This is a genomic window from Nocardia sp. NPDC004654, assembly GCF_040609595.1.
Lineage (GTDB): Bacteria > Actinomycetota > Actinomycetes > Mycobacteriales > Mycobacteriaceae > Nocardia.
In genome coordinates, this window is sequence record NZ_JBEXKI010000007.1 from 111063 (window position 1) to 168154 (window position 57092).

The window sequence follows — 57092 nt, forward strand, 5'->3', positions numbered from 1 at the left end:
CACCATCTGCGGCCGGTTCGCCGACGAATCCGAACGGCGCATCGCCATCGCCCTGACCCGCACAGTGCCCGGCATCCGCACCGCAACTATCGCGACCACACCGGCCGCTGCGGTCACATCCGTGCATTGACCTGACAATCACAACAGCGGACAAGCGGTTCAGCATGAGCGTAATCCCTGTCCGCCTGATCGGATCCACGCCCGCGCGGCTGCTGCGCCGTGCCCGCTGCCCGGTCACCGTCGTGCCTTGACAGCGGGGCCGTCGAGCTCGTGAGCCGATCGGGTGGAGCACCCACGGCTGGCGGCGCCGATAAGTGCCTGGGCGCTACACGTGGGACGTTCCGCGGATCGTGTCACTCGGCCTACGACCCTGCCTTGGGCGACATCTTGCTGCAGCGTCTGAAGACGGCGCGCGGGCAAGCAGGACCCCCGGAGCGTGGAGAAATCGGACAAGTTACGCACCGACAATTGGCGCAGCCGGACAAGCGCAGCCATCCGGTGTAAACGATCCTGGGGTTGTCAGCGAATATTCCGATCGCGTGGAGGTGGTTATGCACCGGGCGCCGCCAGGGCGGTCCCTTCCTTCTCACGTGACCACATCTCGAACAACTTTCCAAACCATCAGCCCCGGAGATCCGGATGACCTACGCACACCCCATCTCACCCGCACGCCTCAACGATCACCTGCCCGCCCTGCACGCCAGACTGAACCAGCAACGCCGCTTCCGCCTGCAGCAGTTGGCAGAACTCGAAGCCGAACTCGACCGCGCCGCACCCACGAACGCGGCTGATGCCGCCAGGCGTGATGTCACCATCAAGTTGGCCAAGGCAGCACTACAAGCGTTGGCCGACATCGAGAACACGCTCACGCTCATCGCTACAGGCCGTTACGGCCGTTGCCGCCGCTGTCACGCCGAGATACCGATTCACCTGCTGCAGACCATCCCTGCTACCCAGTGGTGCCTGGATTGCCGAAGGCATGTCCCTGCCTCGGACGGTTCCCGCCCGATACGCCGCCAGCCGCCCCGCGCAGCCGTCCGAACGCCGCGACGCGACTTGCTCGTACACGCCCGAGGCCACACCCGACCATTGAGCAAGCGCCTCAGCCAGACCGCTCTCGAGTAGATCCTGTATTGCCGCTGAGCGCTCGGCTGCGCTAACGGGCCGACGTCGCGCTGGGAGGCCCCTCATGCCGGTGAGCGCGCCCGATCATCGGTTGCTCTGGCGCGCCGAGAAGGGCAGGCGCCGTTTACAAGTCGGAGTCGACCTGGTCAGCTTCCGTCGATTACCTCGTCCAGCGCCGCACGTGCCACATCAATGAACTCGTGATGCGCGGCCATGTAGCTCAGTCCAGTCGCTTCGGCCGCCCAGGCTCGTTCATGAGCGTCTTCTGCCGCAGCCGCGTGTGCCTGGCCAAATTCTCGAACCTCTCGGACCAAGTCGGTCTGCACTTCGATCAGTTTGCGAGCTGCCTCAGCCACACCCGATGGGCCTTCGAGCAAGACCCTGTTGCCGCGTTGTTCCACGTCTTCGAACAGATGCCGGACCTCCGCTACGCGCGCTTGCTGAACAGGTACAGGTTCGGGCGCGGCGGCCCGGCGGTCGCGGAAGTACAGCTGAATGGCTCGGTCTGCGGCGTCGACGGCATCGAGGAAGTCGAGGTAGGCGGATTGGCGGCGTTCACGTCGCCAATTCAGTCAGCGTCCAGGAGGTATTTCGAGTGCCAGACAGGCTGTCCGACCGCGCGATAGGCGGCTAGCGGACGTTCATTGTGGATGAAGAAGATCGCTGTCGTCAGAACTGCCGGAGCGCACCGTTTGCGGTCGAGGCCGATCGACCCGACCAGCCGGCCCGGATGGTTTGTCAGAACCTACTCGGCTTTCGCTGCCGCTCGCCTGCCGAGGTTCATCTCCCGTCGCATCGCATGGAAACTCGATCCGCTGTTACTGCGACTCACGCGTGGCCGCATGGCAACAACCCTCATCTTCCCGACTGCGATCCTCGAGACCGAGGGCGCCAGGACGAAAGCTCCGCGACACAACGCCCTCATCTACTTCCTGGACGGTGATCGCCTTGTCATCGTGGCGTCCAACGCGGGCAGCGCGACCAATCCCGGTTGGTACTACAACCTTCTGTCCAATCCCGATGTCGTATTCGCTGGGGCCCCGATGCGGGCGACCGTGATCCACGACGAGGCCGAGCGCCAACGACTCTGGACCATCGCCGATCGGGTCTTCCCGGCGTACATCTCATACCGCCGGGAGGCGGACCAGGCGGGCCGAACCATCCCGATCATTCAACTGACCTCGACGAGACCTGGTCGACCCGCCTTCTGAAAGGTTGCCGCAACCCGACACCGAAGTCTCTGTCCAGCTGGTGCAGATGCTCGCTCATCGGCATGGTGGTGCACTCGGCCCGGGTCGGCGATCCGAACAGACTTGTAAGCGGCTGTTACAGGGTGGCCGCCCCGGGGACCGTGCCGCGACGCTCTTTGGCAAAGTTGTCGTCTGCTGTCGGCAACAACGTCGGCAAGCGCGCGCTGTTCACCGCCGAGGAGCGGATGGCCGTGGCCCGCAAGGTCACTGGCGAATATTTCGAGCGTTCGTGCAAGCATCCGCGGCTTGATCAGGCGGTGCCGGTGTCGTAGCTGGCTCGGTTGTCGAGCACGTCGTCCATGTGTATCTCGGCCCAGCTCTTCACCCCACGCATCATCTGGCGCAGTGAGAGACCGAGTTCGGTCAACTCGTAGCAGACCGTGACGGGCACAGTCGGCGTCACGGTGCGGGTGATCAGACCGTCTCGTTCCAAGGAGCGCAATGTCTGGGTGAGCATCTTCTGGCTGACGCCGGCCAGTTGGCGGGACAGCTCCGAATAGCGCATCGAACCACCGTCACCGCCGAGCGCACAGAGGATCAGCGTGACCCATTTGTTGGAGATCCGGTCGAGCAGTTGGCGGCTCGGGCATGCCGCCAGGAATGCGTCGTATTGCGCCTTGGCCTGTGCCCGTTTCTGCGCCGCTGTCTGTGTTGCCATCGACCGCTCCTGTGATCCGCGAGTGCATTACGCACTTCGAAGTGCGTACTTCCCATCAGAGAGTTACACCTCCATTCTGGAGCAACGTTCAGTTGTGCACCACCAACCAGCTCGATACGAAAGGCACAGTCATGGGCATGCAGTCCACCGCGCTTCCCGGCGGTACTTGGTCCCTGGGGGATCTGACCGTCAGCAGATTCGGTTACGGTGCAATGCAATTGGCCGGTCCGGGGGTCTTGGGGCCACCGGCCGACCACGACGGCGCACTCGCGGTCCTTCGCGAGGCGGTGGACCTGGGCATCACCCACATCGACACCGCCGATGCCTACGGACCGCATATCACCAACCGGCTGATCCGGCAGGCGCTGCACCCCTACCCCGAATCACTGCACATCGTGACCAAGGTCGGCGCGATCCGTGACCGGCAGGGCGGCTGGCCCCCGGCCCGAGAGCCCGACGATCTGCGCCGCGCCATCGACGACAACCTCGAAACCCTCGGCGTCGAGGTGCTCGACCTGGTCAACCTCCGACTCGGCGATGCCCAGGGGACCCGATCCGGCTCGCTCGCGGCGGCGTTCGAGACGCTCGTCGAACTCCAGCAACAGGGGCTGATCCGGCACCTCGGGGTCAGCAACGCGACCACCGAGCAGGTCGCACAGGCGCAGTCGATCGCACCGATCGTGTGCGTGCAGAACATGTACAACCTGGCCTACCGCCACGACGACGAGCTGATCGACCGGCTCGCCGACGAAGGCATCGCCTACGTTCCCTTCTTCCCGCTCGGCGGATTCAGTCCCCTTCAGTCCTCGGCACTTTCGGCCGTAGCCGCCAGGCTGGACGCGACGCCGATGGCAATCGCTCTGGCCTGGCTGCTACAGCGGTCGCCGAACATCCTGTTGATCCCGGGTACCTCCTCGGTCGCGCATCTGCGCGAGAATGTCGTCGGCGCGAAATTGCCGCTCTCCGATGAGGACCTCGTCGAACTGGACAAGATCGGCCACTAGCCACCGATCCGCTTTCACCGCAGCCAAACAACAAGGCAGGAAAAGCGTCCCATCGCCGACAGCCGACTACACACCATTCGGCTAGTTGGAGGCTGGTGCCAGGGTCAACCGAGATTTCACCCCGGCGAGCAGGGCCGACTGCGCACCCCTAAAGGCCCGGAACAGCCCGCGCGATCAGCGGCTTTACCGAGCATCCGGGCTGCCACCTATGGGTTTTGGTATCGGCCGTCGGCGGCCGCGGTGAGTCGGCAGGCCAGGGCGCGTACCTCGTCGTTGAGTGTGTCGGGGTGCTCGATGATGAACGGGCGGTTCAGGCCGGCGAGCAGGGCGGGAATCCAGTCGAGTTGTTCGGCGCGGATTCGGATCCGGACCCACGGTTCGGTGTCAGCGGGCTGCGAGTCGATCTCATGCACGGTCGCGATCGTCGCAGGGAGCAGCGGGCGGACCTGAGTGAGTGTCCCCATGACTCGGATCGATACCTCGTGCCGATAGGGCGCGTTGGCCATCGCGGACAGCAGATGAGCGGCTGGCTCGAATCCGGCAGGCGGAGCGAACGTTCCGGGCTGGGTGCTCACCGCGGTGATGCGGTCCAGCCGGAACTGGCGCAGTTCGTCGCTGTTGCTGTCCATTCCTGTCAGATACCACCGGCCGGAGTGGTCGACGAGCCCGTAGGGGTGCACGGTCCGTTGGCTGGACCGCCCGTTTCGGTCGGTGTACCCGATTGCGACCGGTCGGTGCTCGCGGGTGGCCTCGGCGAGCCGGAGCAGGACGGGGGTCTCGACAGCCACTTCCGGGCGCGCGTCGGCGGTGAATTCGACGGTGTCGATCAGTGCGATCCAGCCGGGCGGTCAGACGTGGGGGTAGGACGCGGCGGAGTTTGGCCGTCGCGCTGTCGGCTGCGCGGGCGGCCGCTGTCGGCCGGTCGGCGCCGAGGCTGGTGAGGAGCCCGAGTAACACGGCCACCGCCTCGTCGTCGGTCAGCATCAGCGGTGGCATGCGGTATCCGGGAGCGAGCCGGTATCCCCCGTAGCGGCCCCGCACCGATCGGACCGGGATATCCAGGTCGGTGAGATGGGTGACGTATCGCCTGACGGTGCGTTCATCGACGCCGAGCCGTCCGGCGAGTTCGCCGACGGTATGAGTACCGCCGGTCTGCAACAGCTCGAGCAGGGCCAGCACTCGGGCAGTGGGGCGCGTCATCGGGGAATTCTCGCATCCATACTGGGCCGAAACTGTCCGGTATCGGCTCTACCGTGGCGTGCGGCGGTGGAACCCCCGCCTCATCCGACAGCAGGAGCACACAATGAAGCTCGTCTCGATCCGTCTGATCACTGACGACATCCAGCGGCTGGTCAGTTTCTATCACCACGTGACCGGCGTCGAAGCACACTGGGCTACACCGGATTTCGCCGAAATCGTCACACCGGCCGGCACCCTCGCGATCGGAAGCACCCGCACCGTGGCGCTGTTCGCGGCAGGCAGCGCGCACCCAGCCGACAATCACACGGCGATCATCGAATTCCTGGTCCCCGACGTCGATGCCGCTTACCGGCGGTTGCGAGATACGGTCGAGGATTTCGTCAACGAGCCCACGACGATGCCGTGGGGGAACCGGTCGTTGCTGCTTCGCGATCCAGACGGCAATCTGATCAACCTCTTCACCCCGGTCACCGCGCAGGCCGCCGCGAAGTTCGCCGGTTGACATCGGGGCTGCTGCACGATCAGGGGACAGTGGTGACCTGCCCCGCCGATTGGGTTCCGGTCGAGGTGGCAGCGGTGAGGGGTGTCTCTGATCGACTCATCGAGAGTGACCCGGTCGGCGGGATCATCCGGGGTGGAACTGTCGAGCCATTCCGACCGGCTCGGTACCGGCTCTGGAATCCATTTGCCACGTACGCCTGACATTCCGGACGGCTGTGTCGTCGGAAGGTCGTGACACTGTCAGCAAAGCAGGAGTTCGGAAAATGATCAGAATCGGCATCATCCTCGGCAGGAGTTGACCATGGCCATGACCAACGTTTTCCAGCGTGCAACCGATGAGAAGTCAGCCACCGTCGCACGAAACAACCGGAACTCGAGCCGGATCCGATCCATCGCCTTTTGGGTCACCACGCTCGTCATCGTCTTCGAATTGGTTGCGGGGTCGGTGTGGAACCTTGTGCCGATCGAATGGATAGAAATCCAGTTGCAGCATCTGGGATACCCGCACTTTCTCGCCTACGTGCTGGGTGCGTGGCAGGTCGGCGCCGCCGTCGCGATCATCGCGCCCGGGCTCCCCCTGATCAAGGAATGGGCGTACGCGGGCGCCATTTTCCTGTGGTCGGGTGCCGTTGCGTCCCATCTGGCAGTCGGTGACGGTATCGAGTCGTGGTCGGGGGCAATGATGTTCGCGATCTGCGCCATCGCGTCGTGGATGCTGAGACCGGCCGACCGGCGGCTCCCGCGGACGCGCCTACGTCGGGACCGCACTGCTGACGCTGGACAGGATGGGGCGCGTTTGCCGGAATTCAGTGTTCGAGGTTGGGCCGTTGCGATCGGGGTCCTCGTTGTTCTGTATGCGGTTTCGTTCCTCACGCTGCCCGTAGTCGAAGACGTCATGCACGAGAACGCGATTCAGCTCGGCTGGATCGAGGACTAGCGTTGCCCGCCGTAGAGGATGTCACCAGCGAGTGAGCAGTCGAGCACGGCTGGTTCGAGGGGCAGCGGCCGACAATGTGGCCGCTGCCCAGGGTGTTCACGTTTCCGTAGCCTGAACCGGTTGGAGTTGTGAATATCGGCTGCGGACCCGGTTCGAGGTGGGATTTCGCGGGTCGGTCCGCCGCGCCATCGGTTGCTGCGATCATCGGATACCGCGATGTGCTGGACATTGCCGCAATCCATCTGGGCCATGGCGTTATCCCGTTGGAGGAACTGTGGGGATCCGAGGTCCGGCGACCGCGGGAGCAACTTGCGCATGCCGAAACCTCGGAGGAAGGTTCGCACTAACGAAATCGTCTCTGGCGCAGTGTGAAAGGTCGACGCGGACGCCAGATCCCGAGGTGATCGCCGCCTGGCATCGCATACTCGCCTCCGGTGGCCAGGCGAAGGTCGGCGAGCTCGCCGAATCCTCGGATGGAGCCGTAAACGGCTATGGGGTACCGGGCCTGGGGAACATTCTTCCAATCCCCGGCCTGACCGATCGGTCGATAGTGGTGTTCTCCTCGGGTGCGGTCGGCGAGCCGAACGCAATTCGAACCCCCACACTGATCGACGACAAAAGGACACGTGTCGTGACCGACACCCTCAGCCCTGAAACCACAGCACGAAATACCGGACAGCAGTCAGCGGCAACGCGAATACTGCTGGCCTGTGGAATCATTGCTCCACTGCTCAACATCAGTGTCGTTCTCGTCCTCGGGGCGATACGCCCTGACTACAACGCCTTGGTGGTCCCCGACAGCAACCTCGAACTGGGGCCTGGTGGGTGGATGCAGATAACCAACTACATCGTCACCGGAGCGCTCCTGCTCGCTTTCACCGTCGGAGTGAGGCGGCTGCTGCGTACCGGACGTGGAAACACCTGGGTCCCCATCCTGCTCGGCATCTATGGCCTCACCTTCGTCGCCATCGGGCCTATCCTGCCCGACCCTTCGCTGGGGTACCCACCGGGAGCGTCGGAGGAGCTGACCATTCACGGCGCCATCCATAGTCTCCTCGGTCTGGTTCAGTTCACTTCGCTGACCGCGGCTTGCTTCGTGCTCGCAGGACGCGACGAGGCACTCGGAAACCGCGGCTGGTCCCAATATTCGAAAGCCACCGGCCTTCTGGTCGCCACCTCATACGTCGCCTTCGCCCTCACCGCCAAATTGGTGGACGGGGGACCCGCAGGGCTCATTGAGCGGATCGGGATCATCGCCTGCGGCATTTGGATTGCTCTGTTGGCGATCCGCCTGAGATACGCGCCGAGTTCGGCACCGGTCATATCCGCATCGTAGGGCGCGGACGCCCCGGGTTTCCGGGTGCGTTACTCCCAGGAACGTTTCGGTCTGCCGGGGGCGGTCGAGGGCTTCGAGAGTGGAAGTCGCGTCGACCGATTGGCGATGCCGGTGTCTCGCCGATGTGGCGGTCACCGTGACCGACCCAAGGGAGAGAACATGACCGACTCCGTCGCCTTCGTCACCGGTGCGAGCAGCGGCATCGGGCGCGCCATTGCCCGTCGGCTCGCCGCCGACGGTATGCGCGTTGTCGCCGCGGCGCGGCGTGTGGACTTATTGCACGCGCTCGCCGACGAGAGCGGAGGCGCGATCGAGCCGTGCGAACTCGACGTCACCGACCGGGAGGCCGTTCGTTCCGCCGTCGACGACGTTGTCGCGCGCCACGGCCGACTCGATGTCCTGGTCGCCAACGCGGGTGTGATGCCGCTGTCGCGGCTGGACGCGGGCCTCGTCGATGAATGGGATCGGATGATCGACGTCAACATCCGCGGTCTGCTGCACGGCATCGCGGCCGCGCTGCCGCATTTCCTCGCCCGAGACAGCGGCCATCTGGTGACGGTGGCGTCGATCGGCGCGCACGCGGTCAGTCCGACCGCGGCCGTGTATTGCGGGACCAAATACGCCGCGTGGGCGATCACCGAGGGTCTGCGGCTGGAGGCGCCGCCCGGAATCCGGGTCACCACGATCTCGCCGGGTGTGGTGACCACCGAACTGGCCGAGTCCATCAGCGACCCGCAGGCCAAGGCGTTCATGGCCGAGTACCGTCGCGACGCGATCGCACCCGAGTCGATCGCCGATGCGGTCGCCTTCGCGGTGGGCCAAGCGCCGGACGTCGACGTCAACGAGATCGTCGTCCGGCCGGTTCGCCAGCGCTGAATCGTCAACTCTGCGGTCGCCGTCTACCGGGCGAGTAACGGGCCTGCACCCGAACACGATTCGACCGGTAGACATCGGCGCGCGGAGGGGACGAGCATGATGATCGACCCGCGATGCGGTGGGGCCTCGCCTCGGTGCGGCTCCACCTCGCGCTCGCCTTCCGCATTCAGCACATGATCAGCGCGCGGTCGGCATCCGGGATCCAGTGTCTTCCGGCTGGGCTATCGCCGATGCGAAGGTGCTGTCGCGCTCGACGGCGCGTGATGGATCAGTCCCGGTAGATCGTCACGTAGGCGTTCGTCGCGGTCCCGATGCTCAGCGGGCCCATGCACGAGGCCGTGCCTCGGCCGGATGGGCCGAAGGAGCCACTCCACGAACCCTGGTAAGGGCCGATGGCCATGAGCGGAAAGGCGTTGGGCACGCCGTGCAGGCCGAAACACTCGACGATCAGGGCGTACTCCCGCCCGGCGGGTCCGTCGTCGTGGCACGTCGCCGTCGCGCCGACCAGGTCCCGCGTGACAACGCAGTCCTGCGGCGCGGCGTGGGCCGCACCGGATCCGAGCGTGGTAGCGAAACCCGAAACAACGGCGGCGGCAACGACAGTTGTCGTCCTTCTCATGCGAAATCCTCTCTGCCACATTGCTTCGCTGTCACCTGACCATCGATTGCCCACCGTGCGGCGTTACGGAGCACAGGGAGCGCCGGGTCTCCGGGCTGACGCGTTACCGGCGGCACGTCAACCCATGACTTCAGGTCGATGTTCGAGGGCTCGGTGACCAGCACACGCCGTTATGGTGGACCGATGGCATCGGTCAAGCAGGTCCAAATCACTTTCGACTGTGCGGAACCCGAGCGCGTCGCTCGTTTCTGGTGCGAGGTGTTGGGCTATGTCGTACCGCCGCCGCCGGAGGGGTTCGCCACGTGGGACGAAGTCGATCGCTCGCGTCCACTCGAGCGTCAGGGTTCGTCGTTCGCCTGCGTCGATCCGTCGGGAGCGGGCCCGCGACTGTACTTCCAGCGCGTTCCCGAAGGCAAGGTCGTCAAGAATCGGGTGCATCTCGACGTCCGGGTCGGCACTGGCCTCGTGGGTGAGAAGCGCCTTGCCGCACTGGAAGCCGAGTGCGCACGACTGGTCGCCCTCGGTGCGGTACGCGTGCGACTACTGTCCGCCGATGGCTACGACGAGTCGTGCATCGTGATGCAAGACATCGAGGGCAACGAATTCTGTCTCGACTGAGGTGGCCGCCTCACAGACTGTCGATGAATTTCATGAAGCGCGGAATCACCTGGTCCGGATTGGCCCACAGCAGATCGTGTCCAATGCTCGGGTAGGTTTCGACCTCGACGGTCGGGATGCAAGCGTGGGCACGAGCGGCCCCGTGCACCGGATCGCTGACGATTGTCTCGGCGCCGTAGAGGATCAGGCTCGGCGCGGCGATGGCGGCCAGCTGTTCGTCGGTGAACGGCCGATCCCACGGCACTCCCGACCGGAACTTCGTCGTCGCCATTGCTACCGCGAATTCTTCGTCGGTGTGCTCGAGTCCCGGCATCAACCACTTGGTGAGCTTTCGCATGCGTTCGGGAGTCGGCCGCATGCCCGCCATCAAGAATTTGAGCAGCAGCCCCACCCTCGGCTTGGCGAAGGTGGCTCCACTGGGCTCGATCATGGTGAGACTGGCCAGGCGTTCGGAGTGGTACACCGCGACCACGCCGGCCAGCCAGGCGCCGTAGGAATTTCCTGCGAGGTGCACTCGATCCGCACCGAGACCGTCGAGGACCGCGACCAGCCAAGTCGCGATGTCCTCCGCATCGCGTAGCGGCGCGGTCTGCTCACACCGCCCGGCCCATCCGATGACGTCCGGCGTGTACACCACACGGTCGCGCGACAGCTCGCCGATGAATCGGTGCCACACCATGCCGTTGCCCCCGATGCCGGGCAGCAGCACGATCGGCGCGCCCTCGGCGGCTCCTGATTTGCGGACTCGTGTTGTGCCGAAAGGTGTTTCGACATCGATGTCGATCGAGGGCACTGGCCATCGCGCTGCCACGGTGTCGTAAGCGCGAAAGAAATCCGCCTTCGCTTCGGCGCTGGTGAATCGCCCGATCTTCGGCACGAGCCTCCCTTCGTCCTCTTTGCGGTATGTGCGTATCATTTAACGCGGTACGAACGTACCATGGATGCGATATGTGCGTACCATTTAGATACGTTGGGGCCGTCCGCGACTCGGGTGCCGCGCCCCGACGAAGCCCTCCGGGCGGTATCGACCGAACATTGCCGCTCGACGATCAGCGCCGAGGAAAGCTCTTGTGCTCGGGCCTTCGGCTGGGCGGCCGTTATCGATGGATCGGCGTGGTGGGCGGTTCGGTGTCGGTCGAGATGGCTCGGGGCGGGTGTGGGGGCCGAAGTCGTGACACCCGCCGTGGTGACGGCGCGGGGTCGGGACCGAATACCGCGGGTAGCTGTGTGGTGACCGGATCGGTGACCGGTGTGGTGTGGATCAGATCGACCGGGTCGGCGTTGCGTGGATGCGCGTCATCGAGGACGGGTTCGCCGAGGCCGACCTTCTGCTGAATGCGCTTCATCCATTGCGGCGCCCACCAGCAGTCCTCGCCGAGCAGTTTCATGGTCGCTGGGACCAGCAGCATGCGCAGGACCGTGGCGTCGATAACCAGCGCCGCGATCATGCCGACGGCGATGTACTGCATCATCACCAGGTCCGAGAACGCGAACGCGCCGACGACCACCAGCAGGATCAAGGCGGCGGCGGTGATGATGCGGCCGGTGTGCGCGGTGCCGATGCGCACCGCCTCGGTGGTCGAGGCGCCTTGGGCGCGGGCTTCGACCATGCGGGATAGCAGGAAGACCTCGTAGTCGGTGGAGAGACCGTAGATGATGGCCATGATGACCACCAGCACCGGCGAGGTGATCGGTTGCGGGGTGAAGTTCAGCAGCGTCGCGCCGTGGCCGTCGATGAAGATCCAGGTCAGGATTCCGAGGGTGGAACCGAGGCCGAGCGCGCTCATCAGCGCGGCCTTGATCGGCAGCACCAGCGATCCGAAAGTCAGGAACATCAGCACCGTCGTGACCAGCACGACCAGGGCGACCATCCACGGTATCCGCGACAGCAGAGTGTCGACACTGTCCTTCTGCAGGGCGGGCATACCGCCGACGAGCATGCGCACGGACTCGGGCTGTGGCAGGTCACGCAGGTAATCGATGGAGGGCCCGGCGTCGCTGGAGTCGGTGAGCGCGGCGGTGGTGCGGAAGACCTCGGGTTGTGTGGTCGATGGGGTCGGCACGCCGAAGGGCGCGGCCAGGCCGGGTGCGGTGTTGGCTTGTTTCCACAGCGCGCCGACCGCGTTGGTGTCGTCGGAGACGAAGACCAGTTCGAGGGGATCGGATTTGCGGAGCGGGAACAGCCGGTCGAATTCCTGTTGGGCCAGGCGTGTCGGATTGTCCGGCGGCAGGTACTTCTCGCTGAGTCCGCCGAATGCCAGATTGCCGATGGGCAGGATCAGCAGCACGAGCCCGAGCACCAGTGGGACCAATACCTTGACCGGGTGGCGCATGACCCAGCGGGTGCTGCGACCCCAGAACCCGTTCTCGACCTCCTCGGCGGGTCTGGTCCGGCGAAACCGCTTGATACCCAGCATGTCCACGCGCGGACCGAGGACCGCCAGCATCGCGGGCAGGATCGTGATGGCGGTCAGGGCCGCCATCGATACCGTGGCGATCGCGCCGTAGGCGAAGGATTTCAGGAATCCTTGGGGGAACAGCAGCATTCCGCCGACGCTGGCGACGATCATCGTCGCGGAGAAGACAACGGTGCGCCCCGCGGTCATCACGGTGCGCCGCACGGCGGCGGGAGTGTCGTAGCCTTCGGCGAGTTCTTCGCGGAACCGGCTGACGATGAACAGTCCGTAATCGATGGCGAGGCCGAACCCGATCATCGAAACCACCGCGGAGACAAACGAGTTGACCTCGGTGAACTCGGTGAGGAACTTGACGATGCCGAAGGCGCCGAAGACCGTCAGCCCGCCCACGACCAACGGCAGCGCCGCGGCGACGAGACCGCCGAAGACGAAGAACAACAGCAGCCCGACGACGGGAAAGGCCAGCAGCTCCATCCGGTGGATGTCGTCGGCGATGGTGTCGTTGAGTGCGCCGGCGACCGGCTGCAACCCGCTCACCCGCACATCGACGCCTGCGATGTCGAAGGCGCCTTTGACAGCTCGGTAGTTGCGGATCATCGTCGTGTCGTCGTCGCCGTGCAGGGCGATGGCCGCGAAGGCGTGTCCGCGATCGTCGGTCGCGAGCCGGGGGCCACTGATCTTGCCGGTTTCGGTACGCCAGTAGGCGGCGGTGATGCCGGAGATCTGCTCCGGGTATCGCCGGGGTAGGTCGTTGAGGCTTGCGACGACCTTGGCCGCGAACTCGGGGTCGTCGACGGTCGTTCCCGGGGGCGCGGTGTAGCGGACGAGCACATCACCTTCGTGGTTGCGCCCGAACGCCGCATCGGCCAGCCGCGCGGCTTCCGAGGACTCCGAGGTCGGGTCGAACATTCCGCCCGAACTCAGATGATCCGCGAGCCCGGCCCCGTAACCGGCCAAACCGAGCATGCCCGCGGCCACCACCCCGATGACCACGAACCGGATCCGCGAGACCAAGCCACCCCACCACGCGAACACTCACACCACCGCCACAATGCGCGCGGTAAGCACTCGTTCGATGCGTTCTGCAACGGCGATGCCCCCGAAACGCACCTTTTCGATCGTGCCTATCCGCATGAGGCCAGCACCCTTCCCGCCGTTGAACCCACCCGATGTGCTTCCCCGCCAACGGCTCTCACAATTTTCGAGTTCCCGGGAGGCACGCATTCTCAGGAAAGAATCAGGGTTACCGGCCGCATGGAAGCCTCTCGCGAGGCTCGCCGCAGGAGCGCTGCGGACACCGCTGAAGGCGACTTCGAAACATCGACCGCCGATCGGGCGGTGGGAAATCGCGGACCGGAGGGGGCTACCTCGAGCGCTCGACATGAGGGAGGCTGGGGGTGGGACTTCGGACGTTCGAGAACTGTTCGCTCTGTATCCGATCCCTGTGATCGCCGGATTCACGTCGGTGATCGCGGTGGGGTCGGGGGAGAGGGGAGATCATGCGCTGGTTCGTGGTGGTGGTTGTTCTGGTCGCGTCGATGGTGTGGGCGGGGCCGAGTCCCGTCGGGGCGGAACCGGGGGTCGAGGCGAATTGGCAGTCGGAGCTGGATCGGGTCGTGGTCGCCTCGGGTGTGCCGGGCGCGCAGCTGGTGGTGAGCGGCGACTCGGGCGAGACGCGGCTCAACAGCGGGGTGGGCGATCTCGGCACCGGGGCCCCGTTCCCCGACGACGCGCGGGTGCGCGTCGCGAGCAACACGAAGTCGTTCGTGGCCGCCGTCGCCTTGCAGCTGGTCGGCGAGCGGCGTGTCGAGCTGGACTCGCCGATCGATGCCTACCTGCCCGGCGTGGTCACCGGGCCCGGGGGCGACGGGCGCCGCATCACCGTGCGCAATCTGCTCCAGCACACCAGCGGCATCCCCGATTACCTGGACGAGGTGGACCTCGACAGCGTGGCGGGCATGCAGCGGTACCGTCCGGCGTCCGAGCTGATCCGAACCGCGTTGGACCGACCGGCCGAGTTCGAGCCGGGCGCCCGATGGGGTTACTCCAATACCAACTATCTGATCGTCGGCTCGTTGATCGAACGGCTGACCGGTCTGCCGGTAGGCGTCGAGGTGACGCGCCGGATCATCCTGCCGCTCGGACTGCAGGAGACCTACTGGCCGCTGTATCCGCTGGAACAGGTGGTGCGGGGGCCGCATCCCCGCAACTATCTCGTCGTCGGAGGGGAACGCGTCGACATCACCGACATCGACCCGAACTGGGGACTCCCCGACGGCGCGATCGTCGCCAGCGGACGGGACTTGAACCGCTTCTTCATGGCGCTGATCACCGGCCGGGTTGTCGCGCCCGCGCAGCTCGAGCAGATGCGCACGACGATTCCCAGCGGGGTGCCGTTGCTCGACCAGGAGGTCGGACTCGGGCTGTTCCGCAGGGTGAATCGGTGCGGCATCGAGACGTGGGGCCACGGCGGCTCGATCGCGGGCAGCAGCGTGGTGGGCGCGGCCACCGACGGGCACGCGGTCACCATCGCGATGAATCAGCTCCCCAACATCATCACCGCGCTCACTCCGCACGGGGGAGTGCAGGACGTGATCGACATGGTCCTGTGCGACCTCGCCCGGTGAGCGCCGCGCGAGACGCGATGCGGCGAAACCGCTGTGCGCCGATCCGCGACGGCGCATGATGCGGGAGTGGACGAGGCAACGTACCGGGAGACCAGGAACTCCCTGCACGGGACGGCGGAGCTGCTGATCGCCGGGCCGCAGTACCGGCGCGACGGCACGATCCGGTTGCGGGTGGTGCTCGGCGGGTTCGGCGGGGCGCTTCTGCCGGTGTCGGTGGTCGGCGCCAGCCTGGTCGGACCGTTCGGCCGCGCGCCGTTGACCGGCACCTACCGCCAGCTGGCCGACTCGGCGAACCTCGAGCCGGGCGCGCCCGAGGGCGTGTACGCCGACACCACCGGACGCGGCCTCGACGACGAAGTGCGCGTCGAGGAGGAGGCCGCGGCCGTGATCGCCGACTGGTTCGCCACCGGAGACGCCGCCCTGCGCTGCCTCGCGCCCGACATCACCCCGGTCCTGTGGCCCGAGCATTTCGACCTGTCCAGCACGCTGGACGAGGTCAATTTCGGTGTGTCCCCAGGGGATTCGTCCCACCCGGGCCCTTACGCGTATGTCGGCCCGTGGACCCCGCGCACCGGCCCCTACTGGAACGAATCGTTCGGCGCCTCGCGCCCGCGCGACCAGGTGCCCACCGTCGCGCGATTACTGGATTTCTTCGAGGAGGGCAGAGCTCGCGCCGTCGCGACCGACTAGCCGAGGCTGAACGGCGCGCCCCAGACGGTGAGGTGGGAGGCGACGTTCGCGGTCTCGATCTCGACGCGGATGAAGGCTCGGGCTTGGGCATAGCCCGCGCAGCCGGTCAGTGCGATGGTGGAGTCGGCCCAGGTGACCGAGGCGGTGTTGCCGCGAAAACGGTTGACGGGCTTGTGGTCTTCGTTGCCGAAGTCGTCGGGGACCTCGACGTCCAGCAGGTAGAACGAGCGGGTCTGGCCGGGGCCGAGCGAGAGCGCGCCACCGGACTCCGCGCCGACGTTCGGGCGGACGTTCTGCGGATCGCGCCAGCTGAGGCCGCCCTCCACGCCCCCTTCCACCCCGCCGCCGGAGATGTCCACCTGACAGCCGACGGTGTAGCCGGGGATGAGTTTGCCGCCCGGCCGGTCGCCCGCGCCGGTCACCTCGACGTGCGCGCTGCCGGACACCCAGGCGTTGCGGTGCAGCGGCGTCCCGCCGAGCGAGGGGTTGATGGTCACCGATTCGCCGGTCAGGCGCACGGTGACCACCGTCCCGTCCATGAGCGTCTGCACTTGGTGGGCGCCGGGTAGCGGCACCACCACGTCGGCGCCCGCGGTGCCGCAGGCCAGCGCGGCGACACCCGTCGCCACGACCGCCGTGGCTCGTCCGATCTGTTTGCGGCAGTTCATGATTCCCCTTCGATCTCGGCCCGCCCGTCAGGGCAGGGCGGGTGCGTCGTCGTGTTCGGGTGCGGCCGGATCCTGGACGAAATCCTGGCGGCGGATCAGGAAAAGCGCGGCGGCGCCGACGATCACGCTGGCCAGCCCGCCGATGGTCGCCACGGCGTGCAGGCCGGACACGAAGGCCCGGTGCGCGGCGTCGGTCAGCTCGGCCGCGTGGGCGGCCGAGGTTTCGGTGGTGAGCCGGTCGATGGATCCGGCCGCGACCGCGTCCACCGCGGCGGCGGGCACCGGCTGGCCGGACAGACTGTCGGCGATCCGCGCGTGCGCGACCGCGCCGAGCACCGCGACGCCGAGTGCCGAACCCACTTGCTGGAAGGTCTCGTTCACGCCCGAGCCCATGCCGGAGTCCTCCGGCGCGACGATGGCGACCGAGGCGTTGGCCCGCGGCGGATTGAACAGCCCCATACCGATACCCGCGACCAGGAACGGCACCAGGGCGGCGGTCCAGTCGTCCTCCGGGCCGATGGCGTTGAGCAGCAGGAACCCGATACCGGTGAGGATCAGCGCCGCGCCGATCAACCGGTTGGTCGCGACCCGCACGCTCAACACGCCGCCGAGCACGCCCGCCACCAGCAGCATCGCGGTGAGCGGCAGGAAGCGCAGTCCGGTCTCGATGGCGGAGTGGCCGAGCACGCCCTGCATCCACAGCACCCCGAACAGGATCACCGGGATGACAGCGAAATTCAGGACGAACGTCGCGGCCGAGAGCGCGTCGAAGGTGCGGTTGGCGAACAGCCCCAGATCGAGCATGGGATGCCTGCCGCGGCGCTGCACCAGCACGAACGCGGCGACCAGCACGAGGCAGCCGGTGAAGCACAGGATGGTCGAACCCGCTGTCCATCCGGCGACCGGACCGCGAATGATGCCGTACACCAACAGGAACAGCGCCGCCGAGAACAGTACGAGCCCGGCCCGATCCACCGGCCTGCCGCCCCGGCGCGCGCTCTCGGGCACCTTCGCCAGCACCACTAGCAATGCCACCAGCCCGGTCGGCACGTTGAGGTAGAACACCCAGCGCCAATCGATTTCGGTGAGCGCACCGCCGACCAGCGGACCGGCGGCGACCGAGATCCCGGTCGTCATGCCGAACAGGCCGAACGCGGTACCGCGCTCCTTGCCGGTGAAGGCCGCGGCGAGCATGGCGGGGCCGACCGCGTAGAGGATCGCCGCGCCGACGCCCTGGACACCGCGAGAGAGGTTCAGCAGCAAGGGAGTTCCCGCGACGCCGCAGGCGACCGACGCGGCGGTGAACACCACGAGACCACCGGCGAACAAACTGCGCCTGCCCATTCGGTCCGCCAGCGAGCCGCTGGTCAGAAGGAACGCGGCCATGCCGAGCGCGTAGGCATCCACCACCCATTGCAGCGCGCCGAAGCTCGCCGACAGATCGGCCTGGATGGCGGGCAGCGACACGTTCACCACCGTGATGTCCAGGGTGAGCATGAACGTGGAGACGCAGACGGTGGCGAGCACCCACCACCGGCTCGGATCGCGAATCGTCTCGAGCGCCGCCGAACTCGCCGCGGGACGGGTGGTGGTCATGGGGTCTCGCTCCAGCCGTGCAGTAGGAAGACGGGGTGTCGGTGCGCCTCGGCGGTGAACACGCCGGGCGCCGAGCGCGACGAGGCGTCGAAGTACGGCATCGTCACCGGCGCCTTCTTGACGTACTGGTGCAGCACGTGGCCCGCGCGGTCGCCGTGCACCGATTCCGCCCACACCCGCTGTTCGTCGTGGCCGCGGCGCAACACGACGACGTCGCGTTCGCGCAGGTTGTGCACCCAGCCCACCTCCCCGTAGGGGGAGACGAGCCACCGCTGTCCGTCGAATTCGATGATGCGCACCGGGTTTCGGCGCGTGAGGCCGCTGCGCCGTCCGATGGTCTCGAGGATGTACATGCCGTCCGGTCCCGCGCCGCGCGCGGCCAACGCCATCACGGCGCGGTTGAGGACCCTACGGACCGGACCGGCTTGGTACTTCGCTGCCATGAGCTATGTCCTTCCGGGGCGGCGGGCCCGGCCAGAGGAGTCGACCGGGCCCGCCACGAAACCGACGATCACCGCGACAGCGCTGTCGAGGTCGCCGCCGTGGTGCCGAGCGCATCTGCCGGTTCGATGCCACTCGGCCGGCCGGCACCGCCGGGTTCCGGAGCCGCGTCGGCTCCAGGTTCGGGAATTCCGTACTTCTGCCACCAGACGGCCAGCGGCTTCGGCGCCCACCAGGCCTTGTCGCCGAGCAGCCGCATCGTGGCGGGCACCAGCAGGCCGCGCACGATGGTGGCGTCCAGGAAGATGGCGAGCACGAGGCCGACGCCGATCATCTTCACGATGGTGATGCCGGAGAACACGAAGGCGCCGAGCACCACCGCGAGCAACAGCGCGGCGCTGGTGATCAGTCGCGCGGTGTGCCGCACGCCGAAGGCCACCGACTCCACCGGATCACCGCTGCGCAGGTAGTGCTCGCGGATGCGCGCCAGCAGGAACACCTCGTAGTCCATGGCCAGACCGAAGGCGATCGCCATGATCATCATCGGCATGTTCGCGTCCATGAAGCCCGCCGGAACGAAATTCAGCGGGCCGGAAAGGAATCCGTACTGGAAGATGAGCGCGACGATGCCGAAGGTGGCGAACAGCGACAGCAGGTTCATCAGCACCGACTTCAGCGGAAGCAGCACCGAGCCGAAGGCGAGGAACAGCACCGCGAACGAGACCACCGTGACGATCAGCAGCATCCACGGCAGCCGCTCGGCGAGCATGTCGAGCAGGTCGGCCACCGCCGCCGGGCGGTTGGTGAACGACGAGGTCGACTCCGCAGGCGGTTCGACGGCCCGCAGCTCGCGCACCACGTCGCGGATCGGCGCGTCCATCGAGTCCAGCGAGTAACCGAGCGTGACGCGGGCCAGGTCGCCCGCCGTGCCGGTGACGGCGGCGCTGTCCACGCCCTGCACCGCCCGCAGGCGGTCGAGGTAACCCGAAAGCGCCTGCTGGGCTTGCGGACTCGCGGCATCACCGGGCATGTCGACCACCGCGGTGATCACCTTGGTCGGATCGAGCGGGAAGTCCCGATCGAGTTCCTCGGAGACGACCCGGCTGTCGGTGCCCGCGGGCAGCGCCCAGTCGGCGGGCCGCGACCAGGTCGCGCCGAACAGCGGCAGACCGAGCAGCACCAGCACCAGGCCGATGCTGCCCGCGGCGAGCACCGGACGGCGCATGACCGCGTGCGCGACCTTGTACCAGCGCGCGCCAGGCTCGCCGCCGCGCTTGCCGAACGACGGCAGCGGGATCCGCAGCGAGTTGATGCGCAGGCCCGCGAAACGCAGCAAGGCGGGCATCACGATGAGCGCGCCGAGCACCGCGAACAGCACCACGCTGACGCCGGAGTAGCCGAGCGAAGTGAGGAACCGCGACGGGAAGATCACCAGGCCGCCGAGGGTGACCGCGACGGTGATGCCGGAGACGGCGACGGTGCGACCCGCGGTGGCCATGGTGGTGCCGATGGCGTCGTCGACCGTGCGGCCCGCGGCCAGCTCGTCACGGAATCGGTTGACGATGAGCAGCGCGTAGTCGATGGCCAGACCCAGACCGAGCAGGACGACCAGGTTGATCGAGAAGGTGGACAGGTCGGTGAACGTGCCGACCACCCGCAGCACCGCGAGCGAGCCGACCGAGACCACCACGCCGACCGCGAGCGGCAGCGCCGCGGCGATCGCGCTGCGGAAGATGACGATCAGCAGGATCAGCAGCAGCGGGAACGAGATCAACTCGGCGCGCGCGAGGTCTTCCTCGGTGATGTCGTTGAACTGGTCGTTCACCGCGACCAAGCCGCCGAAGCGGACCTCGAGACCGGGCTGGTCGAAGAGGTGCTCGATCTCGCGCCACACCACGACCCGGTCTTCCTCGATCTGGCCGGGCAGCTGCATGGAGATGTAGGTCTTGTGCCGGTCGGCGGAGACGAAGTCCGGGGAGCCGGTGGTCCAGAACGTCTCCAGCCAGGTGTAGGAGCTGCGCGGGACCTTGGCGACCGCGTCCTCGACCCGCGCGCGGTAACGCGGATCGTCGACGGTCATCTCCGCGCTCTCGTACATGACCACCACGTCGGCGACGTGCCTGCCGAGGGTGGTCTCCAAGATCTCGTCCGCGTGGGACGACTCGCTGGTCGGATCGTCCAGCCCGGCACCGCCGCCGAGCAGGTTTCCCGCGCCCGAACCCCAGAGACCGCCGAGCAGGATGAACAGAACGGTGCCTACCACCACCCATCTGCGATGGGCGGCGGACCACCTGCCGAGTTTCTCGAACACGATTCCTCCACCTATATAGAGTCGAACTATCCACTACAGGTAGTGCTGCTATCTATTTCTGGAATGCTACGGCGGGTTGCCAAGCGCGGCAACAGCAATCAGACGAAGGCCAGCGCCCGCACCGGCGCGCCGAAGCCGCCACGCAGCTTCGCGGCGCCGACCACGAGGGTCGCTCCGCGTTCCGGGACCGTGTCCAGGGCGGCCAGGTTCTCGATGCCGTACCGGCCGGAGCGCAGCAGCATTCGGTGCACCATCGGCTCGAATCGGGTGCCGACGTCCAGGCTGCTGGTGTCGGTGCCGAAGCCGACGATGGAGCGTTCGGTGAGCAGGAATTCGGCGGCGTCGGGGCCGATGCCGGGAATCAGCAGGGCCAGCCGCAGCGGGTCGAAGGGCAGGTAGGCGGCGGGATCGTGGACGCGGTGATACCAACCGGTGTCCATCGCGACGAACGCGCCGTCGGGGATGCGGCCGTTGCGCCGCTCCCAGTCGAGCAGGTCCTCCACGTGCAGTTCGGTGGTGGTGTCCTGGGCCGCCCGCTCGGCGATGCGGACGACACACAGCGGCGCGACCAAGTTCTCCACCGGGATCGCGTCGGCGCGTGCCAGGCCGCGCTGGGAGTGGGCGGGCACGTCGATGTGAGTTCCGGTGTGCTCGTTCATGGTCCACTCGGCCGTGTTGAAGCCGATGATCTCCTCGAACATCACCTGACGCTGCACCGGCTGGCGCACGTACAGGTTGAACACCGGGAAATCCGGCCCCACCGCGTGGGTCAGGTCGCGCACGGAGAATCCGCTCAGGTTCAGTGGTTGCGCCTGGGCGCGCGGCGCGCCGATCGCCCCGGCGGCGGCCGACGCGCCCGCGATGCCGAGCGCCGCGCCCAGAGCGGTGCGCAGCGCGCGGCGACGGCCCACGCCCTCGGCGGCGACCGCGCCGCGGCTGTGCGTCACCGAGGCACTGTGCTCATGTGGGGCTCGCGCACCGTGCCCGTTGTGCGCGGCGCTGTGGCCGTGGTGTGTGGCGGCGCTGCGCTCGTGGTGCGATGGGCCGCTGAGTTCGTGGTGCGCGCCCGCGTGCCCGTGGTGGGCGGTGGCGTGATCGTGGTGCGCGCCTGTGCCGTGTCCGTGCCCGCCGCACAGGTCGTCGTGCGGCGGCGCCTCGGCCAGGGCGGCGGCGAGGATTTGTGGGGAACACATGTCAGGGGACCTTCCGTCCGAGCAGGGTGGGCGCGGCATCGTGCGGTGCGCGGAACCCGGGTAGCTTGCCGAGCAGGTCGTCGAGGTCGAGTGTGGGTGAGGCGTCGGCGACATAGCCGTCCGGTCGGATCGCGATGAGCTTGCAGCCCGCGAGCTCGTGCTTCGGTGCGAAGCCGGGCGGGGCGTAGAACACCTCGCCGAGGTCGGGCGCGGTCGTCGCCGACGGGTCGCCTGGTACGACGACGTGCAATCGGAACGGCAAGCCCGACTCGTGGATTCGCGCGCGCAGCGTCGACACCCGCCGGGCGTCGTCCGCCGACGGCGTCGCGTCGAGCGCCGCGAGCAGCACGTGGCCCGGGGCGGAGAGCAACCGGCGCAGGCCGGTCGCCGCGCCGTCGGGGCCGATGAGCGCCGCCTCCGGAATCGCGCGCCCGAGCGCCCGGCGGCCGCCGCGCTTGCCGACGGCGGGGCTGTGCCGGTAGTCGAGCTCGTACTGGGCCAGCGAGGGCACCAGCCGCTTCTCCAGCAGCCCACTGCGACTCAGGGTCCCGAGCACCAGGTCGCGCACCGCGCGCCCCGGACGCGAACCCACGGTCCACAGTTTGGTCTGGCGGTCGGCGGCCTGGATCACCTCGCGCGCGATCGGCATCCGCTCGGACTCGTACCCGGCCAGCAGCACGTCGGCGTCGGCGCCGCCGCTGATGATCGCCGCCAGCTTGCCGCCGAGATTGGCCGCGTCCTGGATGCCGGTGTTGAGGCCTTGGCCGCCCGCCGGACTGTGCACGTGCGCGGCGTCGCCCGCCAGCACGCAGCGGCCCTTGCGGAAGGCGGCCGAATGCCGCATGTGCACCAGAAACCTGGTGGCCCACTGGAGTTCGTGGATGCGGATGGGGTAGGGCGCGCGCTTGTCGGCCAGCTGTTGCAGGTCGTCCACGGTGGGCGCGGCGTCCGGGTCGCCGCCGATGCCGCTGGCGTCGGCGAAGACCCGCACCTGACCGTCCGGCAGCGGTACGACCACGAGCACACCGTCGGGGTGCAGGTGGTAGTGCGCCTCGCCCGGCGGCACCGGCGCCGTGATGACGCCGTCGCCCAGCGTGTAGGACTGCGGATAGGTGCTGCCCTCGAAGGTGATGCCGCTCAGGGTGCGCACCGCGCTGTGCGCACCATCGCAGCCCACTACCCACTGGGCGGTGAGTCGTTCGGCTTCCTCGCCGCGGCGCAGCAGCACCTCGACGTGCTCGCCCCGATCGGTCAGCTCCACCAGTTCGGTGCGCCACTCCACCGGCACGCCGAGCGTCCGAAGGTGCTCTACCAGAACGGATTCCACCGACGGCTGGGTGATGATCAGCGGCTCGGCGTCGTTGCCGGTCTCCGGTCCGAAACGCACCTGCGCGACGGGACGTCCGCCGGAGAAGTAGCGGGCGGCGGTCATCGGCAGGCCTCGCGCGCGCACCGCGTCGCCGGTGCCGTGGCGGTCGAGCACATCCAGCGCGCCGTCCCACATCGTCAGTGCGCGAGCCTGATTCGCGGGCCTGTCGACGGCGCGATCGATGATCCGGCAGGTCAGTCCGTGCCTGCGGAGTTCGGTGGCCAGTGCCAGACCGGTCGGCCCCGCGCCGACCACCAGCACGTGCAGTGTGTCACTCATGACGGCTGCTCCGTCCGGTTCAGGTAGCTGTCTTCGCAACCGGTCAGCTCGGCGAGCTCCAGCGTGCCGACGGTGAGGACCCGGTCGAACTGGCGCAGTTCCAGATCGATGCGGGCCGTGCCCGGTCGGGTCGGATCCAATGGCGTGCAACGGCATTCGATCGGCGCGCCGAACTCGGCGAACTGGGTGAAGCGGGACGAGCAGGACACGACCGTGGCGTTCGGTGTGCCGAGCATGCCCTCGCGGACCGCGGTGTCCAGCGCGGCCTGCCGGAACGCCTCGATGATGAACGGCCCCGGCACGTGGTCGTAGTCGTGGTCGAACAGCGCCGGGTGGCGGCGATCGGGCAGCAGCGGATAGTCCCAGGCGGGACCGACCGCGACCGGCGCGCCGATCACCACGTTGCGCGAGTCCCGCCGCCCGACGGCCGTGGCGGGCAGCGGCGCGGCCGTGTAATCGGGCCCGCCCGCGGGGACCCGCCCGAGCTGGTAGGCCCGCAGCGCCTCGTAGTCGGCGCGGGCCAGGAAGACCACATCGGCGCTCAATTCCATGGCGGCCCGGCCCCCGACGACGAGTTCGCCCGCCAGCGTCAGGTCGCTGAAATCGGCGCCGCGATCGACCCGCGAGACGATCTCGTAGCGCAGAATGCCCTCCAGCGGCGACTTCTCGTCGTCGCGGAAGGCCTCCCGGTCGGTGACCGCGAAGTCGTAGCGCTGCATGCTGAACGGCAGCCCCACCGGGACGCCGACGTGCCGGTGCAGGACCACGAACGAGCCCTGCCGCGCGGCCTCTGCCATCGCGAACGGGTCGTGGTAGACGGTGGTCCTGTCGTACCAGAGGCTGTGCGCGCGCGGGATCTGCAACGCCGTGTAGAAGGTGGAGTCGCCGTCGGCGACCGAGTCGGCGACGAACACCTCACCGAGCGCGCGGCGGTGCGCCTCGGCCCGCGGTACGGTGCGATCGAAACTCAGCGCGGAAGGCGCTGCGGGGAAACGGATCTCGGTCTCTGTCATCGTTATGCTCCTTTGCCCATCGGTGCGTCGAGCGCGCGGCGGATCGTCCGGAGCACGCCCGCTTCGGACTCGTCGAGATAGAAGTGGCCGCCGGGGAACTGACGCCACCGCGCCGTCGCGGTGGTGCGGTCCTGCCAGGCGGCCAGCTCTTCGGTCGGTGTCATCGGGTCGTCCACGCCCCCGAGGGCGGTGATGGGGACCGTCAGGGTGCCCGCACCGCGATAGCGGTAGTCGGCGCCGAGCATCAGGTCGGCGCGCAGCGTCGGCGCGAAATGCTCGGCCAGTTCGGGCGAATCCAGGATCGCCTCCGGCACACCGCGGTAGACCCGGTCGACCAGCCGAAGCAGTTCCGTGTCGTCCTCGGGCAGGTCGAGGGTGAACTGCCTGCGCGGGTGCGCACGGGCCGACACGAACAGGTGCTGCGGCGGCAGGTCGGCGTCGGTGAGCCGCAGCGCGACATCGTAGGCGAGCAGCCCGCCGAGGCTGTGCCCGAACAAAGCGACGGGACGCGGAACGTGCGCCACGATCGCCTCGCAGATGTCGGCGACCAGCGGTTCCCATGTCCTGGCGTGCGGTTCGCGCCACCGCGGCCCGCGCCCGGGCAGGGTGACCCACCACAGCTCGATCTCGGGGGCGAGCTGATCGACCCAGCGCTGATACATCCGCGGATTCCCGCCGGAATGGGCGAAGCACACCAACCGGATCGCCGGATTCGTTTGCGGCCGTGGGCAGGTCAGCACACCGCGATGCCCGGTCGGCAGCGGCGCCGCGGAAACGTCGACGACTCCGCCGTGCTGACGCCCGTTCACAGCGGCCCGCTTCCGACTTCGTCGCCCGTCACCGCCGCGGCGGATTCGGCCTCGACGATGACCTTGGCCAGGTCCCGCGCGCTGCCTTGTTCGAGGGTCTCGAGCAGCTGGGCCAGCGGCACGACGGTGCCGGACTCGGCCTCGATCTCGTTCTTCATCTCGACCACCACCAGCGATTCCAGCCCGTAGTCGCGGATCGGCGTCGCCTCGTCGATCTCGGTGATGGGTTTGCGCAGCGCACGCGCGATCCGTTCCCTGACGAATCCGGTGAGCGCGTCGAGCCGGGTCGGCCGGTCGACGTGGTGGGCGCGGGTCAGCGCCACCGGGCCGGATCCCCTGCGCTTGGCCGTCGCGGGGCGGACGGTGGCGTGCACGTGCTGCTCCTCGACGGCCCGCCGTTCCGGCAGCCAGTGCCTGCTGCGGTTCCAGGGGTAGTGCGGCAGCGGCGGCCGTCCGCTCGGCGTGCCGAGCACCGCGGACCAGTCCAGCTCGTGGCCACCGAGGTAGAGCTCGGCGACGCTGTGATCCAGGGACGCGGACCGGGACTGGCCCCGCCGCAGGCTCGCCGCCAGGATGACCGAACGGTCGAGTTCGCCTGCCGCCGAGGCGATGTCGCGGATCAGCACCGGGTGCGGGCCGACTTCCAGCACGGTGGTCAGCGCGTGGTCCTCGGCCAGCGCCGCCTGGAGCGCGGGCGCGAACAGCACGGCGTCGGCGAGGTTGGCGGCCCAGTGCGCGCCGGTCAGATGGTCGGCGGTGACGCGCTTGCCGGTGACGGTCGAATACATCGGGATCGATCCCGGCGTGGCGCGCACCGCGTCGGCGTGCGCGGCGAATTCCGGTGCGCACGCGGCGAGCAGCGTGCTGTGGAAGCCGTACTCGACCGGCAGGTCCTTGACCGACGCGCCGCGAGCGCTCGCCTCCACCGCGATGCGGCGCACGCCGTCCGCCGGGCCGGTGATCACGGTCGAGCGCGGGCCGTTCACGGCGCCGATCGTGACCTCGGATTGTCCGGCCAGCAGCTCGGTCACCGCCGCGGCGGGCAGTGCGATGCTGCACATCGCGCCGCCGCGGGCATGCCGCTCGGTGAGCGCCGCTCGGCGCACCAGGATCTCGAAAGCCTGCTCTCTGCTGAGCATTCCGGCGACGGTCGCGGCCACGATCTCGCCCATGCTGTGGCCGACGACGGCGGCGGGCCGCACGCCCCAGGACTGCCACAGCGCCGCCAGCGCCAGCTCCACGGCGGCAATGCACACCTGCGCGACATCGGTGCGGTGCAGCTTGCTGTCGGGCTCGGCCGCCAGCAGCTCCTCCCACAGCGACCAGCCCGCCAGCCGCCGCACGAGCGCGTCGCAGGCGTCGAGCTCGGCCCTTGCCACGGGTTCGTCGGCGAGCAGGCGGCCCATCTCCGGCCACTGCGAACCCTGCCCGCTGAACACGAACAGCGTCCGGTGCCGCGCCGCCGCGCCGATGTGCCTGGCCGCCTTGGCGGTTCGCGCGCGGTCCACCAGCGCGTCGACCGTGTCGCCGGTGAGGCACAGCCGTACCGGAAGATGCGCGCGCCGGGTGGCCGCGGCCGCGCAGATCTCGGCCGCGGTCGCGTGGTCGGCGGCCGCGAGCAGATCGGCGTAGCGCCCGGCCAGTGCCCGCGCGGAGGCCGCGCTGCGGGCCGAAAGGGGAAGCACCAGAGCGCCTTCCGCGTGCGGGTCGACTTCCTCGCGCGCCGCGGCGGCGAGCACGGCGTGCACGTTCGCGCCGCCGAAGCCGAACGAGCTGATCGCGGCCAGCTTCCGTCCGTTCCCGCCACCGAGGGGGGTGCGCTCCCTCGGTAGACGCAGCCGGGTTCCGGTGAGATCGAGCTCCGGATTGGGCCGCTCCAGGTGCAGGTTCGGCGGAACCTCGTCGTGTTCGAGAACCAGCATCGCCTTGACCAGACCCGCGATGCCCGCCGCGGCCTCCTGATGTCCGAAGTTGGTCTTGACCGCGCCGACGGGGCACGGCTGCTCGCCCGCGCCGTACACGGCGCGCAGCGCGTCGAACTCGATAGGGTCGCCGAGCGGGGTTCCGGTGCCGTGCGCCTCGATGTAGACCACCTCGGCGGGGTCGGCGGCAGCATCGCGCAGCGCACGGCGCAGCAGGTCGGTCTGGGCCCGCGGACTCGGCGCGGTGAGGCCGTTGGTGCGCCCGTCGTGGTTGGCGGCGGTGCCGCGGATGAACGCGCGCACCGGCCTGCCCTCCGCCTCGGCCAGCGACTCCCTGGTGAGCACCACCATGCCGCAGCCCTCGGCGCGCACGATGCCCTCCGCGCCCGCGTCGAAGGTGCGGCAGCGCCCGCCGGGCGCCAGCGGCAGCACCTTCTCGGTGACGGTGGTGGACAGCGGCGACAGGATCGTGTTGACGCCGCCGACCAACGCGATGTCGCAGTCTCCGTTGCGCAGCGCCCGCACCGCCAGGTGCACCGCCATCAGCGAAGAGGAGCACGCTGTGTCCACCGCCAGGCTGGGGCCGGACAGGTCGAGCAGGTAGGACAGCCGGTTGGCGACGATGCTGTGCGCGCCGCCCGGCGCGGTGTAGGCGTTGATGCCGGACGGGTCGGCGAACTGCATCATCAGGTAGTCGCTGCCGTACACCCCGAGGAAGACGCCGGTCGTCGCGGCGCGCAGCTCGGCGGGCGTCAGCCCGGCGTCCTCCATGGCCTCCCAAGCCACCTCGAGCACCAGCCGCTGCTGCGGATCCATCCGCTCGGCCTCGGCGGCCGAGATGCCGAAGAACTCCGCGTCGAAGCCGTCGACCTCGGCGAGCAGCCCGGCGTAGCGGCCGGTGCCCGCGGCGTGCCCGGTGCGGCGGCCGTCCTCGCTGTCGACCAGCGGCGTGATGGCGTCGCGTCCGTCTCGCAGCGCTGACCAGTAGCCGTCGAGATCCTCGATGCCCGAGGGCATCCGCACCGCCGCGCCGAGAATCGCCACCGGCTCGGTGCGGCGGTCGACTTCGGCTCGCAGGCTGCGGATCTCGTTGAGCGCCTTGCGTAGTAGCGCGCGGCGATCGTCGGTGGTTTCGGTCGTCATCGGGTGTCCCCTTCGGTGGAAAGATCCAGTTCCGCCGATAGGAGATCGGCGAGTTCGTCATCGGTGGCCTGGTCCAGGTCCGCATCGATTTCGGGCCGGGCGTGCCGCTGTGGCGGCGTATCGGACGCGGGCTCCCGCGGCGGGAGCATCCGCTGCGCCAGCTCCTCGACGAGCTGGTCGACGGTGGGGTGGGCGAAAATGAGGCTGGCCGGAATACGTTGGCCCAGTCCGGTTTCCAGTCGGTTGCGCAGATCGACCGCCATCAGCGAGTCGAAGCCGAGATCGCGGAAGGGCATGGTCGGGTCGACCGGCCGAGAGGTTCCGACGATCGTCGCGACCTGGCCGAGCACGAAGCCGCGCACCAGCTCCAGTCGTTCGGCGGGATCGTCGATCTCGTGCAGCGACAGCGCCTGCTCGGCGGGGCCGCCGGGGTTCTCCCCGTCGGGCAGCAGGTTCGCCAACAGCTCGCGCGCGGCCGGTGGCGTGCCGGGACCGGCCAGCGTCGGCAGGTCGAAGGCGGCCGCCGCGAGGACCGGGCCGGGATCGGCCAGTGCCGCCTCCAGCAGGTCCATCGCCGCTCCGGTTTCCAGCGCGGGCACGCCCATGGCGGCGAGGCGGCGTTCGCTGCCCACCGCGGCGGCCAAGCCGATCGCCGCCCAGGGACCCCAGGCGATGCTGTGCGCGGGCCGCCCTTGCGCGGCGCGCGCTGCGGCTAGCGCGTCCAGGTAGGTGTTGGCCGCGGCGTAGGCGCCCTGGCCCGGCGAGCCGAAAAGCCCGGCGAGCGAGGAGAACAGCACGAAATGCGCGAGCGGCTGGTCGAGGGTGAGGTTGTGCAGGTGCCAGGCGCCGCGCGCCTTGCCGGCCAGCGCGCGGGCCAGCCTGGCCTCGTCGAGATCCGCGACGACCGCGTCCTCGAGCACACCGGCGAGGTGGAAGACACCGCCGATCCGTCCGGCTTCGGCCAGCACCGCGGCGAGCGCGGCGCTGTCGGCCACGTCGACTGCCGCCACGGTGACTCGGACGTCGCGCGCTCGCAGGTCGGCGATCGCCTGTTCGGCCGCGGCGTCCGGCGCGGAACGACCGAGCAGCAGCAGGTTTCGCGCGCCACGTGCCGTCAGCCAGTCGGCGACGCGCAAGCCGAGCGCACCGAGGCCGCCGGTGACGACCTGGCACAGTTCCGGATCGATGGACACCGAGGTGTGGGCCCGCGGCACCGGAACCAGCCGGGGAGCCAGAACCGCTCGGTCGATCGAAACCTGCTGCGGTGCTTGCGGATCCCGCAGGACCGTCACCAGCCGATCGATGTCGGCGCCGCTGGGAGCGGCGGGCAGATCGAGGACGCCGCAGGCCGTTTCGGGATGCTCGGTGGCGATCACCCGGCTCACGCCCCACAGGCTCGCCGTGGACAACCGCGACGGACGCACCGCGCGCTGGGTGTCCGGGGTGAGCAGCCACAGTCGCGGCGTCTCGCGCCAGGTGCGGCCGATCAGGAATGTGGCCAGCTCCACCGAGTCCGCCGTGTAGGCGGCCGACTCGACCGGGTCTTCGCCCGCGCTCGAATAGGCCCGCGCGTCGATGACGCCGCGCAATCCCTCGATGGTTTCGGCCAATTCGGCCGCCGCGGTCTCGTAGTCGGCCGCCTCGTGCGCCGCGGTGCGCACGACTCGGTCGCCGCGCGCGGTGAGGCGTTCGGCCAGCGCGTCCAGCGCCGGATGCGCACCGCCGACGATCAGCCAGCCGCCGCGCGGCGCTCGCCCGCCCTGGGATTCCCACGGCTGCCAGGCGAGCCGGTACAGCCTGCCGCGCTCGGCGGTGGCGGTTTCGGCGGTGGTGACGCGGAAGTCCATGGCCGAGCACAGGACTCGGCCGTCGGCGCCGAGCACGACGAGGTCGGCGATCAGATCCCGTTCCCCGTACTCCACGATGCGGGCATGGCACCAGACGTCGGTGACGGGCGCGGCTGAGGTGGCGAACTGCACCCGGGTGGCGCCCGCAGGCAGGGCGAGCGCGTCGGTCAGCCGCGGTCCGGCGGCTGCCGCGACGGTGTGCAGGCAGGCGTCGAGCAGCGCGGGATGCAACCCCGCGCCCGCCGTGAGTTGGATTGGCAGCGTGAGCTTTCCGACGGCTTCGTCGCCGCCGCGGGAGAGCTGGGTCAGCGCACGGAAGGCCGGTCCGTAGTGCAGCCAGTTCCCCGCGAGGCGCTCGTAGAACTCCTCGATCGGCAGTGGCTCGGCGCACCGGGCCAGCAGTTCCCCGATCTCCGGTGCGGGTCGATCGGTGAGCGGGGCCTGCGCTTGGTCGAGCCAGCCGCGCGCGTGCGTGACCGCGGCGCCGTGCGAATCGGAGACGATCACGAATTCCGAACGCCCGCCCGCCGATTCGACGACCAGCTGGAGTGACGAGGCCGTACCGGGCAGCAGAACGTGCGGCGCTTCGAAGGTGACGTTGGTCAGCACCACGGTCGGCGTGCCGCCACCGGCCAGATCGCGCGCGGCCTGCGCCGCCGCGTCGAGCCAGTACGCGCCAGGGATCACCGGCACCTCGTCCACCACATGATCGGCGAGTTCGGGAGCGGCGTCCGGCCGTAGCGGCCACACGCCGAGCTCAGGGCGGGTGGCGATCCGCACACGCGGGCCGAGCCAGCCGCCGACCGGCGCGACTACGGCCGCGGCGCTCTCGGCGCGAATCAGCGGGAACCGCTGGGTGTTCCAGCCCTGCGAGGGAATCGGCATCGGCGTGCCAGGGCGGTAGAGCCGCGTCCAGTCCAGGTCCGCGCCGCGGGTGTAGAGCACGCCGAGCGCGTGCAGGAAGGCGAAGACCTCGTCCTCGTCGCGCCGGGCCGAGGACACCGCGACCATGTCCGCGCCGGGCGCGTTCGCGGTCGCGATCTCCGTGAGCGAGCGGGCCAGCACCGGATGCGGCGCGATCTCGACGAAGGTGTCGTGATCGGCGGCGAGCAAGGCGGTGATCGCCGTGTCGAACAGCACCGGTTCGCGCAGGTTGCGCGCCCAGTAGTCGGGGTCGACGAGCGTGTCGGTCAGCGGGCCGCCGGTGACCGTCGAGTACAGCGGCACGCTGGGCTCGCGCACCGCGATGTCGCGCACGGCCTCGCGCAGCCGGGGCCGCAGCGGCTCGACGGCGGGGCTGTGCGCGGCGAAGTCGACCGCGATGCGCCGGGCGAAGACCCCGTCGGCCTCCAGCCGCGCCACGATCTCGTCCAGCGCTCGCGGCTCACCGGAGATGACGGTCGCGCGGGGACCGTTCACCGCCGCCACCGACACTCGATCGCGGTACTCGGCGAGCGCCGACTCCACCTGCGCCGCATCGAGTTCCAGCAGTGCGAGGCCGCCGCGACCGGAGATCTCGGTGAGCAGCGCACTGCGCACGCAGACGATGCGCGCGGCATCGGCCAGCGACAGCGCGCCGCTGACGTGCGCCGCCGCGATCTCGCCCATGCTGTGCCCGCAGACCGCGGCCGGTTCGATGCCGAAGGACTTCCAGGTCTCGGCGAGCGCGACCTGCATGGCGAACAGCGCGGGCGGCACCTGCGCGGTGCCGTGCGCGACGATGCCGCGCTCGGTCGACCACAGCGACACCCCGAGCAGGCGCTCCAGCTCGGTTGCGCAGCGCCGCATCGCCTCGGCGAACGCGGGCACCGACGCGGCCAGCGCGCGGCCCATGCCGTCCCACTGCGAGCCCTGGCCGGGGAAGACCAACGCGGTCCGCCGGGCGCGACGGCTCGGCGCCTGCGGTTCGCAGACCCCGCGGACCAGTTCGCCGTCGGCCAGCGCGGTCAGGCCGTCGATCAGTTCCTCGATGTCGCGGGCCACCACCGCGGCGCGGTGACCGTCGTGGTCGCCGCGCAGCGCTGCGGTGGCGGCCGCCCTGGCGAGCCAGGTCGAATCGTCACGGTTCTGCTCGGCGGTGCGTGCCCAGCCGCGCGCCCGCCGCCGCAGCCCCGCCGCGGAGCGCGCGGTCACCGGGAACAGCACGAAATCCGTTGCGCCGGAGTGCTCGTCCGGTTCGGTCGCCGGTGCGGTGGACAGCACCACGTGCGCGTTTGTCCCGCCGAAGCCGAACGAGCTCGTCCCGGCGATCGCGGCGCCGTCGGCGTCGACGGGCAGCGCCTCGACCACCGCCTGCACCGCCACCGGAACCCTGTCCAGCTCCAGCAGCGGGTTGGGCCGCCGGTAGTGGATGGTCGGCGGCAGCTCCCGATGATGCAGGGAGAGCGCGGTTTTGATGATTCCGGCGACACCGGCCGCGGCCTCCAGGTGGCCGAGGTTCGATTTCGCCGAGCCGACGCGCAGCGGCTTCTCGGGATCGCGGCCTTGGCCGAGCACCGCGGCGAGCGCACCCACCTCGATCGGGTCGCCGACCGCGGTGCCGGTGCCGTGCGCCTCGACGTAGGCGACCCGGGCCGGGTCCACGCCCGCGGCGCGGTAGGCCGCGCGCAGCACCCGCTCCTGCGCGGGACGGCTCGGGGCGATGAGCCCGTTCGTCCGGCCGTCCTGATTGACCGCGCCGCCGCGGATCACGGCGTAGACGCGGTCGCCGTCGCGGCGGGCCCGCGCGAGCGTCTTCAGCACCACCACGCCCGCCCCCTCACTGCGGACGTAGCCGTTGGCGCGCTCGTCGAACGGCTTGCAGCGCCCGTCCGGCGCCATCAACCGGCCTTTGCTGAAGCTCAGCGCCACCCGCGGCGCCGCTATGACGTTCACGCCGCCGGCCAGCGCCACCTCCGATTCGCCCGCGCGCAGCGACTGGCAGGCCAGATGCACCGCGACCAGCGAGGACGAGCAGGCGGTGTCCACCACCATGCTCGCGCCCGCCAGGTTCAGGCAGTAGGACAGCCGGTTGGCGACGATGCTCAGCGCCGAGCCGGTGCCGTCCTGCGCCGACACCTCGGTGCCTGGCGCCAGCACGGCCACACCGTGGTCATAGGACGACGCGCCGAGGAAGACTCCGGTCGAGGTGCCCGCCAGCCTGCTCGGGCCGACGCCCGCGTCCTCGATCGCGTGCCAGGCGACCTCGAGCAGCAACCGCTGCTGCGGGTCCATCCGGATGGCCTCCTTGGCCGCGATGCCGAAGAACTCCGCGTCGAAATGCTCGACGTCGTCGAGGAATCCGCCCCACTTGGTGGTCATCCGGCCCGGCGCGTCCGGGTCGGGGTCGTACAGCGCCGCCGCGTCCCAGCGGTCCGCGGGGACCTCCGTGACGGCGTCCACGCCCGCGCGCAGCAGATCCCAGTACTCCCGTGGGCCGTCGGCGCCGGGAAATCGGCAGCCGATCCCGACGATGGCGATGGCGTCGTCGGGATCGGTGGCGATCGCCGCCTGTTCCGCCGTCTCGGCGACGCCGCCGAGCGCGGCGGCCAGCGCGGCGGCCGCGGCGGCCACGCTGGGATGGTCGTAGGCGAAGGTCGGCGACAAACTCGTCTCTGCCCAGCGCTGGAGATCGTCGGACAGCTCCACCGCCTGCATGGAGGACAGGCCGAGCGCCGCGAACGGCACGTCGACCGGGAGACCGGCCGGATCTACGCCGAGCAGCTCGGCGATCCTGGCGACCAGCCAGGCTTCGATGTCCGCCGCTGATCTCATGGCCGCACCGCCTCGGTCGCGGCGGGGGTGATCTCGTCGAGCGTGCCCGCCTCGAACGCCGCACGGGTCGCGCGCCGCTGCAACTTGCCGCTGGAGGTCTTGGGTACCGTGCCCGCGCGCACCAGGACGACCCGCGCGGGGGTGATCGAGTGGTCGACGCTGACCGCCGCGCGCAATGTCGCGGTGAGCGCGGCGATGTCAGGATCGGTGTCCGCCTTGACCTCGGCGACCACGATCAGCTCCTCACCGCGTTCCCGGTCGACCGCGAACGCGGCGGTGCAGCCGCGCCGGATCCGGGGGTCGGCGTTCTCGACGGTGTGCTCGATGTCCTGCGGGTAGTAGTTGCGCCCGCCGATGATGACCAAGTCCTTGCGCCTGCCGACCACGTACAGCTCGCCGTCGACCAGCGCGCCGAGGTCGCCGCTGCGCAGGTACGGACCCGACTGCGACGCAACGGTTTCCGCGCGGAACGTCTCCTGGGTGGCGTCCTCGTTGCCCCAGTAGGCCAGCGCCGCGTCCGGCCCGCCGATCCAGATCTCGCCGACCTGCCCGTCGGGCAGCGGCATCCTGGTGTCCGGGTCGACGATCAGCAGCTCGCGGTGCAAGGTCACGCGGCCGGAACCGACCAGCGTCTGATCCGGGCCAGGCGTGAGGCGGCCCTCGGCCAGTTCGTCGCGGCTCACCGTCAGCGTGACCGCGCCTGCGCCGCGGTGCGAACCGGTGGTCATGAGGGTGGACTCGGCCAGCCCGTAGCAGGGGTAGTAGGTGTTGGAATCGAAACCGTGCCCGGCGAATTCGGCGGCGAACTTGGCGAGGGTCTCCGCGCGGATGGGCTCGGCGCCGTTGAACGCGACCTCGAGCGAGCTGAGGTCGATACCCGCCCGATCGGCGGCGGGGATGCGGCGGCAGCACAGCTCGTAGGCGAAATTGGGACCGCCGGTGATGGTGGCCTGGTAGCGGGTCACCGCGCGCAGCCAGCGGACCGGTCGCTGCACGAAGGTCAGCGGCGGCATCAGCACCGTGCGGCTGCCCGCGTAGACGGCGGGCACCACGATGCCCATCAGGCCCATGTCGTGGAACAGCGGGAGCCAGCCGACGATGCGCGATTCGGCGCTGTAACCCATTGTCCGGCAGAGCAATTCCTGGTTGTGCATGAGTGCGTCATGGGTGACGACCACACCCTTCGGCGCGGAGGTCGACCCGGAGGTGTACTGGAGGAACGACACATCCGCGCCGGTCACCGGCACCGGTTCGAAGTCCGCGGCGCCGTCCGTGTCGGCCACGATGCCGATCCAGCGCAGGCGGTCCAGTTCCGGGGCGGCCTCGACCAGCAAGCCTCGGGTCTGCTCCGGCGCGGCGCACAACACCGCGGCGGCGTCGCAGTCCGCGGCGATGGTGCGCAGGGTCTCCACCCGGCGCGGCGAAGTCACCGGGAACGGCGGGTACACCGGCACCGCGACCACGCCGGCGAACTGGCAGGCGAGGAACGCGAGCACGAAGTCCGCGGAATCCGGCGCTACGATCAGTGCCCGGTCGCCGGGCGCGGCCTCTCGAGAAATGCGCGCGGCAAGTGCGCGGGTCAGTTGCTCCAGTTCCGCGAAAGTCCAGGAATGCGATTCTTTTTCACCGTCCGGCAAAAAGGTGTACGCGATTCTGTCGGCAGCGTCGGCGGCGCGCTGCGAAATTGCCTCGGCGAGCGTTCGAGCCCGGAGTTCGGTTTCCATCGCAATCCCTCCTCGATCAGCCGGCAGCCATCACGACGGTGCCGACAGAACAGGGACATTACGGGCGGAGGCGGCGAAATGGACAGGCTCAGAACGTGGTCCGAAGGGCGACACGCGGGGAATCGGAAGACATATCACTTTCGGACGGAAAACTCTCGGAAGGAATAGTCCGGAGGGATTGTCACCTTTGTGTAATGGCGATCGGCGCAGTCTCGCAGATACGTTCCCGCTGCACCGAAGAATTGCCGAACACAGAGCGGAGTGGAACTGTGACGAGCAGCACAGCGCGGGAGCGCATCGCCATTTGGTCGGATTTCGGGGGAGTGCTCACGCCGCCGGTAGCCGAGACATTCGCGGCATTCTGCGCGAAGACGGGATTGGCGCCGGATCCCTTGCGCCGCGCGATCGCGGAAGTCACCGCGACATTCGGCACCGAGGACATGATGCTGCCTTTGGACACGCCGCTGATCGGCGAGGACGAATGGCTGGATCTGGTGCGCGCGGCGCTGCGCAGGCAGGGCGTGCACACCGCGGTGCCCAGCCTCGCCGAGACCTGGTTCGACGGCCGAAAAGCCAACGCGCAGTGGGACGACGCGCTGCGGCGCTACCGAAGCGCCGGACATTTCGTCGGCATGCTGTCGAATATGCCGCCCGCGTGGGAAGCGCACTGGCGGCGGATGGTCGTCGCGGAGGAGTTGTTCGAGGAGATCGTCAACTCGGCGCAGGTCGGCTGCCGCAAACCCGATCCGGAGATCTTCGAGCTGGCGGCCGCGCGCGCAGGCGTCGAACCGAACCGCTGCGTCCTGATCGACGACCTGCCGCAGAACTGCGCGGGCGCCAGGGCGGCCGGTTGGCGCGCGGTGCTGTTCCGTGACGCCGCGACCGCGACCGCCGAGGTGGACGCCGAGCTGCGTCAGCTCGTCGCCGAGGGCGTCGCGATATAGGCCGAGGCCGCGTCCTCGTGCGCCAGCCGGCGCAGAGCGCTGAACATCGCGTCGCCGAGCGCCGTCCAGACGACGAGCGCCTCGGCCATGCTCTCCGCGTTCGGCTGGCGCAGCAGCGTGTCGATCTCCTTGGCCGCGATCCGTTCGGCCAGCTCGGCGTAGTCGTCGAGCAGGTCCCAGTGCTGCTGTCCCAGCCTGCCGAGGGTGGCGAGCACCGCGGCGAGGGTGCCGCGCGCCGGGTTCGTCTCGCGGACCTGCCAGCCGCGGCGGGCGAGCAGATCGCGGACCTGATCGGCGGCGGCCAGCTGCGCGTCGTCCGGCTCCGCGGCGGGCGGCTTGCTCATCGCGAACTGCGCCTTGCCCGCGGATTCCAGCACGGTCATCCCCGGCGTCCGCATCTTCTCCAGGACTTCCCTGGTCGCCGCCACCGACAGCCCGCCGACCTCGATCAAGGCCCGAACCAGCTTGAGCCGCCGCACATGTGAGTCGTCGTACTGCATCTGGTTGGGGCTGGTCCGTTCACCGGGAAACAGCAGCCCCTCGCGCATGTAGTACTTGATGGTGGGTGCGGGCACGCCCGAGACCTTGCTCAATTCGGCGATGCGCATATCCGCCTCCCGTCCGTGGCTACTACTGGTCGCCCAAGTGTAGGTCAGACGGATAGCGACCAGTTCCGGTTGCTGTTCGACTGCTCCGGCCGTCAGGACGCACTTTCGTGTTCGCGACGGCCGTGCGCGAGCTTCGGAAAGATCGACTCCGACGGCATCGTCACGCGGAATCCTGCTGGCCGATGTGCGCCCGATACCGGTTCACCGCGTCGATGCGGGAGACCGCGCCGAGCTTGTCGAAAATACTACGCAGATGCCGTTTCACGGTGCCCTCGGTGATGGACAGCGCATTGGCGATCTGCCGATTCGTCATGGCCTCGGACACCAGGCGCAGCACCTGTTCCTCGCGCGCCGAGAGCCTGCCCCGATTGGCCCCGGCGCCGGTGAGAAAATCCCGCGGCACGCTGACGGTGATCTGGTCCTCCACCGAGGCGATCCCCCGGATCGCGCTGACCAGCTCGCTGCGCGAGATCTTCTTGTGCAGGAAGCAGCGCACGCCCGCGTCGAGCATGTCGTACAGCAGGGTCTCGGTGCCCGTCGAGCTGAGCACCACGACGGCCGCGGACGGACAGGCACGGGTCAGCGAGCGCACCATTCGCACGGTGGCGCTGCCGATCTCGTCGTTGTCCAACACGATGACGTCCGGATGCGCGGCGGCGGCGAGATATCCGGCCTCGTTCCAGGACACGTCGCCGACTACCGTGAAATCAGCTTCGGAATTGAGGAAATCGCACAACATCTCGCGCGTCAGGAAGTTGTCTGTGACAATCTGAATGTGGACGACGCGCTGCGGCAGACCGTTTGTCGGTATCACCGAGACGAGGCGCGGAGCGGAGCATTCCGAAACGGCGTCCGTTATCGCGCTTTCCACGTCTGCCGTGCGTTTCATTCGGGCGGTTCCGCTCATTTCCACCATCCACCTCGGGGTTGCTGAGTCGGACCCGGCGGTCGTCCCAGACGACTTCCGGCGCGTAACCGACCCGTCGGCCGATGCCACGACAGCACGCGGCATCAACCCGCTGGATTTCGTTCACCGATGAACCAGAAAACCGGCCCCGCCCGGATCGGTATCGAAACGACTACCGACACTTGGCTTTTGGAACCTGAGACCGGTTATAGGAAGTGACCCTATCCGTAAACGGTGCACTCCACAAGCCGGTTGTTCCGCAGCGCACAATTAGGCTTCGAGTGTTCCCGATCCGTTAACACTTACCGCAAGGATCGGAAACGTGGTTGTGAGAAGCCGGTACGGCAATTGGTGGTCAAGACACGAAAAACAGGGGCACGCAAGGGGATTCGCGGAAAGTCGAGCGTGCTCAGCGACCACCGCGTCCCTCGCCCGCGAGCCTGCCGCGGCGGATGAGATCGCGTTTGGTGCCGGGGGCGATCGGCGGCAGCGCCGCGTCGGCGTCGGCCTCCGGCTCGTCGGGGTTCGGTCGCACGAACAGGGTGACGGTCGCGGCGGGACGGAAACCGCTGCGGGTCATCAGCGTCGCCGAGGCGGTGTTGTTGTTCTCCACGTCGGTGACGATGCGCCGCGCGCCGCGGGTGAACAGCGCCGTCGAGCACGCGTCGACCAGCCTGCGCGCGATGCCGTGCCCTTGCATGTCGGGCGCGACCGCGATCCACTCCAGATAGCCCCAGTCGTCGCGCAGCTCGAATTCCATTGAGCCGAGCACGAATCCGACGACTCGATCGGAATCCAGCGCGACCCAGCACGCGTTGTCGGGGCTGTCCAGGTGCTCGGCCACGCTGGTCAGCGACCAGGAGGTGTAGGGCTTGGTGCCGGTGTCGAAGACCTGATGGCCGAGATCGAGCACCTGGCGCAGATGGCCGAGGCCCATGGGGACGATCACGGTGGCGGTGTCCATGGCGCACAGTTTGCCAGGAGCTAGCCGCTCTGCCGCTCAATGGAGGCTCAGCGCCGCCATTCCCGCAGTTCCAGGTCGACGATCACCGGATGCATCAAGGTGGAGACGGGCGCGCCGGTGTCGCGGCGGTCGGGCGCGAACACCGCCGCGGCCGCGAGCGTCGCCTCGTCGAGCGAGCGGAGCGGCGCGGGCGGGTCCAGGCGCAGGCGCGGTTCGGTCTCCCTGGTCGCCAGCACGAAGCCCCAGTCGCCGAAGCTGGGCACGTCGACGTGGTACGGCAGCGTCCGCAGGCCCGCCGCGCGAATCGTGTTCGCGATGCACCAGTACGAGCGCGGTGCGAAGAACGGCGAACCGGACTGGACCGCTAGCGTGCCGCCGGGGGCGAGCACATGGGCGGCCATCGCGTAGAACTCCTTGGAGTACAACTTGGCGATCGAGGTCTGGTCGGGGTCGGGCAAGTCGACGAGCACCGCGTCGTACGCGCCGGGCGAGCCGCGTAGCCAGGAGAACGCGTCCTCGTTGACGACCCGCACCCGCGGATCGTCGAAGGCGTTGTGGTTCAACGTGTTCAGCCGGGCATCGGTGCGGGCCAGCCGGATCATCTCCGGATCCAGCTCCACCAGGGTGATCGTCTCGACATCGGGGTAGCGCAGGATCTCGCGCAGCGCCAGACCGTCGCCGCCGCCGAGCACGAGCACGTCGCGGCGCGGACCGGCGAGGGCCGGATGCACGAGCGCCTCGTGGTACCGGTACTCGTCCACCGAGGAGAACTGCAGATCGCCGTTGAGGAACAGCCGGGTGTCCGGGGTGCCGAACGGTGAGATCGACTCGGTGAGGACGATGTTCTGGTACTTGGTCCGCTCGTGCAGCACGATCGGATGGGCGAACAGCGCCTGCTGCGCGGTCGCCTCGAACCGGTCGGCGTAGAGGTAGGTGCCGAACAACGTAGCCGCGACGAGCGCGGTCAGCGCGCCGAAGCCCCACCGCGCCCGCGGCCGGAGTTCGGTGCGGAACAACAGGAACACCAGCGCCAGCCCCGCCGCCGCGTTGACCACGCCGACGATCAGGCTGCCGCGGATCTGGCCGAACACGGGCAGCAGCAGGAACGGGAAGGCCAGTCCGCCGAGCAGCGCGCCCACGTAGTCCGCGGCGAACAGGTCGGCCACCGCGCTGCCCGGCTCCTGTTTACGAATCCGCTGCAAAAGCTCCATCAGCAACGGGATTTCGGCGCCCACCAGAATGCCGAGGACGCTCGCGATCGCGATCAGCGCCGTGGTGTAGATGTTCAGCCAGGCATAGGCGGCGTAGAGCATCAGCACCGAAAGCCCGCCCAGCAGCGCGAGGATCAGCTCCACCGCGACGAACGCCGCCGCCGCGTGCCGCCGCAGCGGTTTCGCGGCCAGCGCGCCGATGCCCATGGCGAAAACCATGACGCTCAACGTGATCGAGGCCTGCGCCGCGGTGTCGCCGAGCAGATAGCTGCCCAGCGTCACCAGCGACAGTTCGTAGACCAGGCCGCAGGCCGCGCAGACGAACGCGGTGACCAGCAGCGCGATTCGGGCCGGGCGGCGCCGCAGGCGCGGCGGTGGCGGTGCGGTCTCGGTGTCCGCCCCCATACTCAGGACAGGCCCGCGGCCACCACGAAGGACACCGCGAGGTGCAGCGCCGCGGTCACCCAGACGGCCGGGTGAATCGCGCCGTCCGCGACCACATCTCGGAACTGGCCGGGCGTGAGCAGGTCCAGCAGCAGGAACGACAGCGCCATCGCGCCGAGACCGATCACGCCGTACACCGCGCTGGCCAGCAGCGCCTCACCGATCGCGCCCTGGGAGGTCCAGATCGCCATCGCCACGATGATCCCGACGCCGAGCAGGTTCGACGCCACGAGCAGCGACGCGTTCCGGTTCCGCTCGACCCAGATCTGCTCGCGCAGGTTGCCGGGCGTGATGACGTCCACCAGCACGAAACCGAGCGCCATCAACGCGATACCGACGCCGGTGTAGGCGAGCGCCGCGCCCGCGTCGGCCGCGAGGTCTGCCAGCATGTGTTTCTCCTTCTATTTGCCGCTCTGGCCGCGGTATTCGCTGCCCGGCGGCTGGCTCGGCCAGCCGAAACTCGACACCGTCGACTGGTGGCGCCGGTATCCGTTGCCGTACTGGTCGACGAGGATCATCGAGCCCGTCCCGTGCGGGGCGACGGTGATGATGTCGTTGCGATACTGCAGATAGGTGCGATCGCCGACGCGGCGGTTGTCCAGCGGCTGCGAGGCCGCGACGATAGCGCTGCCGACGGCGGCGGGCGCGAGGGCGGCGGTGTAGGCGCGGCCGTCGTTCGCCTGGTCCAGCGAGGTGGCCCGGGAATACTTGGCGGCGACGAAATCGCGCGCGCTCTCGATGTCGTCGCCGCAGCCGACGACCGAGAGCAGCAGCGCGGCCACCGCGACGAAACCGATGACCGTCCTGCCGAGGTGGTGCATGCGTCCCCCCGTAGAGCGCCGGGCCGTACCCGGTAGGTGATACGTCGAGTCCTCTATGTCGAAAACTCGTCGCGCACTGTATCACCGACGCGGCCACCCGCGTCCAGTCCTCGACGCGACAGTGCGCTACGCGCCCTTGCGGGCGGGGGTCTTCTTCGCGGCTTTCTTGGCGGGCTTCTCCGCGGTCTTCTTGGTCGCCTTGGCGGTCTTCTTCGCTGGCGCGGCCTTCTTGGCGGCCTTCTTCTGCGCGCCGCCACCGGAACTCGCCGCGCGCCTTCCGCTGGCCTCGAGGCTGCGTTGCAGCGCGGCGACCAGATCGACCACCTCGGCGTCCATCTCGGCGGGCGCGGCCTCGGGCTTGGTGGTCACCCGGTCGCTGCCGCTGGCGATCGCCTCGTCCAGGATCTTCTGCAGTTCGATCTGGTACTCGTCGGTGAACTGGCTCGGATCGAAATCGTCGGACATGGACTCGACGAGCGTCTCGGCCATCTTGATCTCCTGCGGCCGCGGCTCCGAGGCGTCCTGCAAGGACTCGAACTCGACCGCGCGCACCTCGTCGGGCCACAGCAGCGTCTGCAGCACGAGCATGCCCTCGCGCACCCGCAGCGCGGCGAGCCGGGTCTTCTGGCGCAGCGTGAAGTGGACCAGCGCGGTCCGGTCGATGCGATCGAGCGTGGTGGCCAGCAGCACGTAGGCCTTCGGCGTCGTGGAGTCCGGCTCGAGGTAGTAGCTCTTGTCGAACAGGATCGGGTCGATCTGCTCGGACGGCACGAACTGCAACACCGGGATCTCGTGCTTCTCCGCGGCGGGCAGCCGGGCGAAATCCTCGTCGGAGAGGATCACCCGCTCGCCCTCGGGCGACTCGTACGCCTTGGCGATGTCGACGTACTCCACGGGTTTGTTGTCGACGGTGCAGACGCGCTGGTATTTGATCCGGCCGCCGTCCTTGGCGTGCACCTGGTGGAATTTGATGTCGTGGTCCTCGGTGGCGGTGTACACCTTGACCGGGACGTTTACCAGCCCGAATGCAATCGAGCCCTTCCAGATAGCTCGTGCCATCACTCCATGATGGCCGAACCGCCCCGCGCGCGCGAGCGAACCGGAATCCCCGAGGTCGCGGCGGCGATTCGGATGCGCGATCCGGTGGGAAGCGCCGCGAACAGCGCGCGCATGGCCGCGACGGTGCCGGCGAGATCGGTGCGGCCGGACAGGTAGGCGCGTTGCAGCGGCGCGGGCAAGTCGAAGAAGGCGTCGAAGAACGCGGGGAGGTCAGCGGGCGGCAGCGCGAGCAGCGCGCGCAGCCCGGCCGTGCGCAGGGCCCGTACCGCTCGGGCCGAGGGCGGCCACAGGTCGGCGCCCGTCGCCGCCGCGTCCGCCGCGGCGAGTGCGGACGCCACGCTGTATCCCGTTGCGGGATGGGTGAATCCGCCCGCCGCGCCGAATGCGCGCTGGCACGGTCGGCCGCCCTGCACCGGGAAGCGCACCCGCTCGACGGGCTCGTCGCCGTGGAGCGCGATGCCGCGGGCGCGCAACCGGTGCCGAAGGCGGGTGCGCAGTTCGCCGGTGTCCAGCGCGGGCCGCCCGGCCAGACAGGTCTCCTCGAGCAGCATCGCCCCGCCGCCCAGCGGAACCGCGTACAGGAACGAGCGCGGCGCGGCCGGATGCGCGCCGTTGTCGGCGCGCCAGTCCATGAACAGCGGCTCGATGCCCGCGGCGGCCGTGTCGTCGACGAGCACGCCGTAGGCGGTTTGTTCGGCGCGGGCGGGGGAGCGGGCGATCCCGCGCGCGTCGATCACCCGCTCGGCGGGCAGCGTCCGGCCCGAGGCCAGCGTCACGCCGTGCCGTTCGAGCCGCACGGCGCGCTCGGCGACGATCTCCGCGCCCGTCAGATCCAGCGAGTTCTGCAACCGCCCCGTGTCGAGCACGACGTAGGCACGATCGAGTTCGTGGCGGCGCGCGCCCCACGCGGTGGGGCGGGCGACCGTCGCGGCCGTGACCGCCGGATCGAGCCACCCGGGCAGTTCGTCCGCCCAGGCGGCGTAGGTCGCGGTCCACGGCCGTGCGGGCGCGGGATCGACCACGGTGACCGCCATGCCGCGGGCCAGGCAGCGGTGCGCGAGCGCCCGCCCGGCGGGGCCGAGACCGCAGACGACGATGTCGGTCACGACGGCCGCCATCGCTCAGGCTCGATCGGCCGCCGCCCTGCCGGGTGCGGCCGCTGTCGCCCGACGATGACCGGCTGCCGTCGCCCGCCGTCGATCAGATGCCGCCGGTGGAGAGCAGGCCGCCGTCGACGCGCACGGTCTCGCCGGTGATCCACGCGGCCTCGTCCGAGACCAGGAACGCGATCAGCCGCGCGACGTCCTCGGGCACGCCGAGCCGCTTCATCGGATACGCGGCGGCGGCTCGCTCCTCGTCGGCGGAGTAGAGCGCGTCGGCGAACTTGGTCTTGACCACGCCCGGGGCCACCGCGTTCACCCGGATCTTCGGGCCGAGCTGCCAGGCCAGCTCGTCGGTGAGGTGGATGAGCGCGGCCTTGGAGGCGCCGTAGGCGGCGATCACGCCGCTGGACCGGATGCCAGCGACGCTGGCGACGTTCACGATCGCGCCGCCGTTGTCGCGCATCCAGGCCTTGTACGCCTCCTGGATGTAGCCGAGCGCGGCGACCACGTTGACGTCGAAGATCTTGCGCACCGCGTCCAGGTCCGCGTCCATCAGCGCGCCGTAGATCGGGTTGATGCCGGTGTTGTTGATCAGGATGTCGAGCGAGCCGAACTCCGAGACCGCGCGCTCGACCGCGGCGGCGCGGCTCTCCGCCTCGCCGGAATTGCCCGCCAGCGCGACGACCTGGCCCTGGTGGCCGAGGGCACGCAGCTCGGCGGCCGCCTCCTCCAGCGGTTCCGGTTTCCGCGCGGTGATCACCACGTTCGCGCCGCGGCGCAGCAGCTCGGCCGCCACGGCCTTGCCGATGCCCCGGCTGGCCCCGCTGACCAGCGCGCTTTTGCCCAACAGATCGGTACTCATGCCATCGCACGCTACCGAAGCCGGTCGAACGGCAGTTATCGCGGTCACACCGGCTTCCTCGGCTGCGGGGCCCGTCGCGGGCACAGGTAAAATCGGTGGTTCTTGTGCATCGAGGGGCGCACAATCGAGCAGCGACTGCCCGGCCCCGCCATGCCACGACCACCACCATCCGTGAGGAGCCCATCTGTGATCACCGCGACCGACCTCGAGGTTCGGGCCGGAGTCCGGACCCTGCTGTCGGCGCCCGGTCCCGCGCTGCGGGTACAGGCCGGTGACCGCATCGGACTGGTCGGGCGCAACGGCGCGGGCAAGACGACGACGCTGCGCATCCTCGCCGGCGAGGGCGAGCCGTACGCCGGAAAGATCCTGCGCTCCACCGAGATCGGCTATCTGCCGCAGGATCCCAAGGAAGGCAACCTGGACGTGCTCGCGCGCGACCGAGTGCTCTCCGCGCGCGGTCTGGACACGCTGATCCGCGACATGGAGAAGCAGCAGGCGCTGATGGCCGAGGTGGCCGACGAGAAGGAGCGCGAGAAGGCGGTCCGCAAGTACGGCAGGCTCGAAGAGCGCTTCTCGGCGCTGGGCGGCTATGTCGCCGAGAGCGAAGCCGCGCGGATCTGCCACAGCCTGGGGCTGCCCGACCGGGTGCTCGGCCAGCCGCTGCGCACCCTCTCCGGCGGTCAGCGCCGCCGAATCGAGCTGGCGCGCATCCTGTTCTCCGCCTCCGACGGCAGCGGCGGGCGCTCGGATCGCATCCTGCTGCTCGACGAGCCGACCAACCACCTCGACGCCGACTCCATCACCTGGCTGCGCGGGTTCTTGCAGAACCACGACGGCGGTCTGATCGTGATCAGCCACGACGTCGAACTGCTCGACGCGGTGGTCAACAAGGTGTGGTTCCTCGACGCCGTGCGCGGCGAGGCCGACGTCTACAACATGGGCTGGAAGAAGTACCTCGACGCCCGCGCCACCGACGAACAGCGCCGCCGCCGCGAGCGCGCCAACGCCGAGAAGAAGGCGTCCGCGCTCAAGGCGCAGGCCGCCAAGCTCGGCGCCAAGGCGACGAAAGCCGTTGCGGCACAGAACATGGTCAAGCGCGCCGAGCGACTGCTCAACGAGCTGGACGACGTGCGCGTCGCCGACAAGGTGGCCAGGATCAAGTTCCCCGAGCCCGCCGCCTGCGGCAAGACGCCGCTGATGGCCGAGAACCTGACCAAGATGTACGGCTCGCTGGAGATCTTCACCGGTGTGGACCTGGCGATCGACCGCGGCAGCCGGGTCGTGGTGCTCGGCCTCAACGGCGCGGGCAAGACCACGCTGCTGCGCCTGCTCGCCGGGGTGGAGCAGCCGTCGGCGGGCGGGCTGGTGCCGGGGCACGGTCTGAAGATCGGCTACTTCGCCCAGGAGCACGACACCCTCGACGACGACGCCACCGTGTGGGAGAACATCCGGCACGCGGCGCCGGACGCGGGCGAACAGGATCTGCGCGGCCTGCTCGGCGCGTTCATGTTCACCGGTCCGCAGCTCGACCAGCCCGCGGGCACCCTCTCCGGCGGTGAGAAGACCCGCTTGGCGCTGGCCGGTCTGGTGTCCTCGGCGGCCAATGTGCTGTTGCTCGACGAGCCGACCAACAACCTTGACCCGGTGTCTCGCGAACAGGTGCTCGACGCGCTGCGCACCTACGCCGGGGCCGTCGTCCTGGTGACCCACGATCCGGGCGCCGCGGAAGCTTTGTCGCCGGAGCGGGTCATTCTCCTCCCCGATGGCACCGAGGACCACTGGTCCGCGGAATATTTGGAACTGATTCAGCTCGCGTGAGTTTCATCACACGAACCCGTTGATCAAGGCCTGTTCAGTGCTTAGCCTGGAATGACGCGCTGCTCGGCGACTCGGAGGAAGCCATGAGCGACAGGGCCACACAAAGCAAGGCCACATTGGGTAAGGGCACACGCGTCACGGGGAAATCGCGTGACCGTCTGCAATCGCAGCTGAAGAAGCAATACGAGGCGGGCGCCAGCATCCGTTCGCTGGCGCGCTCGACGGGACGCTCCTACGGTTTCATCCACAACGTGCTGGTGGAGTCGCATGTGCAGCTCCGCAGCAGGGGTGGTGCGAACCGGCGTAAGAGCCCCGGCAAGTAACGCCGACGCTCGCTCGAATCCGGCGGCTGCGCACAGTCTTTCGCAGCCACCGCGGGAAATTCTTCGCGTCGGCGTCGTCCCTTCGCCGGGACGGTGCCGACGAGAGGAGGAGCGGGAGACCCGTACCGGCGGTCAGTAGCCGGGAACCATGCCGTCGCTGTGCACGAGCAGGTTGGACAGGCTCTGGAAGATCGGCATGCCGGTCTTGATCTCCAGGTAGGCGAACTGCCCCTGGGGGTTGACCTCCAGGAAGTAGTACTCGCCGTCCAAGCCGAGGCGCAGGTCGAGGACCCCGAAGCTGAGCCCGAGCGCGCCCATGAGCGTGGCCAGGGATTTGCTGACCGAGGCGGGCAGCTGGTCGCGGGTGAACTCGACGGAGGTGTCCAGCCGGGAGTCGACCCGGCCGACGCCCGCCTGGGAGTCGATGCGCACCGTCCAGGCGATGCCGTCCACCCACACCACCCGCAGGTCGCATTCGGCCTGGATGTAGTCCTGGAAGGTGGTCGGCGCCGACCGGATGCCCGCCAGCTTGCCGAAATCGGCGGCGGTGATGATCCTGGTCTCGGCGAATTCCGCGCGTCCCGTGCCGGTGCGCTTGTAAACCACTGCGCCGGGCCGTGATTCGACGAAGCTGCGCGCCTCGTCCGGATCGTTGGTGATCAGCGTCTCCGGGATCGCGAACCCGGCGCGCTGTGCCGTCTCCAATTGGACGATCTTGCGCGCCGCGGTGCGGTCGGCGCCGGGATCGTTGATCCAGAACGCCGGGATCGACCACAGCAGGCCCTGGATGAAGCCGTCGCACTCGGCCTGGCGGTAGGCGTCGTCGGAGGCGCGCACGCCGCCGGGCACCTGGCACGGGTGCGGTCGCCGCCACCACACCGAACGGACGGTGTCGAGCCCGATGACGTGCGAGAGCGAGCGCGTGGTGCCGAGGCGGTCCAGCCGGAAACTGCCCGACTCACGCGGGAAATCGCGCAGGTCGAGGTGTATCGGACTGAGCCCGTGGTGTTCTCGCAATGTCGCCGCCATCGCCGTGGCGTGCAGATCATCGGATTCGGACACGATCAGGACCGAGCCTGGGAGCCGGCTCACCATCGGCGGGTCCGCTCAGTCGAGGCTGTCGCAGTTGATGCCGTCGTCACTCGTCGCGAACGATTTCGTCTGACAGTAGGTATAGGTCGCACCGGTGCCCGCCGGATAGTCCACGAGCCGAAGTCGATCGGCCCAGGTGGCCGTGAGTTGTTGCAGCAGTTCGTCTCCCAGCGCTTCCGAGGGCGCGGCAGCGATGGTCATCGGCCGGTCGACGAGGTCGATGCGCAGCCGCTGGGTGAAGTCGGCGGTGGCGCCGGGGCGGATGTCCACCAGAACCGGTCGGCCGTCGCCCGCTTGGTCGTCGGTGACGTTGTCGAGCATGCGGAGCACATCGTCACGGCGGAAGGTCCACGTGCCCTCGGCGACACGGACGGTGATCTCGCGTTCCGACTCGGCCACCAAGAGGCCCTGCAGTGCGGGTACGCGGTCTTCCGTCGACGTGACACCGGGTCGGTGGATTGCGTCGGCCATGGTCTGCTCTCCGATCTGCTCGCGATTTGCCAGGACCCCCGAGCGTGAACTGGATCATAACGCGGAAGGGGTCGGCCCCGGCCCGGATCGAAAGATTTCACGGCCGTTGGCAAACCGGATCCGGACACGGAAGGCGCTAGCGCCGAAAGATTTTCGGCAGTCCGAAAATAGCCCTACCGCAATCTTCTAGCTATTTCCGATTGGGGGTAGCGGACGGGTATTGCCCAAGATTGGCGGCCATGTCGACCGCCGCGCCACGCTACAGGTCGAGCAGATCGGGTCGTTCGGCGAGGGCTCGGAAACGCTCGCCCGGATCGGCGACCAGCTTGCGCTCGGCCAGATCGAGCAGGCCGCCGACGACGGCGATCTCGGCCGACACCGTACCGTCGAGCTTGCGGATCTGCTGGCGCATCCGGAAGATCTTGCCTTCGGTCCAAGCGAATTCGCAGCTGATCGTCACCTCGTCGCCGCCGCGCAGTTCACGGAAGTACTTGATGTTCGTCTCCAGGACCACCGGCCCGACACCGGCCTCGATGAGCTTGTCCTGGGCGACCCCGGCGGCGCGCAGCAGTTCCCAGCGGGCGTGCTCGGCGTACTGGAGGTACACCGCCTGATTCAGGTGGCCCTGGGTGTCGAGCTCGTAACCGCGGACGACGACGGGGACGGAAAAGGTCATATCGAAGCGAACCCGTCGCCGTCCGTTGTTGTTCCCGTTCGCGCTGACGTCTGCGCCACACTCCGGTGCGCGAACGCATCACCGCCGGTTGGCGGTTCGCTCGGCCCACCACCGCGGTGCGTCCACGAAGTGATTGTCGAATTCCTCTTGGGTGGCGGCGAGATCGGCGAGCGTCGCCTCGCCCCTGCCGAGGCGGTCGAGCAGGCGGAAGTACTCGAAACGTTGGACGCCGGGCATGAGCGCGATCAGCAGCCGGGCGGTGCTACCCGGCGCCGCGCCGAACGCGTGCGGCATGAACTTGGGCACCACCAGCGCGCCGCCCGCGCCCACGGTGACGATCTCCTCCCCGGCCAGCACCTGCAGTTCGCCCTCGGCCACATAGAACAGCTCGTCGGACTTGGTGTGGTAGTGCGGCGCGGCGCCGTCGGCGCCCTCGGCCAGGGTGACCTCCAGGCTGCTGACCGACCCGCCGGTCTCGTTCGCGTCGATCAGCAGGCGCATCCGGACGGTGTCGGTCCGCAAGGTCTCCGCGTCGTGCGGCTGACGGAGGGCGAAGTCGCGGCGGGGAAGGGTGGCGGTCATGACGGCTCCTGTAGTTCGGCGATTGATAATTCGGTACCGAACTATATCCCGGCGAATAGAATCCTGTCCATGACCGAAGCGAAACCCGATCCGGTGGACGCCATCGCCGAACAGTGGCGGCGCGAGCGGCCCGATCTCGACCTGGAGGCGATGGCGATCGTCGGGCGGCTCTGGCGGCTCATGGTCGTGGCGCAGCAGGCGATCGAAGCGGTCTTCACCGCACACGGATTGCAGCGCGGCGAGTTCGATGTGCTTGCGGCGCTGCGCCGTTCGGGCGAACCGTTCCAGCTGAACCCGTCCGTGCTCGCCGACACGCTGATGCTCTCCCGCGCGGGCATGACCGGCCGCCTGGACCGGCTGGAATCGGCGGGACTGGTGCGCCGCATCGCCGACGCGGCTGATCGGCGCGCCGTTCGGGTGGCGCTCACCGACGCGGGCCGGGAACTGGTCGACACCGCGGTGACGGCACACACCCGCAACGAGACCCGCATCCTCTCGGTGCTCTCGGCGCAGGACCGCAAAGATCTCGACCGCATCGCGCGGAGTCTGCTCGCCAGTCTCGAAAACGACGACTGACATTCGGCCCGGGCGCGTCGGGGAAACCGTCGCGCGAAATCGAGTAGTGCGCTACTCGTGTGCGGGGCGGCGCGCGGCCCTACGGTGTGGCTCTGCTTTCAGACCACCAGGCGGGCAAGGAGAAACGATGATCGACATCATCACCCTCCGGGGCACCGGCGAGCCCCGCAACCCGGACGGCGCGCCCGCGGGCATGCTGCGCGACGTCACCAAACTGCTCGACCCGGAGAAGTTCACCGCGTTCGAGCCGAACTGGCCCGCCTCGGTCGGGCCCGCGCCGGAGGTGTGGGGTCCCTCGCTGGAGACCTCGGTCCGGCTCGGCGTCGCCGCCGGGGTGCGCGCCATTCAGGATTCGCCGAATGTCTGTGGGTTGCTGAGCTATTCGCTCGGCGGTATCTGCGCGAGCCGGATATTGGAGGGTGTGCGGTCGGGCAAGTACAAGAACTTCGACGGCTCGCCGCTGGAGATCGCGTTCGTGGTCAACATCGCCAATCCGGTGCGCAAAGCGGGTCAGTCCGTGGGGAATCTGTGCCCGCCGTCCACCTACGGACTGCACGGCCAGCGCGGCGCGTGGCCCAGCCTCGACGTCCGGGAATACGCCAATCCCGGCGACATCATCACCTCCTCGCCGCCGGATTCCCCGCTGCGCGTGATCGATGCCGGCATCTCCCCGTTCTCGTTCGTCGAGGGCGCTCGCTTCGGCAACGTGACGCCGCTGATCTTCGAGGAACTGCTGCGCTTCCTGTTGCGGAACCCGCTGGCCAATCTGAACCGCTACACCGCGGCCGTGCAGGGCGTCATCGGCTACCTCACCCCGTGGCCCGACGGTCAGCACGTCCTGTATTCCGGCCACAACATGCCCGGCACGAACGTCCTCTGGACCACCCACGCCGCCGACTACCTCAACGACACCTACTGACGCGCCCGCCGTCGACCACCCTGCGCCCGCCCTCGGCGTACAGTCTCTCGCGAGACACCGCGAGCCCGAAAACCTCTGCGAGACAGTGCGCTCGGGCTCGACAGTCGGATCGGGCAGCAGGGAGAGCGGACGTGACCGAGATGAACCGCGGGCAGTTCCTGACGTGGTTGGCGGGCAGCGCCGTCGGCGCGGTGACCGGTGGCGTGCTAACGGGCGCGATCGCCGAGGCGGAACCGAACGCGCCGGTGACGGTCCTGGTGGGGGCCACGGTGATCGACGGGACGGGCGGGCCGCCGCGACCGGACACCACCGTAGTGCTGGCGGGCGATCGGATCGTCGCGGTCGGGCGTTTTCCCGACCTGCCGACGCCGCCGGTGCGGACCATCGATCTGCGCGGCAAGTTCGTCATCCCCGGTCTGTGTGACATGCACACGCACGTCGCCACGGCGGAGCGGACCTTTCCGCCGATGTATCTCGCCTATGGCGTCACCGGCATTCGCGAGATGTGGGGCTTCCCCGAGACGCATTCGCTGCGTCGGCGCATCGAGGGCGGTGAACTACCCGGACCCCGGATGCTGGTGGCCAGCAGCATCATCGACGGCCCGCCCGTTATCTGGCCCGGCTCGGAAGGCGTGGCGACCGACGCCGAAGCTCGTGCGGCGGTCCGCAGGGCACACGGCACGGGCGCGGATTTCGTCAAGGTGTACTCCCAGCTGACGCGGGAGACTTTCGGAGCCATCGCCGGCGAGTCGCGCCGGGTCGGGCTGCGTTTCGCGGGCCACGTGCCCTATCGCATTCCGGTCGAGGAGGCCGTCGAGACGGGTCTGTACACCCTCGAGCACATGTACGGCATGCTGACCGCCGCGTCCGCGCGGGCATCGGAGCTGCAAGCCGAAATCGACGCCATGCCTGCCGATCCCGGGCACCCCGAGGGCTGGCTCGCGCAGCGTGCCCGGCTGGAGCGCGAGGCGGCCGAGACCTACGACCCGGCACGTGCGGCGCGTCTGTCCGACCTGATGATCCGGCGCGGCTGCTGGCAGTCACCGACCCTCGCCGTGCAACGCCGGCTCGTGACCGGAAGCGGATATCCGCCACCGGACGATCCGTCCGCCGAGGACATGCTGCGGCGCTACATGCCCGAGAGCATCCGGCAGTTCTGGACGGGCTACCGAACCGCTCCGTCGACGCCGGAGCAAATCGCCGAGCGGGAGTTCGCCTTCCGAGTGCGGCTGGATCTGCTCGCGGCGATGGCGGAGGCCGGTGTCGGGATCGTCGCGGGCACCGACGCCGGAAATCCCTATGTGTTCCCGGGCTATTCGTTGCACGAGGAGCTGGAACTCCTTGTGCGAGCGGGCCTGGCGCCGATGCGGGCGTTGCAAGCCGCCACGCGCGACGCGGCCCGCTGCGCGGGATGGGAACACCTGTCCGGCACCGTCGCACCGGGGAAGTTCGCGGATCTCGTTGTGCTGGACGCCGACCCGCTGGCGAGCATCGGCAACACCCGGAGTATTCACGCGGTCGTCAGCCGGGGCCGTTACCTGTCCGGCGCGGACCGGGAACGGATGCTGCGGGAGGTCGAGATGGCCGCACAGGAGCCGTCGCCGGCGTTCGTCCCAGGTGGTTCGCTCGGACGGTGCTGCGGCTGATCGCGGCTCAGTCCTTGCGGCGGAGCTCAGTCTTTACGGCGGACCGAGGCTTCGACGAGGTCGAGGACCGCGGAGAGGTTCTCGTTGGTGTGGCCGGAGGCGATACGGGCGATGAGGCCGTCGAGGACGAGGTCGAGATAGCCGAGCAGGACGTCGGTGGGGACGTCGTCGCGCAGCGCGCCCGCGGCCTTGCGCCGCTCCAGGCGGGCCAGGGTGGCCGCGGTCAGCTCGGCGGAGCGCTGGGTCCAGCCCGCGCGGAACTCGGGATCGGTGCGCAGCCTGCGCGCGATCTCCAAACGGGTGCCGAGCCAATTGAATTGCTCGGGGTGGGCGAGCATATCGCGCATCACCTGCACGATGCCCTGGTTGGCCGCGACGTCGGCCATGCGCTCGGCGTCCTCCTGCGCGAGCGCGAGGAACAGCGCGTCCTTGTCGCGGAAGTGGTGGAAGATGGCGCCGCGAGACAGTCCGATGGCCTCTTCCAGGCGACGCACGGTGGCGCCGTCGTAGCCGTATTCGGCAAAGCAGCGTCGCGCCCCGTCGAGGATCTGACTGCGCCGGGCGGCGAGGTGGTCATCGCTGACCTTGGGCATGGGCGTGGCTCCTCCGAAAGAGTGACGCTGCGGGATGCGGAGAGGTCCGCGCACCGCCGTGGCGATGCGCGGACCTTCCGCACTGGCGACGAGCCGGCTACCCGGCTCGGCCGCGAATCATCGGTCGACCCCGCGTGCGCGGGGAACGCTCGAGGATCAGCCGCGAATCATGTTCCGCAGCACGTACTGCAGGATGCCGCCGTTGCGGTAGTAGTCGGCCTCACCGGGGGTGTCGATCCGGACCACCGCGTCGAAGACGACCTTCTCGCCGCTCTCCTTGGTGGCGGTCACCTTCAGGGTCTTCGGAGTCACACCCTCGTTCAGCTTGGTGATGCCCTCGATGTCGAAGACCTCGGTGCCGTCCAGGCCCAGCGACTTGGCGCTCTCACCGGCCGGGAACTGCAGCGGGACGACGCCCATACCGATGAGGTTGGAGCGGTGGATGCGCTCGAACGACTCGGTGATGACCGCCTTCACGCCCAGCAGGCGGGTGCCCTTGGCCGCCCAGTCACGCGACGAACCCGAGCCGTACTCCTTGCCGCCCAGCACGACCAGCGGGATGCCCGCGGCCTGGTAGTTCTGCGAGGCGTCGTAGATGAAGGCCTGCGGGCCGCCGTCCTGGGTGAAGTCGCGGGTGTAACCGCCCGAGACGTCGTCGAGCAGCTGGTTGCGCAGCCGGATGTTGGCGAAGGTGCCGCGGATCATCACCTCGTGGTTACCGCGACGCGAGCCGAGGGAGTTGTAGTCCTTGCGCTCCACGCCGTGCGAGTCCAGGTACTGCGCGGCCGGGGTGCCGGGCTTGATCGGACCGGCCGGGCTGATGTGGTCGGTGGTGACCGAGTCGCCCAGCAGCGCGAGGACGCGCGCGCCCTTGATGTCGGCGACCGGCGACGGCTCCATCTCCATGCCGTCGAAGTACGGCGCCTTGCGGACGTAGGTCGAGTTCTCGTCCCACGCGAAGGTGTCGCCCTCGGGGGTGGACAGGTTCTGCCAGCGCTCGTCGCCCTTGAAGACGTCGGCGTAGGACTTGGTGAACATGTCGCGGTTGATCGCCGACTTGATGGTGTCGTCGATCTCCTGCGGGGACGGCCAGATGTCGCGCAGGTAGACGTCGTTGCCTTCGGTGTCCTTGCCGAGCGAGTCGGTCTCGAAGTCGAAGTCCATGGTGCCCGCGAGCGCGTAGGCGATGACCAGCGGCGGCGAGGCCAGGTAGTTCATCTTCACGTCGGGGGAGATGCGACCCTCGAAGTTGCGGTTGCCGGAGAGCACCGCGGTGACCGAGAGGTCGTTGTCGTTGATCGCCTTGGAGATCTCCTCCGGCAGCGGGCCGGTGTTGCCGATGCAGGTGGTGCAGCCGAAACCGCCCACGTAGAAGCCGAGCTTCTCCAGGTACGGCCACAGGCCGGCCTTCTCGTAGTAGTCGGCGACGACCTGCGAGCCAGGGGCCATGTTGGTCTTGACCCACGGCTTGGAGGACAGGCCCTTCTCCACCGCGTTGCGGGCCAGCAGGGCGGCGCCGAGCATGACCGACGGGTTGGAGGTGTTGGTGCAGGAGGTGATGCCCGCGACGACGACGGCGCCGTGATCGAGCACGAAGTCGCCACGCTCGGGATCGGAGACCTTGACCGGCTTGGTCGGGCGACCCTCGGAGCCGTTGGCGGCGGTCGGCAGCACGGCGTCGTCCTCGGCGAAGGACAGCACGGCCGGATCGCTGGCCGGGAAGGACTCCTCGACGGCCTCGTCCAGCTGGGTGTGCGGCGCGGTGTCACCCTCGGTGACGTAGTTGCAGATGTCCTTGCGGAAGGCGATCTTGCTCTCCGACAGCAGGATTCGGTCCTGCGGGCGCTTCGGACCGGCGATGGACGGCACCACGGTGCTCAGGTCCAGCTCCAGGTACTCCGAGTAGGCGGGCTCGCGGTCGGCGTCGTGCCACATGCCCTGCTCCTTGGCGTACGCCTCGACGAGCGCGAGCTGCTCGTCGGTGCGGCCGGTGAGGCGCAGGTAGTTGATGGTCTCGGCGTCGATCGGGAAGATCGCCGCGGTGGAGCCGAACTCGGGGCTCATGTTGCCCAGGGTGGCGCGGTTGGCCAGCGGCACCTCGGCGACGCCCTTGCCGTAGAACTCGACGAACTTGCCGACCACACCGTGCTTGCGCAGCATGTCGGTGACGGTGAGCACGACGTCGGTCGCGGTCACGCCGGGCTGGATCTCACCGGTCAGCTTGAAGCCGACGACGCGCGGGATGAGCATGGAGACCGGCTGGCCCAGCATGGCCGCCTCGGCCTCGATGCCGCCGACGCCCCAGCCCAGCACGCCGAGGCCGTTGACCATGGTGGTGTGCGAGTCGGTGCCGACGCAGGTGTCGGGGTAGGCCTGGCCGTTGCGGACCATGACGGTGGGGGCCAAGTACTCGATGTTGACCTGGTGCACGATGCCCATGCCCGGCGGGACGACGCGGAAGTCGTCGAAGGCGCCCTGGCCCCAGCGCAGGAACTGGTAGCGCTCGCCGTTGCGCTCGTACTCGAGCTCGACGTTGCGCTCCAGCGCGTCGGCGCGGCCGAAGACGTCCAGGATGACCGAGTGGTCGATGACCATGTCGGCGGGGGAGAGCGGATTGACCTTGTTCGGGTCGCCACCGAGGGCGGTGACGGCCTCACGCATGGTGGCCAGGTCGACGACACAGGGCACGCCGGTGAAGTCCTGCATGATCACGCGAGCCGGGGTGAACTGGATCTCGGTGTCCGGCTCGGCCGACGGATCCCAGTTCGCGATGGCGCGGATGTGGTCGGCGGTGATGTTGGCGCCGTCCTCGGTGCGGAGCAGGTTCTCCGCGAGGACCTTCAGTGCGTAGGGGAGTTTCTCGGTGCCGGGCACGGCCGAGAGACGGAAGATCTCGTAGGAGTTGCTTCCGACCTCGAGGGTGCCCTTGGCGCCGAAAGTATCGATACTTGTCGTCACGTCAGCTCCACTCGTCTGTGAGGGTTGGCCACCGGCGGGGCTGTGCCGGCGACTCGAGTCTTTGGAGGGGCTCCTGCGCCTGGGAGAGCGCCGGTTCCTCGCGCCACGACTCTAACAGTACGCTTGTCCTGTGAAATACGCGGGGGCCGGTCGGCGTGGCGGGTGGCAGCGTCCGAACATCGGGTCGCGTACTGTGCTTTCGAGCTAGCCGGGGTAATAGTTAGCTCACCCTGCAGTGTTGGATGCCCGTCGCAGCGCCCGCTGACGCGGCTGGACAGACCGGATGGATGATGGCCCCTTCGTACACCTCGGTGTTCTCCCCCATGGCCGCGGAGCTGCCGCCCACCATCAACGACAGCGCGTTGCGGACCATCAAGGCCGACGTCGCCGACAATCACGTGGCGGCGCCGAAGGGGAAGGACCAGTCGGGACTCGAGGCGATCGTGGCCGAGGCGCGCGCCGACGGGATCCCGCTCAGCATCGTGGTGATTCCCGGCAATCCCGGTCACGACTCCAATCTACGGGACCTGGCCACCGAGATCGGCAAGACCGAACACGGCACCGTCGTGGTGCTCAGCGACGACTGGGT

Annotated in this window: 50 protein-coding genes and 2 pseudogenes (2 of these 52 cut by a window edge); 20 read left to right on the forward strand and 32 right to left on the reverse strand. The window is 68.9% G+C overall.

Going from position 1 to position 57092, the window contains the following annotated elements; all coding sequences use genetic code 11:
- The 5 genes from ABZV58_RS23715 to ABZV58_RS23735 form a co-directional block, all read left to right on the forward strand.
- Nucleotides 1–130: the final stretch of a CBS domain-containing protein gene (locus tag ABZV58_RS23715; RefSeq protein WP_355002338.1), read on the forward strand. It extends 458 nt beyond the left edge of the window; only the last 130 of its 588 coding nucleotides appear in the window; its start codon lies beyond the left edge, outside the window; it ends in the stop codon at nt 128–130.
- Nucleotides 131–639: 509 nt separating this feature from the next.
- A complete protein-coding gene (locus ABZV58_RS23720) occupies nt 640–1125 on the forward strand; it encodes a TraR/DksA C4-type zinc finger protein (RefSeq protein ID WP_355002339.1) in 486 nt (161 codons plus the stop codon).
- 254 nt (nt 1126–1379) lie between these two features.
- Nucleotides 1380–1751: a hypothetical protein gene (locus ABZV58_RS23725; RefSeq protein ID WP_355002340.1), complete on the forward strand. Its 372-nt coding sequence runs from the start codon at nt 1380–1382 to the stop codon at nt 1749–1751.
- A 24-nt stretch (nt 1752–1775) separates the two neighbouring features.
- Nucleotides 1776–2336 (forward strand): nitroreductase/quinone reductase family protein, encoded by a 561-nt coding sequence (locus ABZV58_RS23730; RefSeq protein WP_355002341.1) that lies wholly within the window; start codon nt 1776–1778, stop codon nt 2334–2336.
- A 62-nt stretch (nt 2337–2398) separates the two neighbouring features.
- Nucleotides 2399–2647 (forward strand): hypothetical protein, encoded by a 249-nt coding sequence (locus tag ABZV58_RS23735; RefSeq protein WP_355002342.1) that lies wholly within the window; start codon nt 2399–2401, stop codon nt 2645–2647.
- On the opposite strand, the gene ABZV58_RS23740 is transcribed toward ABZV58_RS23735, so the two are convergent.
- Entirely contained in the window at nt 2626–3033 is a 408-nt protein-coding gene (locus ABZV58_RS23740; protein WP_355002343.1) for a helix-turn-helix domain-containing protein, read from the reverse strand. The two genes, ABZV58_RS23735 and ABZV58_RS23740, sit on opposite strands and share 22 nt — an antisense overlap.
- Nucleotides 3034–3170: 137 nt before the next feature.
- Here ABZV58_RS23740 and ABZV58_RS23745 point away from each other — a divergent pair, with 137 nt between their 5' ends.
- Nucleotides 3171–4037, forward strand: a complete 867-nt coding sequence (locus ABZV58_RS23745; RefSeq protein WP_355002344.1) for an aldo/keto reductase family oxidoreductase — start codon at nt 3171–3173, stop codon at nt 4035–4037.
- A gap of 206 nt (nt 4038–4243) precedes the next feature.
- Here ABZV58_RS23745 and ABZV58_RS23750 read toward each other — a convergent pair whose 3' ends face one another.
- Both ABZV58_RS23750 and ABZV58_RS23755 read right to left on the reverse strand, forming a co-directional pair.
- Nucleotides 4244–4825: a WYL domain-containing protein gene (locus tag ABZV58_RS23750; RefSeq protein WP_355002345.1), complete on the reverse strand. Its 582-nt coding sequence runs from the start codon at nt 4823–4825 to the stop codon at nt 4244–4246.
- Nucleotides 4826–5105: 280 nt separating this feature from the next.
- Nucleotides 5106–5237 (reverse strand): annotated as a pseudogene (locus tag ABZV58_RS23755) (HTH domain-containing protein); the annotation flags it as partial.
- A 103-nt stretch (nt 5238–5340) separates the two neighbouring features.
- Here ABZV58_RS23755 and ABZV58_RS23760 point away from each other — a divergent pair.
- The 4 genes from ABZV58_RS23760 (at nt 5341) to ABZV58_RS23775 (ending at nt 8887) form a co-directional block, all read left to right on the forward strand.
- Entirely contained in the window at nt 5341–5739 is a 399-nt protein-coding gene (locus ABZV58_RS23760; RefSeq protein ID WP_355002346.1) for a VOC family protein, read from the forward strand.
- Nucleotides 5740–6039: 300 nt separating this feature from the next.
- Nucleotides 6040–6675 carry a DoxX family protein gene (locus tag ABZV58_RS23765; protein WP_355002347.1) on the forward strand — a complete coding sequence of 212 codons (636 nt, stop codon included), beginning with the start codon at nt 6040–6042 and terminating at the stop codon, nt 6673–6675.
- Nucleotides 6676–7075: 400 nt separating this feature from the next.
- Nucleotides 7076–8011, forward strand: a complete 936-nt coding sequence (locus ABZV58_RS23770; RefSeq protein WP_355002348.1) for a DUF998 domain-containing protein — start codon at nt 7076–7078, stop codon at nt 8009–8011.
- A 159-nt stretch (nt 8012–8170) separates the two neighbouring features.
- A complete protein-coding gene (locus tag ABZV58_RS23775; protein ID WP_355002349.1) occupies nt 8171–8887 on the forward strand; it encodes an SDR family oxidoreductase in 717 nt (238 codons plus the stop codon).
- Between the two features lie 268 nt (nt 8888–9155).
- On the opposite strand, the gene ABZV58_RS23780 is transcribed toward ABZV58_RS23775, so the two are convergent.
- Nucleotides 9156–9506 carry a hypothetical protein gene (locus ABZV58_RS23780; RefSeq protein WP_355002350.1) on the reverse strand — a complete coding sequence of 117 codons (351 nt, stop codon included), beginning with the start codon at nt 9504–9506 and terminating at the stop codon, nt 9156–9158.
- 183 nt (nt 9507–9689) lie between these two features.
- Between ABZV58_RS23780 and ABZV58_RS23785 the strand changes: the two genes are divergently transcribed.
- A complete protein-coding gene (locus ABZV58_RS23785) occupies nt 9690–10124 on the forward strand; it encodes a VOC family protein (RefSeq protein ID WP_355002657.1) in 435 nt (144 codons plus the stop codon).
- A 10-nt stretch (nt 10125–10134) separates the two neighbouring features.
- Here the strand turns inward: ABZV58_RS23785 and ABZV58_RS23790 are convergent, their stop codons facing one another.
- Nucleotides 10135–11001 carry an alpha/beta hydrolase gene (locus ABZV58_RS23790; RefSeq protein WP_355002351.1) on the reverse strand — a complete coding sequence of 289 codons (867 nt, stop codon included), beginning with the start codon at nt 10999–11001 and terminating at the stop codon, nt 10135–10137.
- 418 nt (nt 11002–11419) lie between these two features.
- Nucleotides 11420–13576: pseudogene (locus ABZV58_RS23795) on the reverse strand (MMPL family transporter); the annotation flags it as partial.
- Nucleotides 13577–14040: 464 nt separating this feature from the next.
- Between ABZV58_RS23795 and ABZV58_RS23800 the strand changes: the two are divergent.
- Nucleotides 14041–15168, forward strand: a complete 1128-nt coding sequence (locus ABZV58_RS23800; RefSeq protein WP_355002352.1) for a serine hydrolase domain-containing protein — start codon at nt 14041–14043, stop codon at nt 15166–15168.
- 66 nt (nt 15169–15234) lie between these two features.
- On the forward strand, nt 15235–15858 hold the full coding sequence (locus tag ABZV58_RS23805) for a hypothetical protein (protein WP_355002353.1): 624 nt from the start codon (nt 15235–15237) through the stop codon (nt 15856–15858).
- Here the strand turns inward: ABZV58_RS23805 and ABZV58_RS23810 are convergent.
- The 11 genes from ABZV58_RS23810 to ABZV58_RS23860 all read right to left on the reverse strand — a co-directional run bounded on the left by ABZV58_RS23810 (nt 15855) and on the right by ABZV58_RS23860 (nt 35926).
- Nucleotides 15855–16526 (reverse strand): MspA family porin, encoded by a 672-nt coding sequence (locus tag ABZV58_RS23810; RefSeq protein ID WP_355002354.1) that lies wholly within the window; start codon nt 16524–16526, stop codon nt 15855–15857. The two genes, ABZV58_RS23805 and ABZV58_RS23810, sit on opposite strands and share 4 nt — an antisense overlap.
- 27 nt (nt 16527–16553) lie before the next feature.
- Nucleotides 16554–18122 carry an MFS transporter gene (locus tag ABZV58_RS23815; protein ID WP_355002355.1) on the reverse strand — a complete coding sequence of 523 codons (1569 nt, stop codon included), beginning with the start codon at nt 18120–18122 and terminating at the stop codon, nt 16554–16556.
- Entirely contained in the window at nt 18119–18565 is a 447-nt protein-coding gene (locus ABZV58_RS23820) for a nitroreductase family deazaflavin-dependent oxidoreductase (RefSeq protein WP_355002356.1), read from the reverse strand. The genes ABZV58_RS23815 and ABZV58_RS23820 overlap by 4 nt, the downstream gene beginning before the upstream one ends.
- 68 nt (nt 18566–18633) lie before the next feature.
- Nucleotides 18634–20874: an MMPL family transporter gene (locus tag ABZV58_RS23825; RefSeq protein ID WP_355002357.1), complete on the reverse strand. Its 2241-nt coding sequence runs from the start codon at nt 20872–20874 to the stop codon at nt 18634–18636.
- A gap of 98 nt (nt 20875–20972) precedes the next feature.
- A complete protein-coding gene (locus ABZV58_RS23830; protein ID WP_355002358.1) occupies nt 20973–22067 on the reverse strand; it encodes a cyclase family protein in 1095 nt (364 codons plus the stop codon).
- A gap of 1 nt (nt 22068) precedes the next feature.
- Nucleotides 22069–23715: an FAD-dependent monooxygenase gene (locus tag ABZV58_RS23835; protein ID WP_355002359.1), complete on the reverse strand. Its 1647-nt coding sequence runs from the start codon at nt 23713–23715 to the stop codon at nt 22069–22071.
- Nucleotides 23712–24728: an AfsA-related hotdog domain-containing protein gene (locus ABZV58_RS23840; protein WP_355002360.1), complete on the reverse strand. Its 1017-nt coding sequence runs from the start codon at nt 24726–24728 to the stop codon at nt 23712–23714. The genes ABZV58_RS23835 and ABZV58_RS23840 overlap by 4 nt, the downstream gene beginning before the upstream one ends.
- Nucleotides 24729–24730: 2 nt before the next feature.
- Nucleotides 24731–25537 carry an alpha/beta fold hydrolase gene (locus ABZV58_RS23845; protein ID WP_355002361.1) on the reverse strand — a complete coding sequence of 269 codons (807 nt, stop codon included), beginning with the start codon at nt 25535–25537 and terminating at the stop codon, nt 24731–24733.
- A complete protein-coding gene (locus ABZV58_RS23850; RefSeq protein WP_355002362.1) occupies nt 25534–28602 on the reverse strand; it encodes a beta-ketoacyl synthase N-terminal-like domain-containing protein in 3069 nt (1022 codons plus the stop codon). Before ABZV58_RS23850 ends, ABZV58_RS23845 begins: the two co-directional genes overlap by 4 nt.
- Nucleotides 28599–34202: a type I polyketide synthase gene (locus ABZV58_RS23855; RefSeq protein ID WP_355002363.1), complete on the reverse strand. Its 5604-nt coding sequence runs from the start codon at nt 34200–34202 to the stop codon at nt 28599–28601. The genes ABZV58_RS23850 and ABZV58_RS23855 overlap by 4 nt, the downstream gene beginning before the upstream one ends.
- Nucleotides 34199–35926, reverse strand: a complete 1728-nt coding sequence (locus tag ABZV58_RS23860) for a fatty acyl-AMP ligase (protein WP_355002364.1) — start codon at nt 35924–35926, stop codon at nt 34199–34201. The genes ABZV58_RS23855 and ABZV58_RS23860 overlap by 4 nt, the downstream gene beginning before the upstream one ends.
- 269 nt (nt 35927–36195) lie before the next feature.
- Here ABZV58_RS23860 and ABZV58_RS23865 point away from each other — a divergent pair, with 269 nt between their 5' ends.
- Nucleotides 36196–36870 carry an HAD-IA family hydrolase gene (locus tag ABZV58_RS23865; protein ID WP_355002365.1) on the forward strand — a complete coding sequence of 225 codons (675 nt, stop codon included), beginning with the start codon at nt 36196–36198 and terminating at the stop codon, nt 36868–36870.
- Here ABZV58_RS23865 and ABZV58_RS23870 read toward each other — a convergent pair.
- From ABZV58_RS23870 to ABZV58_RS23910, 9 genes are all read right to left on the reverse strand, one after another.
- Nucleotides 36840–37478, reverse strand: a complete 639-nt coding sequence (locus tag ABZV58_RS23870; protein WP_355002366.1) for a MerR family transcriptional regulator — start codon at nt 37476–37478, stop codon at nt 36840–36842. The two genes, ABZV58_RS23865 and ABZV58_RS23870, sit on opposite strands and share 31 nt — an antisense overlap.
- 160 nt (nt 37479–37638) lie before the next feature.
- Nucleotides 37639–38367: a response regulator transcription factor gene (locus ABZV58_RS23875; protein ID WP_355002367.1), complete on the reverse strand. Its 729-nt coding sequence runs from the start codon at nt 38365–38367 to the stop codon at nt 37639–37641.
- Nucleotides 38368–38794: 427 nt separating this feature from the next.
- Entirely contained in the window at nt 38795–39349 is a 555-nt protein-coding gene (locus ABZV58_RS23880; RefSeq protein ID WP_355002368.1) for a GNAT family N-acetyltransferase, read from the reverse strand.
- A gap of 47 nt (nt 39350–39396) precedes the next feature.
- Nucleotides 39397–40965, reverse strand: coding sequence for a polyamine aminopropyltransferase (locus tag ABZV58_RS23885; RefSeq protein ID WP_355002369.1), 1569 nt, complete (start codon nt 40963–40965; stop codon nt 39397–39399).
- Between the two features lie 2 nt (nt 40966–40967).
- Nucleotides 40968–41393: a DUF350 domain-containing protein gene (locus ABZV58_RS23890; protein WP_067780720.1), complete on the reverse strand. Its 426-nt coding sequence runs from the start codon at nt 41391–41393 to the stop codon at nt 40968–40970.
- A 12-nt stretch (nt 41394–41405) separates the two neighbouring features.
- The gene (locus ABZV58_RS23895; RefSeq protein WP_097244348.1) at nt 41406–41825 is read right to left on the reverse strand and encodes a DUF4247 domain-containing protein; all 420 of its coding nucleotides are present in this window, start codon (nt 41823–41825) and stop codon (nt 41406–41408) included.
- A 126-nt stretch (nt 41826–41951) separates the two neighbouring features.
- On the reverse strand, nt 41952–42884 hold the full coding sequence (locus ABZV58_RS23900; protein ID WP_355002370.1) for a Ku protein: 933 nt from the start codon (nt 42882–42884) through the stop codon (nt 41952–41954).
- On the reverse strand, nt 42884–44002 hold the full coding sequence (locus ABZV58_RS23905) for a lycopene cyclase family protein (RefSeq protein WP_355002371.1): 1119 nt from the start codon (nt 44000–44002) through the stop codon (nt 42884–42886). The genes ABZV58_RS23900 and ABZV58_RS23905 overlap by 1 nt, the downstream gene beginning before the upstream one ends.
- 82 nt (nt 44003–44084) lie before the next feature.
- Nucleotides 44085–44849: an SDR family oxidoreductase gene (locus ABZV58_RS23910; protein WP_355002372.1), complete on the reverse strand. Its 765-nt coding sequence runs from the start codon at nt 44847–44849 to the stop codon at nt 44085–44087.
- Nucleotides 44850–45035: 186 nt separating this feature from the next.
- On the opposite strand from ABZV58_RS23910, the gene ABZV58_RS23915 reads away from it, so the two are divergent.
- On the forward strand, nt 45036–46667 hold the full coding sequence (locus tag ABZV58_RS23915; RefSeq protein ID WP_355002373.1) for an ABC-F family ATP-binding cassette domain-containing protein: 1632 nt from the start codon (nt 45036–45038) through the stop codon (nt 46665–46667).
- A gap of 83 nt (nt 46668–46750) precedes the next feature.
- Nucleotides 46751–46990, forward strand: coding sequence for a helix-turn-helix domain-containing protein (locus ABZV58_RS23920; protein WP_067780848.1), 240 nt, complete (start codon nt 46751–46753; stop codon nt 46988–46990).
- 132 nt (nt 46991–47122) lie between these two features.
- Here ABZV58_RS23920 and ABZV58_RS23925 read toward each other — a convergent pair whose 3' ends face one another.
- From ABZV58_RS23925 to ABZV58_RS23940, 4 genes are all read right to left on the reverse strand, one after another.
- Nucleotides 47123–48052, reverse strand: a complete 930-nt coding sequence (locus tag ABZV58_RS23925; RefSeq protein ID WP_355002374.1) for a hypothetical protein — start codon at nt 48050–48052, stop codon at nt 47123–47125.
- Between the two features lie 45 nt (nt 48053–48097).
- On the reverse strand, nt 48098–48553 hold the full coding sequence (locus tag ABZV58_RS23930) for a hypothetical protein (RefSeq protein WP_355002375.1): 456 nt from the start codon (nt 48551–48553) through the stop codon (nt 48098–48100).
- Nucleotides 48554–48812: 259 nt separating this feature from the next.
- Nucleotides 48813–49229: an acyl-CoA thioesterase gene (locus tag ABZV58_RS23935; protein WP_355002376.1), complete on the reverse strand. Its 417-nt coding sequence runs from the start codon at nt 49227–49229 to the stop codon at nt 48813–48815.
- A 78-nt stretch (nt 49230–49307) separates the two neighbouring features.
- Nucleotides 49308–49730, reverse strand: coding sequence for a cupin domain-containing protein (locus ABZV58_RS23940; protein ID WP_355002658.1), 423 nt, complete (start codon nt 49728–49730; stop codon nt 49308–49310).
- A gap of 150 nt (nt 49731–49880) precedes the next feature.
- Between ABZV58_RS23940 and ABZV58_RS23945 the strand changes: the two genes are divergently transcribed.
- The 3 genes from ABZV58_RS23945 (at nt 49881) to ABZV58_RS23955 (ending at nt 52952) form a co-directional block, all read left to right on the forward strand.
- Nucleotides 49881–50387: a MarR family transcriptional regulator gene (locus tag ABZV58_RS23945; RefSeq protein WP_355002377.1), complete on the forward strand. Its 507-nt coding sequence runs from the start codon at nt 49881–49883 to the stop codon at nt 50385–50387.
- Nucleotides 50388–50514: 127 nt separating this feature from the next.
- Nucleotides 50515–51306: a hypothetical protein gene (locus ABZV58_RS23950; RefSeq protein ID WP_355002378.1), complete on the forward strand. Its 792-nt coding sequence runs from the start codon at nt 50515–50517 to the stop codon at nt 51304–51306.
- A 140-nt stretch (nt 51307–51446) separates the two neighbouring features.
- On the forward strand, nt 51447–52952 hold the full coding sequence (locus ABZV58_RS23955; RefSeq protein WP_355002659.1) for an amidohydrolase family protein: 1506 nt from the start codon (nt 51447–51449) through the stop codon (nt 52950–52952).
- Nucleotides 52953–52978: 26 nt separating this feature from the next.
- Here ABZV58_RS23955 and ABZV58_RS23960 read toward each other — a convergent pair whose 3' ends face one another.
- Together ABZV58_RS23960 and acnA are read right to left on the reverse strand one after the other, a co-directional pair.
- A complete protein-coding gene (locus ABZV58_RS23960; protein ID WP_011210017.1) occupies nt 52979–53545 on the reverse strand; it encodes a TetR/AcrR family transcriptional regulator in 567 nt (188 codons plus the stop codon).
- A 156-nt stretch (nt 53546–53701) separates the two neighbouring features.
- Nucleotides 53702–56503 carry an aconitate hydratase AcnA gene (acnA, locus tag ABZV58_RS23965; protein WP_355002379.1) on the reverse strand — a complete coding sequence of 934 codons (2802 nt, stop codon included), beginning with the start codon at nt 56501–56503 and terminating at the stop codon, nt 53702–53704.
- A gap of 287 nt (nt 56504–56790) precedes the next feature.
- Between acnA and ABZV58_RS23970 the strand changes: the two genes are divergently transcribed.
- Nucleotides 56791–57092 carry the 5' portion of a DUF6676 family protein gene (locus tag ABZV58_RS23970; protein ID WP_355002380.1) on the forward strand. It continues 277 nt past the right edge of the window, so the window shows 302 of its 579 coding nt (coding positions 1–302); the start codon lies at nt 56791–56793; the stop codon falls past the right edge of the window.

Coding starts and splice junctions, on each gene's coding strand:
- ABZV58_RS23730 (WP_355002341.1), top strand. CDS start 1,776: ATGAAGAAGATCGCTGTCGTCAGAACTGCCGGAGCGCACCGTTTGCGG.
- ABZV58_RS23910 (WP_355002372.1), bottom strand. CDS start 44,849: ATGAGTACCGATCTGTTGGGCAAAAGCGCGCTGGTCAGCGGGGCCAGC.
- ABZV58_RS23885 (WP_355002369.1), bottom strand. CDS start 40,965: ATGGGGGCGGACACCGAGACCGCACCGCCACCGCCGCGCCTGCGGCGC.
- ABZV58_RS23935 (WP_355002376.1), bottom strand. CDS start 49,229: ATGACCTTTTCCGTCCCCGTCGTCGTCCGCGGTTACGAGCTCGACACC.
- ABZV58_RS23895 (WP_097244348.1), bottom strand. CDS start 41,825: ATGCACCACCTCGGCAGGACGGTCATCGGTTTCGTCGCGGTGGCCGCG.
- ABZV58_RS23905 (WP_355002371.1), bottom strand. CDS start 44,002: ATGGCGGCCGTCGTGACCGACATCGTCGTCTGCGGTCTCGGCCCCGCC.
- ABZV58_RS23810 (WP_355002354.1), bottom strand. CDS start 16,526: ATGAACTGCCGCAAACAGATCGGACGAGCCACGGCGGTCGTGGCGACG.
- ABZV58_RS23850 (WP_355002362.1), bottom strand. CDS start 28,602: ATGACGACCGAAACCACCGACGATCGCCGCGCGCTACTACGCAAGGCG.
- ABZV58_RS23725 (WP_355002340.1), top strand. CDS start 1,380: ATGAGCGTCTTCTGCCGCAGCCGCGTGTGCCTGGCCAAATTCTCGAAC.
- ABZV58_RS23785 (WP_355002657.1), top strand. CDS start 9,690: ATGGCATCGGTCAAGCAGGTCCAAATCACTTTCGACTGTGCGGAACCC.
- ABZV58_RS23780 (WP_355002350.1), bottom strand. CDS start 9,506: ATGAGAAGGACGACAACTGTCGTTGCCGCCGCCGTTGTTTCGGGTTTC.
- ABZV58_RS23920 (WP_067780848.1), top strand. CDS start 46,751: ATGAGCGACAGGGCCACACAAAGCAAGGCCACATTGGGTAAGGGCACA.
- ABZV58_RS23815 (WP_355002355.1), bottom strand. CDS start 18,122: ATGACCACCACCCGTCCCGCGGCGAGTTCGGCGGCGCTCGAGACGATT.
- ABZV58_RS23735 (WP_355002342.1), top strand. CDS start 2,399: ATGGTGGTGCACTCGGCCCGGGTCGGCGATCCGAACAGACTTGTAAGC.
- ABZV58_RS23760 (WP_355002346.1), top strand. CDS start 5,341: ATGAAGCTCGTCTCGATCCGTCTGATCACTGACGACATCCAGCGGCTG.
- ABZV58_RS23775 (WP_355002349.1), top strand. CDS start 8,171: ATGACCGACTCCGTCGCCTTCGTCACCGGTGCGAGCAGCGGCATCGGG.
- ABZV58_RS23720 (WP_355002339.1), top strand. CDS start 640: ATGACCTACGCACACCCCATCTCACCCGCACGCCTCAACGATCACCTG.
- ABZV58_RS23835 (WP_355002359.1), bottom strand. CDS start 23,715: ATGAGTGACACACTGCACGTGCTGGTGGTCGGCGCGGGGCCGACCGGT.
- ABZV58_RS23950 (WP_355002378.1), top strand. CDS start 50,515: ATGATCGACATCATCACCCTCCGGGGCACCGGCGAGCCCCGCAACCCG.
- ABZV58_RS23930 (WP_355002375.1), bottom strand. CDS start 48,553: ATGGCCGACGCAATCCACCGACCCGGTGTCACGTCGACGGAAGACCGC.
- ABZV58_RS23740 (WP_355002343.1), bottom strand. CDS start 3,033: ATGGCAACACAGACAGCGGCGCAGAAACGGGCACAGGCCAAGGCGCAA.
- ABZV58_RS23765 (WP_355002347.1), top strand. CDS start 6,040: ATGGCCATGACCAACGTTTTCCAGCGTGCAACCGATGAGAAGTCAGCC.
- ABZV58_RS23840 (WP_355002360.1), bottom strand. CDS start 24,728: ATGACAGAGACCGAGATCCGTTTCCCCGCAGCGCCTTCCGCGCTGAGT.
- ABZV58_RS23875 (WP_355002367.1), bottom strand. CDS start 38,367: ATGAAACGCACGGCAGACGTGGAAAGCGCGATAACGGACGCCGTTTCG.
- ABZV58_RS23900 (WP_355002370.1), bottom strand. CDS start 42,884: ATGGCACGAGCTATCTGGAAGGGCTCGATTGCATTCGGGCTGGTAAAC.
- ABZV58_RS23870 (WP_355002366.1), bottom strand. CDS start 37,478: ATGCGCATCGCCGAATTGAGCAAGGTCTCGGGCGTGCCCGCACCCACC.
- ABZV58_RS23745 (WP_355002344.1), top strand. CDS start 3,171: ATGCAGTCCACCGCGCTTCCCGGCGGTACTTGGTCCCTGGGGGATCTG.
- ABZV58_RS23820 (WP_355002356.1), bottom strand. CDS start 18,565: ATGGCAGCGAAGTACCAAGCCGGTCCGGTCCGTAGGGTCCTCAACCGC.
- ABZV58_RS23890 (WP_067780720.1), bottom strand. CDS start 41,393: ATGCTGGCAGACCTCGCGGCCGACGCGGGCGCGGCGCTCGCCTACACC.
- ABZV58_RS23880 (WP_355002368.1), bottom strand. CDS start 39,349: ATGGACACCGCCACCGTGATCGTCCCCATGGGCCTCGGCCATCTGCGC.
- ABZV58_RS23945 (WP_355002377.1), top strand. CDS start 49,881: ATGACCGAAGCGAAACCCGATCCGGTGGACGCCATCGCCGAACAGTGG.
- ABZV58_RS23800 (WP_355002352.1), top strand. CDS start 14,041: ATGCGCTGGTTCGTGGTGGTGGTTGTTCTGGTCGCGTCGATGGTGTGG.
- ABZV58_RS23860 (WP_355002364.1), bottom strand. CDS start 35,926: ATGGAAACCGAACTCCGGGCTCGAACGCTCGCCGAGGCAATTTCGCAG.
- ABZV58_RS23955 (WP_355002659.1), top strand. CDS start 51,447: ATGAACCGCGGGCAGTTCCTGACGTGGTTGGCGGGCAGCGCCGTCGGC.
- ABZV58_RS23855 (WP_355002363.1), bottom strand. CDS start 34,202: ATGAGATCAGCGGCGGACATCGAAGCCTGGCTGGTCGCCAGGATCGCC.
- ABZV58_RS23830 (WP_355002358.1), bottom strand. CDS start 22,067: ATGTGTTCCCCACAAATCCTCGCCGCCGCCCTGGCCGAGGCGCCGCCG.
- ABZV58_RS23960 (WP_011210017.1), bottom strand. CDS start 53,545: ATGCCCAAGGTCAGCGATGACCACCTCGCCGCCCGGCGCAGTCAGATC.
- ABZV58_RS23940 (WP_355002658.1), bottom strand. CDS start 49,730: ATGCGCCTGCTGATCGACGCGAACGAGACCGGCGGGTCGGTCAGCAGC.